Raw genomic sequence first — 57,671 nt, forward strand, 5'->3', positions numbered from 1 at the left:
TAATGACCTGGAAAAGTCCTTAATGAAGGATATCGTTATTATCTGTGGCGGCGACCCTTATAAACTTGACGCAATCCTCAAAAGTGCCCCAGAATAATCTTCCGAACACCCATGGTGTTGTCACCAACAAGTACGATGACCATTGTGACATGTAAAATGCCACCTGAAAGTAACCGGCGCGTTGCACATCACAAAGTAATGGGGTTGTTGGTGACAACACCAACAACGGCGGAAATCGTTCCATTTTCATACGCGGAACACCCGGAACGCTATGAAACACACTGATTATCAGGAATTTTATTTTTGATCGCCGGTTAAATTCGTGAAATTCGCCTTAATTCGTGAAAATTCGTGTCCATTCAATTCGTGAAATCCGTGCTCATTCTTTTCGTTAAATTTTGTTAAACTTTCTCCCCTTTATCCACCATATCAACAATAATAACAGATAAACTTTTACCTTTAGGCTAAGGTTTCTTATTTTCGCGAAATAAGTTTGGTGAAAAGGCTTGTGATTGAGGATGTAAAGCAGTTGTTTATATCTCTCGTCTCAAATCTCACATCTCAAATCTAATCTCAACTATGGAAGAATTTGAAGCAAGCGCATCGGCAAAAAAAACAAAAACGATATACATATCTACCGTTTTTGGCATTGCTATGGTACTGTCGATGATAGGGTTATTGGGTTTGATTTTGGTTGAGGCTAATAACCTGAGCCGCTATGTAAAAGAAAACATAGTCTTGAATATTTTTGTGGATGACGCTGCGCACGAAACCGATGTGCTGCAGTTGCAAAAACAAATTGAAGGCAGCGTAATGGTAAAACAAACCCAGTACGTGAGTAAAGAGCTGGCTGCACGCAACCTGCAAAAAGATTTGGGCGAAGATTTTGTGAAGTTCCTTGGGTATAACCCGCTGTCTCAATCGCTGGATGTTTACCTGAAGGCCCAATATGCCAACAATGCCGATATTGAAAAATTTAAAGCTGAACTACTAAAAAATCCATTGGTAAAAGAGGTAAAATACCAAAAGTCGCTGGTAGATCAGATGAACGAAAATATCACTACCATCAGCCTTATTATCCTGGCTTTTGCCGGCATATTCGTGATTTTATCGGTAGCGTTGATAAATAATACCATCAGGCTGGCCATCTATTCGCAAAGGTTTTTAATAAAATCCATGCAGCTGGTTGGCGCTACCAAAGGGTTTATCCGCAAGCCGTTTATGCTTTATGGCATTTGGCATGGCCTTTTAGGCGGCCTGATCGCCATTTTAATTTTGATCGGCACCTTATCCCTGGCCTATAAAGAAATCCCCGACCTGATAATCCTCAGAAGTTATAAAGAGTTTGGGTTAATATTTGTGGCGATATTAGGTCTCGGGGTGTTTATATCAGGCTTTAGCACCTTTTTGGCAGTTAATAAGTTTTTACGTTTAAAAATATATAATTTGTATCGATAAGGTTGATTTCGGATGTCGGACTTAATATGTCGGATTTTGAACTTTGCCAATCACTAATTCACTAACTCACTAATTAAAACATTGTCCCAATCATGGCACAACAAATAACAAAACCGGCTACACCGGTTAAAACCAGCGCCGCTGCAAAACCAGTTGCTAAACAGACAGATGCGCGTCCTGTAAGCTTTGTATTTGGCAAAGAAAATTACCGGTTATTTATCATCAGCATTGCTATCGTTGCGTTTGGTTTCTTCTTAATGTCAGGCTCTACTGATATTTACGGCACTACAAAGATCGTTATTGCTCCCCTGGTTGTATTAGGCGGCTTTGCAGTTGGCTTTTTTGCAATATTTAAGAAAGCGGTTGCAAAGGTTGATTGAGCAAAAGTTCATAGTTAATAGATGATGGTTCATAGCCGTTTTCATAAAAACCATTACAACTTTTATAACCCCAACAACTTCTTCAACAACAAACCATGAACATTATCCATGTCATCATCCTTGCAATAATTGAAGGGATAACAGAGTTTTTGCCCGTATCGTCAACCGGGCACATGATCATCGCCTCGTCGGTGATGGACATTGCTTCCGACCCATTCGTAAAGCTATTTACCATTGCCATACAGCTTGGCGCCATCCTTTCGGTTGTTGTGCTGTATTATAAAAGGTTTTTCAAATCGTTGAACTTTTACTACAAGCTCTTTGTGGCCTTTATACCGGCTGCAATATTCGGCGTTCTGTTCAGTAAGAAAATTGACAACTTGCTGGAAAGTGCTTTAACAGTGGGTATCACCATGTTTTTGGGCGGGATAATCTTGTTATTTGTCGATAAATGGTTTAACAAACCAACTGTAACCGAAGAAAAGGATATCAGCTATGGCACTGCCCTCAAAATTGGTTTTTTTCAATGCCTGGCCATGATTCCGGGTACCTCGCGCTCTGCTGCAACCATCGTGGGCGGTATGTCGCAAAAACTAACACGCACTGCCGCTGCCGAGTTTTCGTTCTTTTTGGCTGTGCCAACCATGTTTGCAGCAACCGCCAAAAAACTCTGGGATTTTCATAAAGAAGGCCACGTTTTTACGGGCGAAGAAATTAAATTTTTGGCGATAGGTAATATTATTGCGTTTGTAATCGCCATGCTGGCTATTAAAACCTTTATTACCTTTTTAGAGAAACGCGGCTTTAAACTTTTCGGCTGGTACCGTATTGTGCTGGGTGCTATAATTATCGGTTTGATACTAAGCGGGCACGATTTAAAAACGATCTAATAACATTTTAAAAATCCTGTCATTGCGAGCGCAGCGTGGCAACCGCACGCCGTGCATACCGCTATGCAGGTTTCATACCTTTCTATCCGCTATGTATAGTTCGCGATTGCCACGCTCGTTCCTCGCTCGCAATGACAAAAATGACATTTGTTTAATACAGAAGATGGTCATACGGATACCTCGCCGTATGTATCGCCTTTACTTCTTCGTACAACAGCGCTCTGAATTCATCTATATTTTCCTTTTTTGTGGCGGATATAAATATTGCCGGACTGTTATTTTTGGCCATCCAGCTGTTTTTAAAATCGTGCAGCGTTAAAGGGCCTTCGGTATCTTCTATTTGGTGTATTTCGGGTTGAAAAGCGTCTATCTTATTAAAAACAGTAATTACTTTTTTGTCGATAGCGCCAATATCCTTTAAAGTTTCATTCACCGTGCGAATTTGATCTTCAAAATTATGGTGCGATATATCAACCACATGCACCAGGATATCTGCCTCGCGAACTTCATCCAATGTCGATTTAAAACACTCAACCAGTTGGTGTGGCAGCTTGCGAATAAACCCAACCGTATCTGATAACAGGAAAGGCACATTTTCAATTACCACTTTGCGCACCGTGGTATCAAGCGTAGCAAACAACTTGTTCTCGGCAAAAACTTCCGACTTGGAAATCATGTTCATGATGGTTGATTTACCCACGTTGGTATAACCCACTAATGCCACGCGTATCATCTGCGTGCGGTTTTTGCGCTGGGTTTCGTTTTGCTTATCTATCAGCTTTAACCTGTCTTTTAACAGCGATATTTTGTTGAGGATTAAACGCCTGTCCGTTTCAATTTGCGACTCACCCGGACCACGCATACCAATACCACCCTTCTGGCGCTCAAGGTGTGTCCACAAGCGGGTCAGGCGGGGTAACAGGTATTGCAACTGGGCAAGCTCTACTTGTGCTTTAGCTTGTGCGGTTTGAGCGCGATTGGCGAAAATATCCAGTATCAGGTTATTACGGTCGAGTATTTTTACCTGTAGTTCGTTTTCAATATTGCGCAGTTGAGAGGGCGTTAGTTCGTCGTCGAACACCACCATGTCAATCTCTTCTTCAATTACAAAGGCCTTGATGTCTTCCAGCCGGCCCGAGCCAACATAAGTTTTCCTATCAGGCTGCGACAGCTTTTGGTTAAAACGTTTTACGGTTTCGGCCCCGGCAGTAGCAACTAAAAACTCCAGCTCATCTAAATATTCCTTACCCTGCTCATCGGTTTCGTGTGCTGTTAGTACGCCTACCAGCACCGCCCGTTCCTGCTTCACAGCAGTATCATAAAATTTTTGCTTCATTAGGTAAATGATTTAACAATCCCGATGCCAATATAGTAAAATGGCAGGTATTCAGACTTTTTTGCAGAAGAATGTGGAGATAGGGGCGTACTTCCATCGGATAATCCCTATTGCCAGGCTCTGCCGAAGCTGTTAACCGCAATAGTACCCCTTTCCCGCTGTGTTGCATACCTACGGCATGTTATTGCCGTTGTTGTGTTTTTTTCTACCAATATTGGCCCCCGATGGGGGCAGGGTTGCTGTTACTTTTTTTTCGCCCCCGCCATATAATCCAGCGTTAAATTACACAATGCCTTTACGCCTAAACTAAACCCGCTTTCATCGATAAAAAAATCAGGCGTATGATGCGCCGGGGCGGTAACAGGGTCGCCGCCTTTTGGAAGCCCCCCAAGATGGATAAATATTCCCGGGGCCTTTTGCTCGTAAAAGCTAAAGTCTTCGGCACCGGTTTCGGCATTGCGCAGGATAACATTATCCGCTCCTGCAGTGGCTTGCAATGTGGGCAACATCCGTGCAACCAATGCCGGGTCGTTATACGTTATCGGATAATGGTGCTCATATGGGATGGTGACCTCGGCGGTAGCCCCGGCGGCTTCGGCAGTTTTGGTTACAATGGTCTTTACTCTTTCAATGATCATTTTTTCATCATCATCATTCAAAGTCCGCACAGTACCCAGCATTGTTACTGTCTCTGGAATAATGTTAGACCTGTTTCCGCCATTGATAGCGCCAATTGTAACGACCGCTCCATTACGCGTTATCTGCAGGTTACGGCTAACAATTGTTTGCAGGCTGTTGATGATCTGCGCCGAAACCACTATCGGGTCAACGCTCGACCACGGGTAAGCGCCATGCGACGACCTGCCTTTTACAACTATCTTCATCGGGTTTACAGCTGCCATATCAGGGCCCGGCCGGTAGGATATCGTACCGGCAGGCTGGTACGATTGAATATGTAAGCCAAAAACGGCATCAACGTGCGGGTTTTCCATTACACCCTGCTTAACCATTTCCTCTGCTCCGCCCTTTTCTCCAGCCGGCAGTCCTTCTTCGGCGGGCTGAAAAATAAATTTCACAGTGCCATGCAACTCGCTTTTCATGGAGGATAGTATTTCGGCCACGGTCATCAATATCGCCATGTGCGAATCGTGGCCGCAGGCATGCATCACACCAACCTCAGCCCCGTTGTACATGGTTTTTACTTTTGATGCAAAAGGCACAGCGGTGCGTTCTGTTACCGGCAATGCGTCCATATCGGCACGAAGGGCAACGACCGGCCCGGGTTTACCGCCCTTTAGTATACCCACGACACCTGTAGTTGCTACACCGGTCTGCACCTCAATCCCCAGTGATTGCAAATGTTTGGCTATTATACCTGCAGTACGTACCTCGTGGTTACCCAGCTCAGGGTGCTCGTGAAAATCACGGCGCCAGGCTATGGTTTTGCTTAGCATCGCATCGGCTTTTTTTGCCACAGCATCTTTATAAGGATTTACCTGTGCAATTGCAGGGATAGAATAAGCGAAAAGAATAAGCAGGTATAATTTTTTCATACAGAGGGATTTTCCTCTAATATAAAAAAAATGTCTGAACCGGGATTAAACAGATTAATGGATTTAAGGATACGCGCAAGGCTTAGAATCCTTTAATCTCAGCTATAGTAATGAGCTCGCCTTACGAGAGAAACCTTTAATAGTTTTTTAGGAGTTCGTCTATTTCTTCTTCGTTATCCAAATTAAGAATAAGATTGGCAAGTTTAACCTGGTTTTTAGCCAATGCAATGGCAGAAAGTGCAGATATTGCCGAACCTAAATCCCAATCTTGCTTCATAGAGATCTTGGCAAGTTCTTCTAAATCCCTAATTGCAGCGTAGTATTCGGCGCTAAGCGCTTTCGGCAATTTTGGATTGTTTTTAGGCCGTTGTAGTTCGATAACAGTAACAAGCGATAGAACATTATGATCTACCAGTTGCGTTTGTTTAGCAATTCGAACGAGATGTGGAACAGCGTAGTAAGACGCGAGACCAACATCCCCCTGGTGTGCAGTTCGTTCCAGAGTTCTTGATATACCAAATTTGTAGCTTCTAATGTCTCAGCTTGTTCAAGTTGTTTTAATGCCGCTGATGCATCATAGATTTCACCTTTGTATCCCCCCTCCAATTCTTTCCACTTAGAATCACTTAATTCAAGAGATGGCTCATTTATCGGAGTTCTTGGGAAAAACTTGCCTAAGGAAAATGTCATAACGAATTTAAAAAGTCGTCAATATCTATTAACTGCCCTGTAGCACCTTCCTCGATGCATTTAGCCATTACAAAGTCTTCAATATCATCTTTGGTAAGATGTTTAACCGATAAACCTACCTTTTGCGCGATAACGCTTAAAAGTCTAACATTATTTGAATTACCAGATATGACTACTGATTCCATCTGCAATAGTATTTACAGAACCGTCCTTATCTTCAACTCATTCATCTGCGCTTCGGCAATGGTTGATGGGGTATCAATCATTACATCCCTGCCTGAATTGTTTTTAGGGAAGGCAATCACGTCGCGGATAGAATCCAATCCTGCAAAAATTGAACAAAGCCTGTCGAAGCCGAAAGCTATACCACCATGCGGCGGTGCGCCGTATTCGAAGGCATCCATCAGGAAGCCAAATTGTTTCTGTGCCTCTTCAGGAGAAAAACCAAGGTGCTTAAACATTAACGATTGCAAAGCGCGGTCGTGGATACGGATAGAGCCGCCGCCAACTTCAGTGCCGTTAATAACCATATCGTATGCATTCGCACGAACTTCGCCCGGTGCGGTGTCGAGCATCGCAATATCTTCCGGTTTTGGCGAGGTGAACGGGTGGTGCATGGCGTGGTAGCGGCCGGTTTCTTCGTCCCACTCTAACAGCGGGAAATCGAGCACCCAAAGGGCTGCAAACGTATTTTTATCGCGCAGGCCCAGGCGTGTGCCCATCTCCAGGCGTAGCTCATTTAGTTGCTTGCGTACTTTGTCGCTTTGGCCTGCTAAAACTAATATCAAGTCGCCCGGTTCAGCCTCGAATGCCGCTGCCCAATTGGTTAATTCGTCTTCGTTATAAAATTTATCTACTGATGATTTAAGCGTGCCATCGTTATTGTAGCGGCAATAAATCATGCCGGTTACGCCAATCTGGGGCCGCTTAAGCCATTCGGTAAGCTCGTCCAGTTGCTTGCGGGTGTAGTCCGCGCAACCTTTTGCGTTGATACCAACAACCAGTTCGGCGTTATCAAACACGCCAAAGCCTTTACCTTTTACCACGTCGTTCAATTCCACAAACTCCATCCCGAAACGGATATCCGGTTTGTCGGAACCATAGAGGCGCATGGCATCAGCGTATTGCATGCGTGGCACTTCGGGCAACTCATACCCTTTAACATTTTTAAATAAGTGACGGGTAAGTCCCTCAAATATATTTAAAATATCCTCCTGGGTAATGAAAGCCATCTCGCAGTCAATCTGGGTAAACTCAGGCTGGCGGTCGGCGCGCAAATCCTCATCGCGGAAACATTTTACTATTTGGAAATAACGGTCGAACCCGCTTACCATCAATAACTGCTTAAAAGTTTGCGGCGACTGTGGCAAAGCATAAAACTCGCCCGGGTTCATGCGGCTTGGAACCACGAAATCGCGGGCACCCTCCGGGGTCGATTTAATTAATACCGGGGTCTCAACCTCGATAAAGTCAAGACCGTCCAAATATTTACGGGTTTCCTGTGCCATTTTGTGGCGTAACATCAGGTTATTGCGAATGGGGTTACGGCGTAAATCGAGGTAGCGGTATTTGGCGCGCAGCTCTTCACCACCGTCGGTTTCGTCCTCGATGATAAATGGCGGGGTTTTAGCCGCGTTTAATATTTCGATGTCGGTAACACCAATTTCAATATCGCCGGTGGCCATTTTGGGGTTTTTGCTGGTGCGTTCCAGCACCTTGCCGGTAACTTTTATTACAAACTCGCGGCCAAGGCTGCGGCTCAATTCGCGCAGGGCATCATCACTATCGGTGTTAAAAACCAGCTGGGTTAAACCATAACGGTCGCGAACATCTATAAAAGTTGTTCCGCCAAGGTCGCGTGATTTTTGCACCCAACCGCATAAAGTAACCGTTTCACCTAAATTACTGATAGTTAATTCGCCGCAAGTGTGTGTTCTGAGCATAATTGTGTTTTTAAAAAGTCTGCAAAAATACGGTTTTGAGGTGAAAGGATAAAGGCGAAAGGTAAAAGGTTTTGAAGGGCGCGTTTTAAACCTCCGACGTTGAGTTTATACCAACTGTAAATTATGAGTAACGTACCTGCTCTCTTTATCTCTTAATGATTTGTCAGTTTTTAGCTGATATGCCTTTTCTTTTTCCAATAACTTAAACCAGGACACAGCCGGTATTATATTGTTTGAATGCAATTCAAGACGAACCATAACGCTGTTGTTAGGCTCCCTTCGGTCTTTAAGCATTTGGCTTAATTGAGTTTCATGAATTTGAATATCCCCGGCAAATTCCTTTTTCTTTCGATTGGCAAGCTGTAAATACTGTTCAAGAAAATAACCAAAGGTGTATTCCGGGTTGTATTGGTCTCCGGTAATATAATCTTCCAGCCGAAACTTTAATTGCAGCAACCTTAAATTTAGTTTCTCTGCTTCTGTCATTTCCGCCCTGCGTTTTGCGCGATGCTTAGCTAGCTGCTCACTAGCTTCACGCTGTTGCTTGGCAGTAAGCTTTACCGGAAATACAAAGGATTCCGCAAGTTCTTCAGGAGAATATTGCTCAAATAGTTTTTTTATGCTCATGGTAAATATTCATTAATCACCCGAAATAATGGCGCGTCTTCAAGATATAATTGCCAGCCTCCATCAATCATTCCATATTTAGAGATATAATGCTCTTTTAGTTCAGTTTTAGGGATTAAAGACAGGCATGGATACCTGCCATATATCCTTATAGCTTCTCTTCCCGCGAACGCAATAAGGCACCCTGCAATGCGTTCGTAACGCTTATTTTTCCCTTTGTTTTCAGCTGATACAGCCAATAACTTTATTTCTGTGCGCTCTTCTGGCGGATAGTACTTTAAAGCAATTACTCCTAAAATATCATCGTCTCCTATCAAGGACAACTTATAAATAACAAACCCGTCTTTTAGTTTTTTCCAGTTGAACGAATGACGCTTTACTGTGAGTCTATTGAAATCATTCTTTTCTACTCCAAGGACATTAACCAATCGATGTTCTTTGGTTGCCATGTCGATGATATACATATTCAAATATAATAATAATTTACCAAAAATGTAAATTATTGAGGCAAATCCATTTCTAATCGAGAAACTTGTGAAGTTATCTATAACGAATTTTAGGCGGAATTAAGGCATTGACATCTACAAAAACCATAAATCTTCCGGACTTTACTGACTTTTCCGACTTTCGGACTATATTTGCCCCATAATTCTCAAGGGGTGCCTTGCTTTGGTCGCGAAATATGCTGCAGCGTATTTCACCAAACTGAAAGACAGGCTGAGATCAAACCCATGCCCCCCGGCCCCCTAAAGGGGGAGTAGGCCATCGCAACGATTGCTTATTCCCACCCCTTTAGGGGCCGGGGGCGACACCTGATCCGGGTAATGCCGGCGTAGGGAGAGGTAACAAGTTAAGTGTACTGCGTAGTCGCCCTGATACGGAGATGGTTTAACTAATTTATTTATTAATCATTTTGAAAAATTTATTTGCGGCGTTTATCGCCCTGCTGCTGCCTGTCATGGCTGCGGCCCAATTCTCCGTTTCGGGGAAAATCACCAACCAGAAAACCGGCGAAGCACTGCCCGGCGCCACCATCGCTTTAGTAAACTCAAACCAAAAAATTATCGCAGATGCCGATGGTAAATACCACATTGATAACCTTAAAGGTGGAAGTTATGCTTTGACAGTGTCGTTTATCGGCTATCAATCAAGCACAAAAAAAATCGAATTAACTAAAAATGTTGTAAGCGATTTTGCATTGCAGCCTGCAACAACATTAACCGAAGAAGTTACCGTAAGCGCCACCCGCGCTTCGGCCACATCGCCAACGGCTTACACTAATTTAAAAAAGGAAGATATCGCCAAAAATAATTCCGGCCGCGGCTTTGAGTACCTGTTGGAGCAAACACCGTCAACCGTAGTTACGTCAAACGCAGGTGCCGGTGTGGGTTATACCAGCATCCGGATACGTGGCTCGGATGCGACGCGTATCAACGTAACACTAAACGGCATCCCAATGAATGACGCCGAAGACCAGGGTGTTTATTTTGTGGATTTGCCAGATTTGGCCTCATCTGTTGATAACATACAGGTGCAGCGTGGCGTAGGCACCTCAACCAACGGCGCGGGCGCTTTCGGGGCCAGCATTAATATACAAACCACTACCCGGCGCGATACAGCTTATACCGAGCTGAATAGTTCGGCTGGTTCGTATGGTACGGTAAAAAATACATTTAGCTTAGGCACAGGTTTGCTTGGCGGCAAATTCAGTTTTGATGGCCGGGCATCGCAAATGACGTCTGACGGGTATATCGATCGCTCGGCATCAACCCTAAAATCCTTCTTTTTAAGTGGTGCTTATTACGGCAAAAAAAGCGTACTGCGACTAAATGTTTTCAGTGGCTACGAGCGAACGCACCAGGCCTGGGACGGCGTACCCGAGGATAGCGTGAAATTTGGTAACCGCAGGTATAACGAGCTGGGGTATATCAATAGCAGCAATTCGTTTTATAAAAACCAAACTGATAATTATACCCAAAACTATTATCAGCTGCTTTACAATCAACAGTTAAGCGACAAACTGAGCTTTAGCGGCGCGCTGCATTATACCCGCGGCTACGGTTATTACGAGGAATATAAGAACAGTGCATCGGTAGCTGATTATGGCTTAAAACCTGTAGTTATTGGCGGTGATACATTAGCCAGTACCGATTTAGTTCGGCGCTTATGGCTGAGTAATTATTTTTACGGCGCTACTTATAACTTTAATTATAAACCGCAGCAAAACTTTAACCTAACGCTTGGCGGCGCTTACAATGAATATAAAGGCGACCATTATAACAACATCGAGTGGACGCAGCAAAGTACCACCATTCCGCCTGACTATGAATACTCGCGTAATCATGCTAAAAAAACCGACTTTAATGTTTTCGGTCGCGCTGAGTACCGCGCGGGGAGTGTAATTTTATACGGCGATGTGCAGTACCGTCATATCGGTTACTCATTTTTGGGCTACGACCAGGATTTGAATAACGTGCAGCAGCAGGTTGGGCTTAACTTTTTTAACCCGAAAGCAGGTATCACTTACGAGTTGAACCAGCACAGCAATATTTATGCATCAGTGGCCGTAGGCAACCATGAGCCTAACCGCAGCGATTTTGTAAACTCATCGCCACTAAGCAGGCCCAAAGCCGAGCATTTGACAGATTTTGAAGCAGGTTACCGCATTAGCCAGCCAAACTTTGGCGGTGGCATTAACGGTTTTTACATGCTTTACAAAAATCAGTTGGTGCTAACCGGGGCACTGGATGACGTTGGCGAGGCTATCCGTACCAATATTAAGGATAGCTATCGCGCGGGCATCGAGGCAAACGCCTGGGTGAAAATCACGCAGCAACTGGCCTGGTACGCCAATGCGTCCATCAGCCAAAATAAGGTAAAAAACTTCAGCCAGTTTTTGGCGAATTATGACACCGGCAATAACGACGAAACCCAGTATAAGAAATCAGATATAGCTTATTCTCCGGGATTTGTTGGCGCAAGCACCATCAGCTATCACCCGTTAAAAAATGCGGAAATTGCTTTTATCAGCAAATATATTGCGCGACAATATTTGGATAATACATCCACATTGAGCCGTTCGCTCCCCGCTTATTTTGTGAACGATGTGCGCATTAATTACAACTTTAAAATGAAGGGCGTTAAAAACGTGGGCATAGGTTTGCTGGTGAATAATGTGTTCAGCAAAAAATATGTGTCCGACGGGGCGACTTATCCGGATATTGAAGGTGGCAAAACTGTAAACTATAATTACTTTTTCCCGCAGGCGCCGGTTAACTTTTTGGCTTCGCTGAATTTGAAATTTTAAAAAACGGTGTCACCCTGACGTACTCGAAGGGTGAGCGCAGAGGCCTTTGCCCGCGTGCTTTCCTTCGAGAACCTCAGGACAGGCTTGTGCCTCAGCATGACATCCCTTTGATTTAATACGTCATATTATGCACCACTGGATCCAACTTTTTTTAGAACAGGTTCGCGAAACCACCGTGTGGGAATGGGCCGCTGTGCTTTTAGGTGTGGCAGAAGTGCTATTGGCGAAAGTAAATAATATATGGCTTTACCCCACCGGGATAGCCGGCACCTTTATAGGGATATACATTCTGCTGGTAGCCGGACTGTATGCTGAGTCGGCGCTGAATGTTTATTATTTGGTGATGAGTATTTACGGATGGTATTACTGGTTAAAAAAGCGTGGTGAGGCGCCTGTAAAAATCACATGGACAAACCGCAGGGAATGGATAATTACCTTGCTGATTGTATTTGCCGGCTGGGGCATACTGTATGTGATACTTAAAAACTTCACTACCTCGAATGTGCCGGTGTGGGATGCCTGGGTATCATCAACGGCCTGGGCAGGGATGTGGCTGCTGGCAAAACGTAAGCTGGAAAACTGGATATTATTAAATATCTCTAACCTGTTTGCCATTCCGCTGCTATGGTATAAACACCTTATTATGTTTTCGGCGCTTACCCTGTTTTTATTTATCGTGGCCATTTTTGGCTATTTCGACTGGCTGGCTATTTTGAAAAAAGAAAAGGCCGCAGAAAAATCTTTATCAACCCAATAAAAATGAAAAACATCATACAACATCCCTCGGCGTTTATTGATGCCGGGGATGTACATATAATTCGTGCCAACGCACCCGAAGCTGAGCAAATGGGTATGCTTCACCCCGAACAGCTGGAGATAATTTACAAGCAAAAGTGGTTCAAGCTGCTGGTACCCGAAGTATACACCGGGCGGCAAATTACGCTGCCCGAACTGGTGCACCTGCAGGAAGCCATAAGCTGGGCCGATGGCAGCACAGGCTGGGTAGTTACACTTTGCAGCGGTGCCGGCTGGTTTGGCGGGTTCATCAATCCTGAAATTTCGCAACAAGTTTTTAACAATGATACTGTCTGCCTTGCCGGCAGCGGCGCAGTTGGCGGCACTGCCGAAATCACGCCTGGAGGATATATCGTAAATGGCACATGGAAATATGCCAGCGGGGCACATCATGCCTCGCACATCACCGCCAATTGCAGCATTATAAAAAACGGCGTTCCTGTTTTAACCAATAGCGGCGACCCTTTGGTACGGCCGTTTATATTTGATAAAAAGGATGTAACCATTTTACCTGCCTGGAAATATGTAGGCATGGTAGCTACCGGCAGCGATTCGTTTGCTGTAAAGGATCTTGAAGTGCCGCATAACCGCCAATTTAAAATTGACCCGGCTGCAGTGGTGATTTCTGCCCCTTTGTACCAATATCCTTTTTTGCAACTGGCCGAGGCTACACTTGCTGTTAACTTATCCGGCATAGCCATTCATTTTATTGACCTCTGCGAAGACATCTTCCTTGAAAAAATAAAACAGCCAAGGCTTAACGATGAGCAAAAGTTGTTTTTGATGGATGAATTGAGCCAGGCAAAAAGCGAACTCGATTTAATAAGGAACGACTTTTTTGAAACGGTTGAACAATCGTGGGCGGCCATTCAAGCTGATGGCACAATCCCGCAGGATATCCTGTACCAGGTGAGTATTACCAGCAGGCAGCTTGCTCATTTTAGTCGCGAATGTGTTGACAGGCTTTATCCTTTGTGTGGTTTAACTGCCGCGAAGAGCGAAACCGGGATTAACCGTAGCTGGCGCGATTTGCACACAGCAAGCCAGCACGCATTACTCACATTCGACGCTTAATTTAAAATTGCCGTAACGCAAATATCACATGGAATTTTAATTGCATTGTTGATATTTGTCGTGCTTAACAATTTCTTAAACATGAGGATTAAATATATACCCCTGTTAATATTCGCTTTGTCGGCCCTTTCTGTATCGGCACAGATAAAACACAAAAAAACCATGGCGATAAACCCCGCAGTTGGCCGCCCGCTGGCCTATGCGGATACACCCGTTTCAGCTGATATTCCCCGCCCTAAATTGGTAGTGGGTATAGTTGTTGACCAAATGCGTTGGGATTACCTTTATCGTTATTATAGCCGTTACACCAACAACGGTTTCAAGCGCCTGCTTAACCAGGGGTTTAGTTGCGAAAATACGCAAATTGACTACGTGCCAACCAATACCGGCCCGGGGCACAGTTGCATCTACACTGGCTCTGTACCAGCTATACACGGCATAGCAGGGAATGACTTCATTATACAGGCAACCGGCTTATCCATGTATTGTGCACAAGATACGTCAGTACGTACAGTGGGCAGCACATCAACCGCAGGGCAAATGTCGCCACGCAACCTGATTACAAATACTGTTACGGATGAATTACGACTGGCAACCAATTTTCGCTCGAAAGTTATTGGCATTGCGCTTAAAGACCGTGGCGGCATTTTCCCCGCTGGGCACACCGCCAACGCGGCCTATTGGCTCGATGATGCGACCGGCAACTGGATAACCAGCACTTATTACATGAAAGACCTGCCAAAATGGGTAAAAGATTTTAATGATCAAAAACTCGCCGAAACTTATTTAAAAGCCGATTGGAACCCTGTATATCCGATTGATAGCTACATACAAAGCACCGCCGATACTACCAGTCGTTATGAGGGCGCTTTTAAAGGCACCACCTCGCCTACCCTGCCTGTAAAAACATCGGGCTTATATAAAAACAACCTGGGCTTGATACGCTCAACTCCATATGGTAATACTTTAACACTCGACATGGCTGTTGCAGCTATCAACAATGAAAATTTGGGACAAAATTCGGTCACTGATTTTTTGACGGTTAGTTTTTCGTCAACTGATTATGTAGGGCATCAATTTGGGCCAAACTCTGTTGAAATTGAGGATACTTATTTAAAGTTAGACCGGGATTTGGGTACATTCCTTAGTTATTTAGACGCCAAGGTAGGCGCAGGCAACTACACTGTTTTTTTAACCGCCGATCATGGCGCAGCACATAACCCAACTTTTTTAACCGATCATAATATTCCCGCTGGCGTATGGGATGATGGCGTAGCTTTAAAAAACCTGAACCAGTATTTAGCGGCCAAGTATAAAATAGAGAACATGGTTATCAGCTTAACCAACTACCAGGTTAATTTTAACAACTATGTAGTTAAGTACGCAAAGCTGGATGAAAACACACTAATAAATGATTGCATTACGTTTTTAAAAGACGTGCCCGGCGTTGCCTATGTAATTAACCTTAAAGAGGCACAAACTGCAAACGTACCCGAAGAATTGCGCACGCGTATTGTAAACGGTTACAGCGTTGAACATAGTGGCGTAGTCCAGGTTATTTTAAAACCGGGATGGTATGCAAGCCGCAGCGCAACAGGCACCACCCACGGCACCTGGAACCCTTATGACACGCACATCCCGCTGGTGTTTATGGGCTGGGGAATACCGCACGGGCACCTGAACCGCGAAACGCACATGACAGATATCGCGGCAACAATAGCTGCGCTGTTGCATATACAAGCGCCAAACGGATGTATTGGTAAGCCCATACCGGAGGCGTTGAAATAATTTCTGAACCATGATTCGCATGATTTAAGGATTTACTTGATATTTGACGACGAGTAGTGGGTAATCAGGCTAATCCTTAAATCCCATGAATCAAGGTTCAGACAAATGAAAAAATACATTTCTAAATTCCATTATTTAACGCAGGATCTGCGTAGCCGGAGCCACTTAAAGCAAGCTATCATTGCCTGCGAGGCCGGGGCAAACTGGATACAGTACCGCTGCTTAACCAAGCCGGATAATGAATTAATTGAAGAAATTAATGAGATTGCCGCATTTTGCGACGAGTGGGGTACCACGCTTATATTAACCAACCATTATCACCTGCTTAATAAAGTTGATGCCCAGGGTGTACATATAGAAGATTTTAATGCCGATTTGAAAGCCGTCCGTAAAGCTATTGGCAACGATAAAACACTTGGGGCATCGGCAACTAATATAAACCGCCTGCGGGCCGTACAAAATACGGGCGTGGTTGATTACTGCGGATATGGTCCCTTTGCGCTTACCAACACCAAACCAAATAATAGCCCGTTGCTTGGTTTTGAAGGTTACCGCGAACTGGCGAAGCACCCTGAAATAAAAATACCGGTTATTGCCGTTGGAGGAATAAACATTGAAGACGTGGGGCCACTTTTAAAAACAGGGGTATATGGGGTAGCTGTTTCGGCGGCTATTAATATGGCTGCTGATGCGGGCAGAGCATTTAAGGAGTTTCATAAGAAAATATATTAACACGATTTAAGGATTATATTTGATTAACATGATTTTAGGCAACTGATTCAACCCAATCAACAATTTAACTTAATCAACCAATCCATGTCTTCCCACCACATCGTTCGCGAAAAACAGGAGCCTGCCTTGCTGGTGCTGGGGCTTGATGGCTTTGACGATGAGTTGCTGGGGCAGCTGTTGGAATGGAGCCCAACCGTAATTACCACGCCGCTAACTGCCGAAAAACTAAACTCGTACGGTATAAAAATCGACTGGATAATTGCTGATGGGATTGATGAGATTGAACAATCGGATGTAAAACTGATGTCGGCGAATAACCACAACCTGGCCGAGGCAGCCTTAAAACACTTAACAGCGTATGAATATCCATCGGTAAATATCGTTACCGACGAGCTGAATTTAAGCGACTATGAGCCTTACGCCGCGCAAATAAACATCGTGGTTTTTAATAATGGTAAAAAGATATTCCCGGTAAGCCCGGGTTTTAGCAAATGGAAACCCGCCGGCGATATTGTTGAAATATTGGGTGACGTTAAAAACCTTGAAATCATCGGGCTTGAAAAATTTAGTAAAAATCGATACAAAACGGTAAAAGATGGCCTTTTCAGCCTTCGGTTTGATGCCCCGTTTTTATTTATTGCAGAGGAATTGTGATGGTGGATAGGTGTCGCCGGGTTGGGAAATCCCATTCACGCACCGGGTTGAAACCCGGCGCTACAATATGAAACGAGCCTAAAGGCTCTTTGGAAACAGGTGAAATTTGCAATGTATCGTTTCTGCTAAAAACTACGTATATTTACATAAATAGACCCATATTAACTCCCCGGTTAAAAGCTGTTTGTAATAATCCCGCTTCATTAAAAAACTGGCTTGTTTTTTGACTATTATTACAAAAAAATAATTTATTACCGATTAAACCGTTTAACAAAATTTTAGTCTATACTTTACATACCGGCCAAAACCGATATCAAAGATTTTCAAATAACAATATTTCATCATGAAAGCGATATATAAAAATGTTTTAAACACAGCTTTAGGCACACTGGTATGTGCGTTTTTAGCAATACCTGCAAGCGCCCAGCACAGGCCATCAACCAGTGGTGGTGGCGGTGGCGGGGGAGGCGGTGGTAGCAGCAGCAGCGGCTCATCATCAAGGCCTTCGGTTAGCAGCGCGCCGTCTTCGCCCCCTTCTTATAGCAGGGCGCCGCAGCAAAGCAGCAGCAATATTGGCGTTTCGAGGCCCTCGTCTGTTGCGCCAAGGCAATCATATAATAATGGCAGCAACAATGGCCAGCAGGGTTACGCCCGTCCAAATACTTCGCAGCGTGTAGGCGTTGCACCGCGCCCCGGTTATAACTATGGTCAGCGCCCTGCAGTTGGTGCACGTGGCAATTACGGTTATGCACCGCGTACTTACGATGCTACCCACAGACCGGCAACCGGTAACGGTTATACCTACCGCAGTTCTCCGCGTATTGGCTACGGCAATGGCGGTTACTGGGGTAATCATAATTACAACCACTATTACCATGGGTATTATAACTCATACTATCTGCCACGTCTTGGCTTTGCAATAGGCGAATTGCCTTACGGGTATTATCCGTTTTATTATGGCGATTTCCAATACTACTACAGCGATGGTTTGTTTTATCAATATGACAACAGCCAGTATACCGTAGTTGAGCCGCCAATTGGTGCCGAGGTAAAGGAACTACCTGAAAAAGCACAGTCGATTGTAATTAACGGTCAGCAATACTATGAGTTGAATGGCGTATACTATCAGCCCGTTACGAAAGACGATGGCACAGTAGTTTACCAGGTTGCCGGTAAAGATGGCGAGCTAAATACAGCTAGCGGCAACAACATACAGGACGACCAGCCGCAAGGCCCGCAAATGGGTGACATTGTAACCCAACTGCCTCCTGATTGCAGGAAGATAAAAGTTAACGGCGACAAGCTGTGGGTATCTCCGGATGGAGTTTACTACAAAGAGCAAGCCGATACCAATGGCAACAAAAGCTATAAAGTGGTAGGCTTACCATCAGACGAGCAACCTGACCAGCAAAACTAATTGTTGAAACAGATACAAAAAAGCCGCCTCTGATTTACAGGGACGGCTTTTGTTTTATAATTAAATGTGGTAGACGCAAAATTTTGCGTCTACCACATTTAATATTTCGCAGGCGTACCCGGTTTCGGTACTGATTCTGAGATGAACTTCCTAAGATTTTCGGTGGCTACAGGTATATCATCCTTTCGCAGGTATAACATGTGCCCGCTTTGGTAACCTTCCCATTTCAGGCGGTCTTTAAGCTTGCCGCTTGGATCGAGCTGCCACATGCTGTATTTAGCGTTAAAGTAGTCGCAGGCGCCATCATAATAGCCCGATTGTATCAACAGGTGCAGGTATGGGTTTTGTGCCATTGCCTGGCGCAGGTTTTCGCCAACATGGTTGTTCTTATCATCCCATGGCCACACGCTGCCGAACATGTTGTATTTAATATCGGTTTTATAATTCAGCTCATTGCGCATGTAGATATTGATAGCCGGTGTAAAAGAATGCAGCCATGACACCAACTCAGCGTTATAGTCAGGACTGGTGCCGCTAGTTTGCCTGTCTATTCCCCTGTAGCGCGAATCGAGACGGCCTACGGTAAAGCCCTTGTCCCGCAGCAACTCTTTCCAGAACAACTCGTATGATACATCAAGGTTGTTGTCAATAATTACTTTTTCAGATATCCCTGTGTATTTTGCCATTTTGGCGGCCATGGCGGTGCGCTGGGCATCATCAATAAATCCGCCACGCGATAGTGCAGGTATCAGCTCGTTAATGGTAAAGCTTTCAACTTCGGGCAAAAATGCGGTGATATCTTTTTGCTGCAAATCGGCTGCAAGGGCCTTGTGGTACCAGGCAGTAGCGGCAAAATAAGGGATCTTAAGGGCCGCCTGTACGGGGCCGCTCCGCTCGATACCCAGATCAGTTGGCGATACTAAAACCACGCCATTCAGGTACATCCACTGGGCTTCCTGCAATTCAAGGGCCAGGCCAGAGGCCCTTACAGTTCCGTAGCTCTCGCCAATCAAGAATTTAGGCGAGGCCCAGCGGTTTTTACGGGTAACAAAGGTGCTTATCCACTCGGCAAGGTATTTTACGTCTTCGTTAACGCCAAAAAATTTGGAGCCAGGTGTGCCTTTGTCAACTATGCGCGAGTAGCCGGTATTAACCGGGTCGAGGTACACAATATCGGCAATATCCAGTATCGAATTGGCGTTATCGCGCATGCCATATGGCTGAACAGGGTAGCCTTCATTATCAATATTAAGCAAACGTGGTCCGGTATAACCTATTTCCATCCAAACCGATGGCGTACCGGGGCCTCCGTTAAATGATATTACCAGCGGGCGGGTTGAGCGGTCGGTAACGTCATCCCTTTCATAATAAGTGTAAAATACGCCGGCAACCGGGCGGCCATCTGCATCCCAAACGGGCATGCTGCCGGCAGTTGCGGTATACGGAACAACTTTGCCTTTTATGGTTACCTGGTGTTTGGTAACCACGGCGGAGTCGACATTTAAAATGCGGCTTTTTGTAATTGGGTTAGTGTTTTTTGGTGGTGCTGCTTCCTGTGCGAAAGTTGTGGTGATTCCGCAGCAAAGGGCTGCAAAAGCAATGAATTGTTTTTTCATCTTTTGAATTGATAAGCGGTCGGGATGTCAGTTAATACTCGTTCTTTACTGTTTTTGCCGGTAAAGTTTACAATACTACCTTTTTAATTGTGCTTTTGCAATGGGTTAAATACACTAAGCAGGTGGAGTTTTGTAAAAATACAATAGCGGAATGCCGTTATTTTGAATTTTTATAACGGGAAACTAAACTTCCCCATCAAAACGGCCGGGTTATTACCAATAGCAATGGGTTCGCCACATAATGCCTCATTGCCAAGCAAGGCAAAAAGGATAGCTTCTTTGGCATCCGGATTTATGCCCAGTTCGGCGGTATCTTTAATTACACTGGTTGGCAATTTCTTTTTAAGCTGATCAATAATATAAGGGTTGCGTGCCCCACCGCCGCTGGTGAATATTTTGATATCATCAGCTTTAAAGTTTTGTTGGATAAATTGAGTTATCGATTGAGCGGTAAACGCGCTTAGCGTGCACACCAAATCTTCATTTGGGATAGCTGCTGTGCCCGACATTAATTGTGCTTCATCAACGAAAGCCATTCCAAATAACTCCGGCCCGGTTGTTTTTGGCGCAGCTTCCCTAAAAAACGGGTGGACAAACAGGGCCTCTAACAAAGGCTCATTCACGCTGCCGGATAGGGCAATTTTCGAATCTTTATCATAAGGCTGGTTATAGTATTTCCGACAGGCGGCATCTATTAATGTATTGCCGGGACCAATATCGGTACACAAAACATCGGCATAATTTCCGTCGGCGGGCAGCCAGGTAAGGTTGGCAATGCCGCCTATGTTTAGCAATATGCGGTTCTCGCCGGGTTTACTGCCCAGCAATACATCACCGTATAACGCCAACGGGGCCCCTTCGCCGCCTGCTACAATATGTTTTTGCCTAAAATCGCTAATGGCTAATATGCCGGTTTTTACCGCCAGGTGGTCCCCATCGCCAATTTGCAGGGTGGCGTTTGGGTAATCTTTTAGCTGGTGAAGCCGCTTGGGCGCATGATAAATAGTTTGCCCGTGGCTGGCTATAAAGTCAATTTCGGTTGGGTTTATTTTCCATTCGGCAAGTGCCTGCAAAATCAGGTCACCATGAAAGCTGCCGATATAGGCGTTAAGTAAACAAACCTTTTCGAGGCTGGCTTCTTTTTTTGCGAAAACCTGCTGCACTTCTCTTTTAAAGCTATCGGCATAAGGGATAGTAGTAAAATTAACCAGCGAGAATTGGGTTTGGAGGCCATTACCAGTAAAACGGCACAAAGCAATATCCAACCCATCCAACGAGGTGCCCGACATTAAGCCGATGCACAGCTTCTCGTCTTTTTGGGCGATGTTTACAAGCTTTTGCAGGTTGGTGTTGAGGGCTAACATGGGGTTAAATTAGGTAAATGTTTAAGCCTGCACAATAGTTAAATTATAATTCAACATTCCCGACATATCTGATATATTTGCTTAAACCAATATTTTAACGGATACAGTTAGTTTTTAGCGCGGGGCATCCGCGGTTAAGGCCAACTACTTATGAACCCACACAACCAACCCAAAATGGCCCGATTAAATTTATTAGAAGAGACACGTTATGAGAAGCTGCCGGTAACGGTGTACGACAACCAGCAGAAAGCGTCGGTAGCGGTAGCACAGCGGATAGCAAAGCTGATTAAAAGCAAAACAGAAAAAGGCGAAAAAACAGTGCTTGGCCTTGCCACCGGCGTAACACCGATTAATGTTTATGCCGAACTGGTAAGATTACACCAGCAGGAAGGCCTGACTTTTAAAAATGTGATCACTTTTAATTTGGACGAGTACTACCCCATGCAGCCCAATACTGCGCAGAGCTATGTAACGTTCATGAACGAAAACCTGTTCAATCATGTCGATATTGATAAAAGCAACGTGCACATCCCCGATGGTACACTGGACCTGGATGCAGTCGCGGGTTTTTGTTTAGAATACGAAAAAAAGATAACAGCCCTTGGCGGACTGGATTTACAAATACTGGGTATAGGCCGTACCGGCCACATCGGCTTTAATGAGCCGGGCTCGGCCCCAAACTCGGGCACACGCCTGGTAACGTTGGACGATTTGACCCGTAATGATGCCTCCCGTGACTTCGGTGGTAAGCAAAACGTGCCCACCAAAGCCATCACCATGGGCATAGGTACCATTTTCAAAGCCCGTGAAATTATCCTGATGGCCTGGAGCCTGAAGAAAGCGCCGATCATCAAAAAAGCAGTAGAAGGCGAAATGTCGGGCGAAGTGCCGGCTACTTATTTGCAGTTATCGGACAATGTGGAGTTTGTGTTGGATGCACCTGCGGCAAGTTCACTTACAAGATTCAATACCCCATGGCTGGTAAAAGATTGTGTTTGGGAAAACAGCATGAAAAAGAAAGCCGTTATCTGGCTGGCCGATAACCTGGGCAAACCCATACTGAAACTTACCGAAGAAGACTACAATAACCACGGCATGGCCCAACTGGCAGTTGAACAGGGCCCGGTTTATAACATCAACATCGATATATTTAATCAACTGCAGCATACCATCACCGGCTGGCCGGGTGGCAAGCCTGATGCTGACGACAGCCAACGACCGGAACGGGCAGAACCTGCAAGGAAACGTTCCATCATTTTTTCACCGCACCCGGACGATGATGTGATCTCGATGGGGGGAACATTTATCAGGCTTGTTGACCAGGGGCATGATGTACATGTAGCCTACCAGACATCGGGTAATACCGCCGTATGGGATGATGATGTATTGCGCTTTGTTGAATTTGCCATCGACTTTAATCAAAGTATAGGCGATGACAATACCAAACTAAAAAAAGTGTATGAAGACATGCGTGCCTTTATGCCGACCAAAAAACCGAACCAGATTGACACCAAAGAAATACGGGATGTAAAAGGGTTCATTAGAAAAACAGAAGCCATCTCGGGAGCAAGGTATGCAGGCCTCGAAGATGATCATATCCACTTTATGGCCCTGCCGTTTTATGAGACAGGTAAAATAAAAAAGAATACCGCAGGCGAGAAAGACATCAAGCTAACTATCGAACTGCTCAACAAGGTAAAACCCCACCAGATATTTGCCGCCGGCGACTTTGCCGACCCGAACGGCACCCACCTGGTTTGTTTCAATATCATCCTCGGCGCATTACGAGAACTGCAAAAAACAGAAGACTGGGTAAAAGACTGCTGGCTGTGGATGTACCGCGGCGCCTGGCTGGAGTTTGAAACGCACGAAATAGAAATGGCCGTACCGTTATCACCACAGGAAGTGATCCGCAAGCGCAATGCCATCTTTAAACACCAGAGCCAAAAAGACAGGCCGGTTTTCCCGGGCGATGATGCGAGAGAGTTTTGGGTAAGGGCTGAAGACAGAACCCGCGAAACCGCGCATGCTTATGACAAACTGGGCATGGCCGAATATGAGGCGATGGAGGCGTTTGTACGGTATATCTTTTAACACGATTTACAGGATGCTAGGGATTTACAGGATTGCATCGATAATCCTGTAAATCCTATTAATCTTGAAATCGTGTTTTATTTAATCACCGCCAATACCTGTGAAACCGGTGAATATGCTGCCGTGATCTTTTCTAAAAATTTGCTAAAAAAGCCCTGCGGTGTATCTATCAATATTAGCGCCGGGCGTTTGTGTTTTAAAGTTTCCATACCCCAAAGTTGGGGCTTTGCGCCTGCTGCAATTTTGCTGTGAAGCTCTATTTGTTTGCTGTCAGAACACTACTTCCTCTTCATCACGCGTATCTTTAGGCGAAACACCAAACTTTTGCTTGTACACTTTCGAGAAGTGTGATATATTTTCGAACCCGCTGGAGTAAGCTACCAGCGACACCGGGTCGCACGATTTTTTTAGCTGGTATTCAGCATATTCCAGCCTGCGGTTTATCTGCCACTTTACGGGAGTAGTATGAAAGCGTTCGGTAAATTCTTTTTTAAAGGCGCTTACACTTCTGCCGGTAAGCTTCGCCATATCGGGTATCGACAGCTGCCTGTTAAAATTAGCCTCCATAAAGTACGCCAGGTCTACCTTTTTTTCGCTGACAAGGTATTTCAGGAATGCAACAAAAGTGTTAGTCCTGTCGCCAGCCAAAATTTGCAATAGCGTTTGATGGGCCGCAAATTTTACGATACACCTTGAATATTCCTGGGGGTGTAAAATATGCTGGATTACCTGCTTAATATTAGCATTTATAAACTCCGTGGTTTTAAATGTAAACGGCGGCATATCGGCACAAAACTTTTCGTATCTAATCACCGGGACGTGGCTTTCCAGGAAATAATCGACAAACTCATTCTCCATAAAAATGAGCAGGCTGGTGTAATCGTCGGACGGAAATATCTGGTAATTGCCGCGCCTTCTGAACTGTATATCCCCGGCCTGAAGGTGAAGCACGCTGCTGCCATACCTTACCTCGATAGAACCGGTTAAAACCAACTCGAGGCAATGTGCTGTTTGCAGGGTATCATCACAGCTAAAGGGCCGCTTTTTATCAATAAGCACAGCATACATATCTGATAGCCTCAGCCTGATATGCGTATGGTGATTCAGCAGGTCTTTAGGGATTTGTATCATCGTAACAAATTAACTTCCACTAATCTACAGCTTGCACTTCTCTCTTTTTAATTTTTTGAAAATTGTAACAAATGGATGATAAATATAAATACGCGCGAATAGTCTGCCTGTTGCCCCTGTCACTCCACTTTTGGCGTACTTAAATCCATCTTGCAGAACTAAAGAAACGTCAACGGCCCAGCAAGTCATCTTTCGGTCTTTACTGACTTTCCCGACTTTCGGACTAATTGTAACAAATCCATGATAATACCCTGCTTACGATCAGGGATTTCGCTAATGTTTAATATATTTAGCTCCGTAACTGACTAAACTATTAACATGAAAAAACTTTTACTTCTTGGCTGCGCCATGCTGTTTGCCTTACTATGCCGGGCGCAGCAAACTTTCCCGGTAAACGGCGCCTGGGACATCCGACCCGGACAGTACGCATTTACCAACGCCACAATTGTTGTAAATGCCGACCAAACCATTACCAATGGCATTTTATTGATTAAGGACCGGCAGATTGAGGCTGTTGGCGCTGATGTTAAAATCCCCAAAGGCTATGTAACTATCGACCTTAAAGGCAAGTACATTTACCCCAGTCTTGTTGATGCATACACCGGCTACGGCATCCCCGACGCGCCAAGAGCGGCATTTGCCCAGGGCGGTTTTGGACGTGCAGCCGTGCCGGTATCAACCAAACCCGGCGCTTACGGCTGGAACGAGGCTATTAAGCCCGAAATGAATGTAAAGGCTGTTTTCCACGCCGATGATTCAAAAGCCGAAGAATTTAAAAAGAACGGCTTTGGTACAGTGCATTCAGTAATACGCGATGGCATTGCCCGCGGCACCTCGGCAGTGGTTACCCTGGGTAACGAGCGTGATAACTTTGTAATATTGAACGACCAGGCTGCTGCCAATTACTCGTTTAGCAAAGGCACCGCGGCAACCAACTACCCATCATCATTAATGGGTGCAATTGCATTACTGCGCCAAACTTATTATGATGCGCAGTGGTACAAAAATCAAAAAGAGGAATACAATATTTCGCTTGATGAATTTAACCGCACACAGGCGCTCCCCCAGATTTTTGAGGTTGGCGACCCGCTTAGCGTGTTGCGCGCCAATAAAATAGGCAAGGAGTTTGGCAAACAATATATTTTTAAAACCGATGGGCAGGAATACCGCCGCATTGACGCCATGAAGGTCACCGGTGGCAGCTTTATTATTCCGCTTACCTTCCCCGAAGCCTTTGATGTGGAAGATCCGCTTGATGCGCGAAACGTAAGCTACACGCAAATGAAGGATTGGGAACTTGCACCAACCAACCCTGCTGTTATGGAAAAAGCAGGCATAAAATTCGCCATTACATCGTACGGACTAACCAACGCCCGCGATTTTTGGACAAACCTGCGCACCGCTCTTGATAATGGCTTAACCGAAAAACAAGCCCTAAACTCGCTAACTGCTGTCCCTGCCGAAATGCTGGGTGTGGCCGATAAGGTAGGGACGCTTGCCAAAGGCAAAATGGCCAATTTCATTATCACGTCTGACGATTTGTTTAAAAAAGACAACGTGATTTTCGAAAACTGGGTTGAGGGCCGCCAATATGTGGTTAGCAAAATTGACGTAACCGATCTGCGTGGTAACTATAGCTTCGCCAGCGACGCTTTGCAAAATGTAGTACTGAAAATTACCGGCACACCTGGTGCGTACACCGTTAACCTGGAACGTACAGGCGCCGACAGCACCCGGGCAACAGGCACCATTACCCGCACCGGCGACATGGTGAGCATCTATTTCGACCTGAAGAACAAACCTTCAGGCAACGTTAGGCTAAACGGTTACATCACCAAAACATCACCATTAACCTTTAATGGCAGCGGTATTTTACCTGATGGCAGCGAAATAAAATGGAGCGCGGCTTATACCGGACCTGCTGCTCCCGACCGCAACCGCAATGATGTGCCAAAAGCAAATAATGTTGCCGGCCCGGTAATTTATCCGTTTATGGCCTACGGCGCCACCGAATTGCCAAAAGCCGAATCGGTGCTGTTTAAAAATGCCACTGTTTGGACCAGTGATAAAGACGGTATCCTTAAAAATACCGATGTATTGATTGAAAACGGCAAAATAAAAGCTATAGGCAAAGGCCTTGCACCAGGCGCCGCCAAAGTTATTGATGCTACCGGCAAACACCTTTCGCCGGGTATTGTTGATGAGCACTCGCACATTGCGGGCAGCGGCAGCATAAACGAAGGCACCCAGGCCGTAAGCGCCGAGGTTAGGATTGCCGACATTTTAAATTCGGAAGATATTAATATTTACCGGCAGCTGGCGGGTGGCGTTACTACTTCGCATATTTTGCATGGTTCGGCCAACCCTATTGGCGGCCAAACCCAGCTGATCAAACATCGCTGGGGGGTATTGCCTGACGATATGAAGTTTGAAGGCGCTGATGGCTTTATCAAATTCGCCCTTGGCGAAAACGTAAAAGGCAGCAACAATGGTCCAATTACGGGTGTCGCCCGCTTCCCGCAAACACGTATGGGCGTTGAGGAAGTTTATATCGATGAATTTACCCGCGCTAAAGAATATAAAGTTGCACGTGCCGCAAAAGGCAGCAATGTTCGCCGCGATATTGAGCTGGATGCTATTGTGGAGATATTGGATGGCAAACGCTTTATTACCTGCCACTCGTACGTACAGTCGGAAATAAACATGCTGATGCACGTTGCCGATTCGATGGGCTTCAAGATAAACACCTTTACCCACATTTTGGAGGGCTACAAAATGGCTGATAAAATGAAAGCACACGGTATCGCCGGTTCAACCTTTAGCGACTGGTGGGCTTACAAAAACGAGGTTGCCGAAGCTATACCATACAATGGTAAACTAATGCATGACGAAGGTGTAATTGTTGCTTTTAACTCTGACGATGAAGAAATGGCGCGCCGCCTAAACCAGGAGGCCGGTAAATCGGTAGCTTATGGTAAAATGAGCGAGGAAGAAGCATTAAAACTGGTTACCATTAACCCGGCAACTATGCTGCACGTTGACAAAAAAGTGGGCAGTATTATGGTAGGTAAAGATGCCGATTTGGTATTATGGTCGGCCGACCCGCTTTCAATTTATGCAGTTGCCGAAAAAACTTATGTTGATGGCATACCATACTGGGATATAGAAAAGGATGCCACCAACCAGAAAGCTATAAAGGCTGAAGAGGCGCGGCTCATCCAGAAAATGATTGCTGCCAAAAACAAAGGCGCCGCAACCCAAAAGCCGGCAGGAAAACGCCCCCGCAACAACGAAAGCGATGAAGATGATGAATTTGTATCGGGTGATGGTGTGGGACAAAATAACTCGACCGGTAAATAATCCATAATAGAAAAAGAAGATGAAAAAGATATTTTTAATTTTTGGAGGATTACTGCTAAGCACCATCCTCGCAAACGGGCAGGCAAACATATCGCCGGCAAAGGCGCAAATGAAGCCAATAATAATAAAAGGCGCCACCATACACGTAGGTAACGGCACCGTAATAAACAATGGCTACATAGCTTTCGATAAGGGCAAGATAACGGCTATTGGCGAAGGCTCGGCACCTAACACTGCCGGGGCTGATGTAGTTGATGCCACAGGTCAACAAATTTATCCGGGCTTTATATGCCCCATAACCACCCTGGGCCTGGTTGAAATTGAAGAGGGAGCCCGCGGTACAGTAGATGAAGAAGAAACCGGCGACCTTAATCCACATGTGCGCTCGCTAATTGCGTTTAATACGGACTCCAAGGTGATTCCAACCGTGCGGTCAAACGGAATTTTGCTGGCACAGCCAACACCTGTTGGTGGCACCATTTCAGGCACATCGTCGGTAGTGCAGCTGGATGCCTGGAACTGGCAGGATGCTGCTTATAAGGCCGATATTGCCATACACTTAACCTGGCCGGTTGCAAGGGTACAGGGCCGCCGCAGGCCTGCCGCACCAACACCGGGTGTGCCGCAGGAATCGCCGGCCGACCGGGCACAAAAAGCCATCGACGCGATTACTAACCTGTTTAACGAGGCAAAAGCTTATGCAGATATTGCAAAGCCCGAAGTAACCAACATCCGTTTGGAAGCTATGAAGGGGTTGTTTAACGGCACTAAAAAGCTGTTTGTAAACGCCGAAGGCGCGAAAGAAATAATACAGGCGGTTGACTTTGGCAAAAAAATGGGCGTACAGGTGGTTATCGTGGGCGGCAATGAGTCGTACCTGGTAACTGATGTTTTGAAAGACAATAACGTGCCGGTTATATTAAAAGAAACCCAACGCCTGCCGGATAAAGAAGAAGATGATGTTTACCTGCCATACAAATTGCCAAAAATACTGCAGGATGCAGGTGTAACTTATGGCCTTACCGGCATTGGTTTCTGGCGTCAGCGCAATCTGCCCTTCGAGGCTGGTCAGTCAGTTGGCTACGGTTTGACCAAAGAGCAGGCTATATCGATGATCACCATTAATAATGCAAAAATATTAGGTATCGACAAAACCACAGGTACTTTGGAAGTCGGCAAAGACGCCAACCTGTTTGTATCAAAAGGCGATGCGCTGGATATGATTAGCATTGATGTTGATTATGCCTTTATACAGGGTCGCAACATCAACCTTGATAATTTGCACAAACAGCTTTATAAAAAGTTTGCTGACAAATATGGGGTGAAGGCTGATTAGTAGCACTCGTTCAATAAGTTTAGGAAAGGCGATGGGTTTAGGCTCGTCGCCTTTTTGCTTTGTAATGTTTTAGTATCAACAATTGTCAAACCATAATCAGCGAAATCAACGCAATCACCTTAAATCAACGGTTCAGGGAGTTTGGTATTTATCCGGCCGATGTTCATGGCCAATAAAAGTTTTATCAACTATCAGGCGTATCACCTCGTCAATTTCGTTACCAACGGTTAGCAGGTGCTCAATAATTTCCTTATTATCCGGGTTAAAAAAGTTTACCCTGTCCATTATGGCAATAAGGCCTAGCATGCTGGCCACGGGGCGCCTTAATTCGTGCGAGGTTAGTGATGCGATGTTCCGGAGGCGCTCATTTTGGTCTACAATGGCCTGCTCTGTTTTAAGGCGCTGTGTAATATTTCGGGCAAAACAGCCGACACCAATTATTTCGCCGGTTGAGGTGTAGATCGGGTTAAAGCTTATTTCGAACGAAAGTACCTCGTTAGTGTCAGGATCGATGCTTTCATCAACCACGTTGTATATTTCGCCTGCCAACGCCCTTTTGTAATAGTTTTGCCAGCTAGCCACCGATTGTTTGTTGTAGCCCGGGTGCAGGTACGAATAATCGCCTTTTTTAGGCTCAACCCCGGTTATGTGGGTAATTTTGCTGCGATAAGCCTGGTTCATGTAAACATACCGGGTTTCGGTATCAACCGACCAAATCTGGTCGTCGGTATTGTTTATCAGTGCTTCAAGGCTGTTTTTTGTGCCAATCAGTTCCTGTTCCTTAAGTTGCGCGTCTTCCTGGTAACGCCTTTTGTCAGTAGCATCGGCGGCTACAACAATACGGCAAGCCTGGTTTTTATAGGTGACAGCATGGCTGGTAATTTCGGCATAAACTGTACCTCCGGCTTTTGTTTTGTACTTCCAAATTCCCGCATATGAAGGGCCTTTTGAATTCGGATCGGCCAGGCGATGTTTTTTAAAGTATGTGTTAAATTCTTCAACGTCACCTGGTTCGCGAAGGTTAAGGATGGTTAAGTTTAAAAACTCGCCTTCGGTATAGCCATAGTGTTTAACCGCCGCCTTATTTACTTTTAAAATTCGCAACGACTGAACTTCATAAACCCACATGGGGTTTGGGTTATCATCAAATAAAAAACCAAGTTCGTTAAAAGGCAAATCGGGCATAATTTAATTTTAGCGCCTGGGCATTTTTATAAAGTTAACTATTATTTTAAATTTTAACCATTTGCCCGGCCAAATTACCAGGATTTTGCTTCAATACACATTAATGGCTGCAACCAGCTATTATTTTGCGATACTAAACATATCTGCCGGTTTTTAAAAGAAGAAAGTGAATTTTAGTGATTAGTTAATTGGAGATTAGAGGTTGGTGAATGCGGAAGTCGGAATGCCAATTTCGGAATGTAGCTCATTTTTCAACTAATCTCTAATTAACCATCCTCCAATCACCGGCACCGCCTAATCTCTAATCAACTAACCTCCAATCACTAAATGATGAAATCATTTCCAATTAATAAATATAATACCTACCTTTGCATCCCCGCAGAAAGGACTCCGGGGACAATGTTGAATACATAAAATTTAAAAATGGCAACTAAAATCAGATTGCAAAGACACGGTAAAAAAGGTAAACCCTTTTATTACATCGTGGTAGCCGATGCGCGCGCGCCGCGTGACGGACGTTTTATTGAGCGTTTAGGCTCATACAACCCAAACACTAACCCTGCAACTATCGACATCAATTTCGATAAAACGTTGGATTGGGTTAACAATGGTGCACAGCCGACAGATACCTGCCGTGCTATACTATCTTACAAAGGTGTATTGTACAAAAAGCACTTACAGGGCGGCCTTAAAAAAGGTGCGTTAACTGAGGAGCAGGTTGAAGCAAAATTCCAGGAATGGTTAGATACCAAAGAAGGAAAAATCACAGGCAAGAAAACTGGTTTAGTATCAGCAAAAGACGAAGCGCGTAAAGCTGCGTTGGCTGCCGAAGCTAAAAAGAAAGAAGCAAAAGCTGCGGCTATTGTTGCTAAAAACACGCCTGAAGTTGAAGAAGTTGAGGCCCCTGCCGAAGAAGAAGCTGTTGAAGCTCCGGAAGCAGCAGCTGACGAAACTCCTGCAGACAGCGCTGAATAATTTCAGTCAAGAATTTATAAACAATGGCGAAGTAACTATAAGTTCTTCGCCATTGTTGTTTAATGTACATTCCACGTAACAACCCAATGTTATGACAACCGAAGATTGTTTTCGCATAGGCAGTATTTTAAAACCCAAAGGCCTTAAAGGCGAGCTGCATATTTATGTTGATTTTGATGGCGTTGAAAATATAAAGTTCAAAACTGTGTTTATCGAAACTGCCGGTAAGCTGGTGCCGTATTTTGTAGCATCGATAAAGTACCTGCAAAAAAATGCAGCTTACTTGTTTTTGGAAGATGTGGATACCATTGAAAAAGCGTCTACCCTGGCCAAAAAAGATATTTATCTGCCAAATAAGCTGAAGCCCAAAAAGAAAGAAGCTGAATTTACCCTGTTTGACCTGGTTGGTTTTACCGCTATTGACGATTACGAGGGCGAACTTGGCAAAATTACCGATGTGCAGGAATACCCACAGCAAATACTGGCCACCGTTACCTATAAAAACTGCGAAGTGCTTTTCCCGCTTAACGAGGAAATAATTAAAGGCATAGATGTGGTGAAGGAGATTGTGCGCGTTGATTTGCCGGAGGGGCTATTAGATATTTATTTGGATTGATTGCCGCAGCTATAAACAAAAATTAAAAAAACAATGGAAAATTTTGACCAGGAAAATTGAATTGTTTTTTAAGGGCATAAAGCAGAATTTACAGATTAAAGAAAATAATTTGTTAAAAAAAGCAGATAATGCAAAAAGGTCCTCTTTTGAAGGGCCTTTTCGTATTTATAATAACGTTATTTAGTTTTTGGTGGCTAAATCCCACCATAAACGGGTACCGCCGTTGTCGGGGCCATTAAGCAGTGCTAATGCTTTGTTAACTTCGGCAGCATTGTTGTTGTACTCGTTTTGCGAGAACGGCAGCCTGCGGATCATTATCTTGGTATCTATAGTGCCCTGGCTGTTTGTTTACTACAACCATAAAATTCCCAGGGATACTTAATCACTAAAAAAAACGGTTCACCCAACCAACCACTTACTCTTGGGCAGGAAGGACAATAGCTTAACAACTAGGAAGGTTAAGATGAAAGTACAGACGCCGATAAGAGGGATCTTAACGGCGGCACTGGCAAAGCGTTTATCAACCAGCGAGTGTACCGCGTTTAATACAAGTATATGCGCCAGGTAAATACCGTAGCTTTTTGCGGCGATATCTATCCACAGTTTTATGAACGGCCGGTCGGGGTTTTTTATGCTGATGTTTTTAAACATCAGGAATGCGCCGGTAGTCATCATAGCAACGTTAATGGTTTCGAAGCCCCAGGTTAGTACAAGTTTGCTTACATGGGTTTCGGTTGGCAGCCGTTGTAAAAAGCCATAGGTTGTTAGTGCATAACCTGCAATGATGAGTACAATACCTGCCGGGTAGTTCCATTGCCGGGGCTCCATATGGAAACGTTTGATATAATTGGCCAGCACCACGTAGCCCAAGAAGCCAGAAAAGTAGTATAGCATCGGGGTACGGTTCCAGAAAGTCTCGCCCCAAATTTCGGGTATAACCAGGTGTATGTAGGGAATACAAAGTGTTACGCCCCAAAGCAGCAGGTAAAACTCCATGTTTTTGCGGGTCGCTGTTTGTATCCATGGTGACAGGATAGGGGCAAACAGGTAAATACCCAGCAGCATATAAACAAACCAAAGGTGGCCAATTTGGGCCCCATAGTTTAGCGGGATGTTGGCGATGTGGGCAAGCGTGGTATCCATATCAGCATAACCTTTTAAATAATAATAAAGCGCATAAAAAATGCACCATAAAACAAAAGGGATAGCTATGCGGCTAAACCTCTTTTTGAAAAAAGCAGGCACATCCTTCACAGGGAAAAGAAAAAGCCCCGATATCATTACAAACAACGGCACCGACACAATGCACAACGGCGTGTACCAGCCAACCCAGTAGGCATCAACTTTGTTTGCCACCAGGTCGCCGTTGCCGATGTAGTAAAACTCGCCGGCGTGGGCCTGTATTACCATGTAACAGGCAATCACCCTTAAAATATCGAGGCCGTAATTACGTGAAGGGGGATTTATTGTCATGCAGGTTTGGTAATGTTATTACAAGTTACGTTTTTTTAGGTGCTTTTACGCAGCAGCAGTCAATGTAGTTACAGCGGAGCCTGTTGCAGTTGACCATAAAGAAGAACCAGTAGCCGGAGCCAGGAGTCAGCAATGAAGAACCAGGTTGGGAGAAGATGAGTGGTTTTAATCAAGCGCAGACAAAGCCAGCCTGATGATATCGTCAAACACACTTTTATCGACTGTTGATTTGGCGGTTACGCGTAAGCCTTTTATGGTGTTGAATGTAAAGCGCGCCAGGGCACGCGCATCCTGCCGGTTGGTAATCTCGCCACGTTCCTGTCCTTTTTTTATTACCTGGTAAAAAACATCTTCAACCTGCTGGTCGTTCTGGCACACCAGTTTACTAACTTCCGGGTCGTGCGGGGCTATTTCTACTTCGGCATTCACCATAAAACAGCCTTTCTGCATCCGGTCGCCAAGCAGTTCACCAATAATATATTCCAGCAGTGCCTTTACAGTTTCTTTGGCAGATCCTCCGCTGTTAACAATATCGCAAAGTTTAGCCGAGCCGGCGCATTGATAAGCCTCCAGTGCTTTAATAAACAGGGTGTGCTTATCAACATAGGTGTCGTAAAGGCTCGAACGGCTGATGCCAAGGCCATCCACCAGGTCCTGCATGGAAGTGCCGTTGTAGCCTTTATGCCAAAAAATAGCAATGGCTTTGTTCAGCACCTCGGTTTCATCAAAATCTTTTGTTCTTGCCATAACAGGAATAGCCTCGCTTATAATTAAGCAAAGCTATTCAATTTAAAGAGGTTATTAAAATGATAGTCTGAAATCAGAAGCCGGAGGTCAGAAAAATTAAACTGCCGCACTTATCAGGTTGTGTTTCGTCCCGGATTTTTACTTCCGACTTCTGACCTCCGACTTCGGACTTCTTCTTACCTCACACCGCCACCTGCAAGCAAAGTTTCGCCTGTTAACCATCGCGACTCTTCTGATGCAAGGAATACGGCTACCAACGCAATATCTTCCGGCTGACCAATTCGGCCAAGTGGCGCAGTGCGCTCGGTTTCTGCCTGGAAGTCGCTGCCGATAAAGCCTGCACTGTGGGTGCCTTCAGTTTCAACCATGCCGGGGTTGATGGAGTTTACCCTGATTTTTTTCGGGCCAAGCTCTTTTGACAGTACATGGGTAATGGCATCAACCGCGCCTTTTGTTGCTGTGTAAATTGAACTGCCAACCGGGGCTATGCTGCTCGCCACCGAACCAATATTGATAATGCTGCCGCCGTTTTCGTTAAAGCTTTTAAGTGCACCCTGGGTGGTAAGCAACAGGCCAAGCACGTTGGTATCAAACTGACTGTGAAATTCTTCTTCGGTAAGTTGTTCTATCGGGGCGAATTTGTAAACGCCTGCATTATTTACTAATATATCTATCGCGCCAAATTCTTTACTGGTTTCAGCGAATAAACGGGCCACGTCGGCCGATTTTGATACGTTGCCTTGTACGGCGATAGCTTTGCCACCATTGCTGATGATATCGGCTACTACTTTATCGGCGCCTTCTTTTGCCGAGGAGTAGTTTACTACTACCGATGCGCCTTCGGCTGCCAGACTTTTGGCTATGCCTGCGCCTATACCTTTTGACGCCCCTGTTATTACTGCTACTTTGTTTGCTAACTTTTTCATGGTTTTGAATAATTAATTTTTCTATATTTGGAATAATCGTTCCGCAAATATAAATCAATTACGGAATGAACGTTCCGTTATTTAAAAGATTAGCCGGGGATGACAAACTGATTGAAAAAATCAGGTATCAGAAGGTTCCAAACAGACAGAAAGCACTTACACTCACTCCTGCCCACTCATTTAACCTAAAATAGAATGCAAAACCCCATTAATTAATACGTACTATTGTGTTATCTCCTTTTTAAACTCATCTTCTACTAACCGACAGTTGCCCCGGCAACCCTATGGACAATCAAAATTTGACTGAGCAATTGTTAATTGCGAACCAGGAAAAGGCGCGTTTTGAAGCCGAATTGATCCTTGCGAATATTGAACTGGATTTCCAGAACGAAGAAAAGCTGAAGCGCGCGGCAGAGCTTATAATAGTAAACCGCGAGCTGGATTTCCAAAACCAGGAAAGGGTAAAACGCGCCGCAGAGCTTATTATCGCCAATAAAGAACTCGTATTTCAGAATTCGGAAAAGGAAAAGCGGGCTACTGAGCTGGTCATAGCCTATAACCAACTGGATGTGCAAAGCCGCGAGCGCGAACAACGGGCGGCCGAGCTCATTACCGCCGGTGCCGAGCTTGTTTTTCAAAACCAGGAAAAGGAAAAACGGGCCGCTGAACTAATTGTCGCTAACAAAGAATTGCACTTTCAAAACCAGGAAAAGGAAAAACGGGCTGCTGAATTAATTGTCGCTAACAAAGAACTGCACATACAAAATAAGCTAAAAGAAAAACTGGCCGGCGAGCTGATCATCGCCAACAAGGAATTGATTTTTCAAAACCTGGAGAAAGAAAAGCGGGCGGATGAGCTTATCGTAGCTAATAAAAAGCTGGTATTTGAGAACCAGGAAAAAGGCAAACGCGCAGCCGAACTGATAATTGCCAATATTGAACTCGACTTCCAGGACGAAGAGAAAGAAAAACGTGCCGCCGAATTATTGATAGCGCTTAAAGAGCTCGGTTACCAGGACGAGGAAAAAAGCAAACGTGCTGCTGAACTGATCATCGCCAACCGCGAGCTGCTGGTGCAGAAACTGGAGAAAGAACGCCGGGCCGTGGCCGAAGCAAAGAAAGACGAATTTTTTAATATGGTGAGCCATGAGTTTAAAACGCCGCTCACCAATATCAAAGCTATCCATCAGCTGCTGGAGAAAAAAACGGACAGAACCGATAAGATATTTCCCTTCCTGGCCAATGCCAGCAACAGCATCCAACGCCTTGAAAAACTAATTGCCGACCTGCTCGACGTTACCAAAATCAATTCGGGCCAGATAGATTTGAATATTGCCGCGTTTTATTTTTCCGATGCTTTAACAAATAGCATCGCCAACGTGCAGCTGGCTGCCCATCAGCACGATATTTTGCTCTAAAATTCGGTAGACCTGCTGTACACCGGCGACCAGTTCAGGATTGAACAGGTGTTGATTAACCTACTCACCAATGCCATTAAATATTCGCCAAACGCGGGCCAGGTAATTGTTAAGGCAGGAACCAGTGCCGGCAAAATTGTGGTTTGCGTGCAGGATTTCGGCATAGGTATCGACAAGGACGACATCGACCAATTGTTCCAGCGTTTTTATCGCGTCAGCAAAACCGCGCTGCAGTACCAGGGCGTGGGGCTTGGTTTGTACATTGCTTCCGAGATCATTAAAAAACACAAAGGCACGTTTGTCATTGAAAGCGAACCCGGCAACGGTAGTACCTTTTGCTTTAGTCTGCCGCTGGGCAAATAGGGAATTGCTCAAGACTTAAACGAGGCGTTCGGGTAGCCGGGCGACCACGGGCTTTATTCGGGTAGTCTACCGGATTTTATTTTTTTGTTTATTAATTTATATTATTTTTAGAATTAATATCGACATTAAAATAGCCTGAATTTTGGATACAACCCTACCACACCAGCAACCGGTAAAAACGAAGCGCAAAAAGAAACCATTATACGGCAATGCACCCTGGTATTTCGGGTTTGGTCTGCTGGTTATTTTGGCGGGCTTTTATAATTCCTTCCTGATGCAATTTGGTACTACCGATAATAAGCACCAGTTTCATGGTGTTGCTGCCTTATCGTGGATGCTGCTGCTGATTGTGCAGCCGTTGCTCACTGCCAAAGGCACGCTGAAATGGCACCGCGTTTTGGGTAAAATATCGTTTGTGCTGGTGCCCTTTGTGATATTTAGCGTGTGTATAATGGAGCAAACCATGATTGCGTCGAAAGCGCATTATCCGCCCAATTCGGTTTACCAGCTGGCCTTTGTCGATTTTTTATCCCTCGTTCAGTTCCTGTATTTTTACGTTATGGCTATTGTAACCCGGCGCAAGATCCAGGAACATGCCCGCTATATGGCTGCCACAGTGTTTATATTTATTATCCCCGGACTGGGCCGCCTGCTGTTTTTGATACCGGCCATCAACTCATTCAACCGTACCCTCAACGTAAGTTATTTCCTAACCGAGTTGGCACTATTAGCCCTCATTTGGGACGACCACCGCGGCGGCAAAATCCGTAAACCTTACGTTATTGCCCTGGCGATGTTTGCCATTCAGCATGTGCTGTTGAATTTTATAGTAGGCTATCAGCCATGGGAGCGGTTGATGGATGCTTATGCGGGGCTGAGCATTTTTCATTAATACAGAATATTTGAAAACACAAAATTGGTTTTGCTAAATGATTGGAAGCTGCTTATACGGTTAGCTAAAATGCCGCAAGACTCACGTCTTCCCGCAAGCACTTCCTCCCCTACCCCCCCTATTATAATATAACCAAAGGGAAAAGCTTGCGGGAGCAGGGAATTTCTTAGGGGCTTTCAGACCGGACGAAATTACACCGGGCAATGATAAAACAATCTTTGCAATCGATTGCACAAATTTATTATATTTGTTTTTAGATGCAATACCTACATTAGGTAGGTGCCTTAGCCAACTAACCAATTATAATCAAAAATCAATGCATTACTTTAACCAATCTCCTAAACTCTTTGGCAAAAAAAGGTTTTGGATAGCGTGTGTTTGCCTGTTGGGTTGCCAGCAACTCCGGGCGCAAAGCGTGGTACCCCTTAATGATCTTTCTTTTTTCGACAACCCATCGCCAAACTGGAAGATAGCAGCCAGTGCCCAGGCTGATATTGTGCAGGATGAGATTTTAACTGTTAAAGATGGTAACGGGATTTTAGTAAACCTTACCGGTAAAAAGGGGGCTAAAGACCTTTTTACCAAAACTGTTTATGGTGATGCCGACATAGAACTTGATTATATGATGGCTAAGGGTTCAAATTCAGGTATCTATTTGCAGGGGCGTTATGAAATCCAGCTACTTGATAGCTGGGGGACCGTGAACCCGAAACCGGGCGATAACGGTGGCATTTATGAGCGCTGGGACGATAGCAAACCCGAAGGACAACAGGGGTATGACGGCCATGCGCCAAGGCAAAATGCCAGTCGTGCGCCGGGTTTGTGGCAGCATATTAAAATTTCGTTCCAGGCGCCGCACTTTGATAGCAATGGCCAAAAGGTTTCAAACGCGAAAGTGCTGTATGTTTGGTTGAATGGTGTTTTGATCCAGGATAATGTGGAGCTTTCCGGGCCAACCCGCGGTGCGATGGCTAATAAAGAAGCAGCAACGGGTCCGCTGCGTTTGCAGGGCGACCATGGCCCGTTAGCGTTTAGAAATATTAAAATAACCAGTTTTGACAAACCCCGCCTGACACTTTCAAACCTAAAATATTGGGTTTATAAAGGTGGTGCTATTTTAGGTGATGAATATAAGAAGCTAAAGCCGGAATCTGAGGGTGCTTCGCCTGTGCTGTCATCAAACTTAAGTAAGCTAAACAATGATTTTTTGATCCGTTACACAGGTAATATCCAGGTTAAAGAAGCCGGCGAATATGCTTTTAAGCTGAGTGTACCGGGCGGGAAAGGAACTTTAAGGATAAATGGCGCCGATGCTGTGACAGTAAGCCAGAACCGGGGCGAAGGTACGATACAATTACAACCCGGCGATCATCCATTTGAATTGTTCTATTCAAAAACTGCTGAGTGGGCGAAGCCGGCGTTAGGGCTTACTGCATCCGGCCCGAGTATTCGTGAGTATTTGTTGAGCGATGCTAATGTTAGCAACAATGATCCTGTTGATCCCATTTTGATCAATGCCACTTCAAACACCATTCTACGTAGTTTCTCTGATCTGCCGGGAGGCATAAGGGTTACACATGGTGTAAATGTGGGCAGCCCTGAGCTGTTGCATTACACCTACGACCTGGATAAAGGGACGATTGTGGCGATGTGGCGCGGAGGGTTTTTGGATGCTACGCCGATGTGGCATGACAGGGGCGACGGTTCTTCACGCCCGGCCGGTTCTGTTCAATACCTTGGCAAGCCGGTACCGGCTATTGAAAAACTTAGCGATGCAAATACCGCCTGGGCTTTGGATACTGCGGGCACGGGATACAAGCCCAAAGGCTACGTTTTAAATGCCGAAGATGTGCCGGCTTTTAAATACATTATTTACGGTTCGCCGGTAAGTGATGCCAGTAGCGTAATGGATAAAGGGCAGGGCATTCACAGGGAAATAACACTTACAAATCCTGTAGCGGGCCTGTTCTATCACCTTGCATCGGGCAATATCGAAACGCTTGGAAACGGTTTGTATGCTATTGATGATAAATCCTATTACATCCGCGTTGATGACGCTGTGGGGGGAGCCAAAGCTATTGTACGTGATGCGGGAGGAAAGCAGGAGCTTATCATTCCGATACAAAACAAATTAACTTATTCAATTATTTTTTAAGCTGCCTTGATCATGAACAATACTTTAAAACAAATGATAAACAGGGGCACGTTTTTATTTACGCTGGTAACTATTGTGCTGTTGGGCGATATCAAAAATACTTTTGCCCAGGCCGAATCGCCAAAAGAAGACGATTTTTTCAAGATCATGAAAGTGCCCGCGCCCGAAGGCACCATACTTGAAGTTGGCGGTTTATGCACGCTGCCCAACGGCACTTTGGCTGTGACTACCCGTCGCGGTGACATTTTTATGGTTGAGAATCCTGCGGGGCAGCACCCTTTCTTCCGTAAATTCGCTTCGGGCCTGCATGAGGTGCTGGGAGCAGCCTGGAAAGATGGCGCTTTATATGTTGTTCAGCGGGGCGAGCTTACCAAACTGGTTGATACCAATATGGATGGCAAGGCCGATGTTTTCGAAACTATTTATGCATGGCCGTTATCGGGTAATTACCATGAATATAGCTTCGGCCCAAAAATTGCACCTGATGGCTCATTCTTTGTTACCCTGAACCTGGGCTTCCCGCCGGACTGGTGGCACCCTAAAAGTTTTGTACCTTACAGGGGCTGGGCCTTAAATATTAAGGAAGATGGCACTGTTACCCCATGGGCAGCCGGTTTTAGATCGCCTTGCGGTATCAGTATGATTGATGGCGAACTTTGGTATGCCGATAACCAGGGCGACTGGGTAGGGTCGGGCAGTATAATGCCGATAAAAAAAGGCGCTTTTATGGGGCACCCTGCAAGCCTGGTTTGGACAAGTTTGCCTAATTCGCCATTGAAACTAACTTCTGAACAATTCTATAGCAAAAACAACCCAAGGATAGAATTTGATAAAAACGGACAGCCTGTAAAACCACAGGACGTGGTTAATGAAAAATTTAAGACTGAGTTTGAAGCCAAAAAAGAAATTCCTGAATTACAACTACCCGCTGTTTGGTTGCCTCATGGCATATTAGGGATCTCAAACTCCGAAATTGTTAAGATTCCGGAGGGTGCGTTTGGCCCTTTTGCAGGGCAACTACTGATATGCGACCAGGGCCAAAGCATGGTCGACAGGATATTTTTAGAAAAAGTTAACGGCGAATACCAGGGCGCTGCCTGGGCTTTCAGAAGCGGCTTTCAGTCCGGAATTGTAAGGCTGGCCTGGCTGGCAGATGGTTCATTGGCAACGGGCGAAACTAACCGTGGCTGGGGATCGGCGGGAGAGGCCACGATGGGGCTGCAACGTTTGGTATGGAACAACAAACTTCCGTTTGAAATGCGTGCCATCCGTGCCATGCCCGATGGTTTCGAAATAGAATTTACCAAACCGGTTGATAAAAAAGTGGCGGAAGATATTGCATCGTACTCGGTAGAAAGCTTCATTTATAAATATCACGGCGTATATGGAAGCCCGCCTGTAAATACTGAAAAATGCCCTATAGCCGGCGTTAAAGTATCGGAGGATGGTTTAAAGGCACGGCTTATTGTTAACAATTTACGCAGGTATTATATCCATACTATTACGCTTAATGCAATCCGCGATAAGGAGAACTATTTCAATTTAGTTCATCCAACGGCATATTATACGCTAAACAACATCCCCGAAGGGCAAAAACTTTCCATGACGGGAGTAAGTACGGTAAACTCGGCTAAAGCCGCGGTTTCGGACAATCTGAAAAAAGGTGTGGCAGGTAAAAAGGGCGCGGCAATGAAATCTGCTGCCGGGTTAAAAGCTGTTCCCGCTTATGCTGAAGTACAGGCTATCCTGCTGAAAAACACCTGTCTTTCGTGCCACAATGCTACAAAAAGGCAGGTTGGTCCGGCGTATGTTGATGTAGCTAAACGAAAATACAGCGTGGCCGAATTGATTCAACTGATCCATAATCCTAAGCCGGAGCATTGGCCCGATTACTCGACACCGATGCCGCCGATGCCACAGGTTCCTAGAGAGGATGCCCGAAAGATTGCGCTATGGATTAAATCGCTGGCCAAATAAATTAAATGTTAATCCTGATTAAATTGCTTTAATAATTAAACGCTCACAAGCTCCTGCCAGCGGCGCTCTGCCGCCCCGATTGCTCGGGGTGGCCCGCGTTTAGGTAGACCATCCGGTATGTAGCTACTCCCCGGGTTAGGGGAAAAAACTTAGTGGAGACAGAGTCTCCAGGCATAGTTGTCGTAGTTTGAAATCGGACAGTGGGGGATCGACCACGAAATCATATACATTTTTATCAAAAGTTACTTTCATTAGGCTAAACGTTTTCAGGGTTCCAGTAATGTTTAGCGAACTTCACAATGAGTTCCTGGCGGTTTTTGATTTCCTCTTTTCCCCAGGAACCCTTTTTATCTTCAAGCTGCTGCCTTGAAATTAACGTTGAATAAGTCGATTTATCAGAAGGTAAATTATTGCTATCACTTGCATTTCGGCCGCGGGTGGATAATACGAGGTTTCCAATATTATTCAAATACTTCTCTTTAAATTCTTTTTCATATTCAAGATCATAGGGATTTTGAGGCGTCCAGTGATCTATAGTGTTTTCTAATTTATGGGCACCGTAAATGTTTTTGAATTCTGGAAACAGCATATAAGGTTCTCTGATGCCGTCTCGCAATGAGTTTTCATACTTCCAAAGTAGGTAGCGGGTGCTTCCCCAATAATGATAGTCACCGGTTAAGCACTTATGGAAATCTGTTTCAAAATTCCAGTAAGGTTGAAATCCGCTTTTGGCGTGCCCGCGTAGGATGGATTTTAATTCCCCAAGATCTTTTCCACTATAATTGTAAGCAATGGATGGCAGCGAATTCGTATAATAATTGCCTGTTGTATATGAAAGGCGGAAAAGAATGATCTCGATTAACCTGAAAATATTTTCGAGCGAGCTGTCATTTTCATGATAATGAAAAAGCTTTAGCAATAACGGAAAACTATTAGCTTGATCTAAAAAAAGAACATCCCCAATATAACTGTAAGTTTTTCGTTTTCCCTGAATATGAATTACAAATTCAAAGGAACGCTTTAACTCGACCACAAAGTTTTTTATCCACTTCTGATGGTTCTCTGCTTTTTGCTTAATAAGATTATTTTTAACCCTTTCGATAGAATTATCTGCGTAAGGAAGGAAAGCAGTAGTATGATAACCAAGTACTTGATCTTCGTTGGCAATGTTAATTTTCTCTAACGCACGGTAAATAGTTTCAAACTCTTTTTCGATAAATCCGATGGCTTCATTAGGGTTTTTATCAGTTCCTTTACAACTCAGAAAAATTTGAAGCATGAGGTAGGCTTTCAGTTTTTCTAAATTTGTCAAGTCCTTTCCCCTGTCATTTTGAAATGTAAATATTTGTGCAGCTTCTGCTTTATCATTTACAATATCCGTAGTGATCTTGGCATTTTCAAGTAAATCTTTCCAATGCAATACATCATTAATGTCCGACTTTTCGATTTGCTCCAAAAGATAGGCCCGTGCTTCTTTTATTCGCTTCCTTGATCGGGTGTCGACCTTATCCTCCCGACCTTCTATAATCAGATTTACAAAAAAGTTATTGTCATAGTCAACAGTATGGAATTTTTGTTGTTCGTCGGAACTGATTAAGTATTCATCATGCAGATTTTTTGCCATTTTAACATAATTTGCATCGCCTGTCAATCGACTATAAATACAACTTAAAAAAATGATAGCTGTGGTCATCCTCTGCTGACCGTCAATAATCCAATAGCGATTTATGTCGATATCATCCCGTTCAAATAAAAAATGCCCGTAATGATATTGTGCAACACTATCAGGATGCTCTTTAAGATCCTTCAGAAACTGTGCAACGTGTTTATCTTTTTCCCAGGAATAAGCACGCTGATAATTCGGTACCGCGAAAGTGTTTTTTCTGGGACTAAAAATATTGTAGATGGTAGTTTTATAATCCATATAATCCGATAAGGTACTGTCTGCCAAAGTATGTTATTTTTACTTCCATTTAAAATTAATAGTATCAACATAGAGCAATTGGGAGGTACAAATTAATAGTGTCGATCACTTTTAGTACTTTTAACATCACCTGAATTAAAACGATGATTGACTGGAATAAGCTACAACCATATAAAACAACCAAACAGAAAAGCTTTGAACAGTTATGTTTTGAAATAGCGGTAAAGCTATATCCTGAAATGTATTTTACTCCCATTGACGACAGCGGTGGTGGTGACGGTGTTGAATTTTATGTCACCCTCAATAATGGGTCTGAATGGGGGTGGCAGGCTAAATATTACGAAGGTTCGGTAAGATTAAGCATCGGAAACAGGAAGCAAGGTATTATTAAATCTTTAAAAAGGGCTTGTGAAGTTCATCCTAATCTCACCAAGTGGTATTTATGTCTGCCAATGGATTTTACGCCCGATGAAAAAACATGGGCAAAAACAGAGCTCATTACTCACATACCTGCAGGTCGCCATATAGATATCATTCCGTGGAACGAAACGTTCTTACACGAGAAAATAAATCTGCCAAAATTTAACGGCTTGAAACAGGCTTTTTTTAACGATTTAGAGCTTTCACAGGATTGGTTTAGAAAAACTTTTCTTAATTCATTCTCAATTGTTAAAAATAAGTTTGATGATTTGCTTTATACCACCAACGAGGACTTTGAGTACTGGTATGTGCATCCAATATTATGTGACAGTAAATTTATAACCAATCGCATCGCATATTATCCCAGAAAACTTGAAGAATTGCAAAAAAATGGTTTAGTGGAGTTGAAAAAGCTTAGCTATTCCAACGATAAATGGCGTCCTTTTTTTAATGAATATGTTAAGCAGTATTCAGCATTCAATGCCGGCATAGAGAAGATAATGCCCACTATTAAATCCCGGCTTGAATTGATTACACCCAATCATGTTCTTTCTTTGCGAGAGGATGATTTTGACAAAAACCTGGAATATTTTAACTCCGTAAAACCCACTTTGGATGATTTCAGAAAAACGTGGCAAAGCGAGGTTTCAGGTGAAGAAACAGAAGAAGAAAAAAAGCAAACGCTCGAGGAGTTCAGGAGGATTTGGCCAGTGGAGCGAGTTTATCAGGAATTTATTGATGAGTTGAAATATTATGCTGACCACAGTTGCATACCGGTGCGGTGGCGAGTAGCACATTATTTAGGCAATGGAGGTGCCGGCAAAACGAATTTTTGCGTAGCTCTCACAAAACAATATTTAGATGCCGATCTCCCTGTCATTTATCTTCCCGCAATAAAATTCACTTCGTCGGCTCCGTTAACTGAACAAATCTTATCCTTGCTGGATATTAAATCCGGTTACAGTTTCACAGATTTACTTGATGTTCTAGATACACTGGGCAAAATACATAACAAACGCGTACCTGTTATAATTGATGGACTTAATGAGGCTATTTCAACCCAAGGCTTTTTAAATGAGCGCTTTGAATTGGATTTGCCTACAATTGAAAATGAAATTTTCCTGCGGACAAATGTCGTTTTATTAACCACTTGCAGATCCTCATATCAGAAAGCAATTTGGAAAAACATCAAAGCAGATGATCGGCGATTCCATGATATGTACGGTTTTACTAATCCGGAAGATAAAAAACGATTGGTTAAAAATTATTTCGACCATTATAAAATTCAATCCGATTTATCCTTCATGTCGCTGGAGCGTTTTACCAAACCACTTTATTTAAAAATATATTGCGAAACGGTAAACCCTACAAAAGAACAGCTGGTTCAGGTAACGCTTGGTTACGATTCAATTTATTCCATATTCGATAATTTCCTTAAGCATTGTGACCAGAATGTCTATCAACGTTTGTCAAAAAGGGGTTTAGTTGCACCTACTACTGAGAATAAACGTCTTGCGTCAACGGTGCTTAAAAAGATAGCAAAGCATTTATGGGAAAATCCACAGCGCGCATTTTTGATATCGGAACTGATCGTGATCGCTGACGGTCCAGCACCACCTACTTACAAAGATTCCATAACAAAAGCGCTGCTGGACGAGGAATTGTTGCTCATTAGAAATTGGCAGGACGGCGAGGAATATGTTTACCTGACCTACGATATTATGGCAGGATACTTTATAAGTGATCATCTGTTAGAAATAGTACCTGATTTTTCTAATTTCTTTATCGGAGATAATGTGGACTTGTTGTTAGGAGACGATTATGAAAAACTTCACCCTAACCATGAAGATATCCTTAATGGGTTATGCAGTCTTTTGCCAATAAGAAAAGGGATTTTTGTCCACGATCTCGTTGGACGGCCTAGTGAAGATCACACAGAAAATCAACAGCAATTATTTGAAAAATCTATAGCGACAACGATTATGCTTTCGCCGGAATACATTCCGGAAAAGGAAATTGCCTATTTTGGCGAGCTTGCTGAAATACCGAGAAACATGATTTATATGTTCGGTTTAAGTGTAGATGTGTTATTTATTACCATCCATCCTTTCAATTTCTCATTTTGGGCAACTAAACTGTCAGACTTGCCAATGAACACGCGTGACACTACGTGGACGGAGTACGTACGAATGTTCGATGAAGGCTATTTGGAAGATATAATTTCAGAATTTGAGTTATTGCAAACTAAGCCACATTTGACCCAAGAACAGGTCGATAAGATAAATTTAGTTGCAGACTTTCTAATCTGGACATTCACATCTACTAATAACAACCTTAAAAAAAAATCAGCAAATGCCCTTTATTTGTTTGCAATAAAGTTTCCGGTTATTTATCTAACTAAGTATTATCTATCGGCAGAGGTCAATGACCCTTCAGTTTTTGAATGGACGAGCAATGTTTTGTACAATGTAACGATTTATTTATTGAAAGCAACGAGTGGAGAATATCAAACGGAGCTTATTAAGCTTAGCAACTTTATAAGTGAGCAAGTGTTATCCGCAAATGGAAAGCATGCAACAAATCATTTAATTATCAGAAACTATAATTACACCACGTTAAGTTTATTGGTCAAAAAGGTTCCGGCCGTTAATCTCAATTTGCCGACCATAAGGAAAGCTTTTAATACTTTCGGGATTATAAATTGGAAAGAGGCGAAGGATCGAAACGATAAGCAATATCGTGATGGGAACTCGCTAATTGATTACCATTTCAACAAAGAAAAAATGCCCTATATTATGGTAGGGCGTGGAAATGAGTACAATCGGACGCCCGAATACAAAAAGACTCAGGCTAAATTGAGATGGAGAGCATATCAACTTGGTTATCAGTTGGAACTTTTTGGAGAGATTGATAAAAAGATAGCGAATCATCGTCATTGGGGCGAAGATTATAAGGCCACAGAAAGATACGCTGACAAATATATCGAAATCGCCTATTTAGAATATTGTGGCTATTTGGAAGACCGACAAAAACTAAAAAATTATGAAGACTATGGTTATCTAAGAACCTTTAGATTAAAGCACGATCCAACTGAAACTGGCGACTCAGAAAATCCGTCATTGCCGGAGGAAAGATTTATCGTCGAAGATTATATCGATAGCAATGTTTCGCTGAAAGCATGGTGTAGAGATAAAAGCATACCCAATTTATCCGGAATTTTATTTACCGATAATTTTTTAGGTAAAAAAGGCAATTGGGTACTACTTCGGGGATTGGTTCATCAACACAAATCAGATGTTGAACGTCAGTTTTTCTATATTGCAGATATTGTCTTCGTAAAAAACAAGAATCTAAAAGCTGCGCGCAAAGCATTTACCGGAAAAACTGAATTAGGACGAGGGAATGACAGCATTCCCAATACAAATCACATTCATGAATCCGAAATCCCGGATGCTGAAGCAATTCCATATAATGAATTTATCAAATGGCATTATAGTCTTGAATCGGAAATCATTAGGCGCGAGTACGATCAAGTGACTTTGAGTAAAAACGGGAAATTATTAAAACTGAAAGAGGCCGACGCTCTTTGGAGAGATGTGTTAACAGGATTAAACTATATGCCTTCACCGAGAACATCAATTTCAGGCTTTTCACTACCTATGATAAGGTTTGTTTCTTCTGAAAAAGATCAAGATGAGGCATACGAAGAAGCTTTCAAGAATCTGGCTATTGAATTGGGACAGCGAAAAATTATAAAACGAGAACGACAATCAATAGATAAAACTATTGAAGTTTTTATACCTGTTCGTTATCTGAAACAACAGGCCTATTTATGCAAGAACATGATAGATGATTTAAGCTTGTCAAGTCCGGCTAACAGCACCGACCTATATGATGACAACGACGAATTATCCAGTTTTAGTTACCGATATGAAGTAGCATTTAATGATGAAGAGTCGTTTGTATATATTCGACAAGATTTATTAGATAAATATCTTAAGGATAATGGCCTTACCATGTTTTCTATTATTTGGGGTGAGAGGGATTATTATCCAATCGACGACGAATGGCTAAATAATCCAAAAACCCATTCTGGTGAACGAGGAACCTTTTATGAGGCCATTGAATATAAACCGAAAGGTTAATAGTGTGTACATTTTGACTTTTTAACTGTTCACTCTTGATAGTGGACGATTAGCGGATTTGCTAATATTTTATTTATAGTCCGGCAGTCAGTGTCGAATTAATGACCCTAAATATTTTTGAATATTTTGCAATCTAAAATAGACGTTTTTAGTGTTTCTGTAATGTTAGAAAGGTGATACATCAAAACAGCTACCAAGCTGTGCTGTGTTAATTGTAAGGCGCTGAAAATCAATCGAAAATAGAGTCAGACATATAGCCTAGGTGGCCCCACTTGCTAAGTGACCAATGTGCGTGCGGCGGTATCCTCCACGAAACATTGAGGTTTCTTGATTGTCCTATGCAGAGGTTGCTTTCCCGAAACAAGTTCGGGACAGGCTGTTCCTCGCAATGACGCGCGGTGAGGGTTTTGCCCGGTGCCCGGCCATCAATCATCCTCCTCACTCTTTTTACCATTCCAACAATTGATAACTATAATATTGGGGTTAACCGCTTCTTGTGGCAGGTCCCTGGCTTTGATGATATAAACCTCATCCTTTTCATTGGCCCATAGTTCGTACTCCAGTTCGCCGGGTATTTGGCCGGTGAGGATGGCGCGGGGTGGTATGTCAAAATACTGCATCATCTTCAGGATAGAATGCGCGGTTTCTTGCCATGTTTTAAAAGTTTTGTCCACCCTGGCTTTTGCGGCGTGTACCTTGCGGTTGTGGCCGATGATGGGGTCTAATTCGCTTAAATTGCGTTGGCCGGTATAAGCGGGCGCATTGTCTAACAGGTTTTTGAAGCGTTCGTCCTGCGCTGAAAGCAGTTTGGTGAGGTGGTAGTATTGGGTGCAATGGTCGGTAAATTCGCTGGTCATGGTATTGGGGGTTTTATTGTTTATGAAAATGTTTTTGGGGTTGGGAGCAAGATGAGTAGATGGATGGTGGTTGAACCATGCCCTGGGCCTGCCGGGAGCTACCGTGTACCAACATCTATGGCCGCCCCCGCAAGGTCAATGCACCGTAGGTGCAATAGGTCGGTAGAAAAACAGCCATGCCAATCATTTTTGCGCCGTAGGTGCAACACTTAATGAACTATTTTGGCTCACTATGCAAGTCGGAGAGGTTTCGTACCTACGGCACGAACTAACTATGGGTGCTTTTTCTACCGACCTTGAACCCCGATGGGGTTCTGAAAAAATGTGAGTGGGCGGTAGCTCGTGAGAGGGGTGGGGGTGTGTGTCCTCTACGCGATGCTTTTACGCTATTGCATGGCGACGAACACACCCCTGCCACCACACAGTCCGGCGCGCCCCCTCTGCGCCACCGCTGAAGCTAAGGCGGCACGCGGTCAAGAGGGGAATAAAATAATCATCCGCACATCACTTCTCCATCCGTTTCAGTGCGCGGAAAACGGTGGTGGAGGCGATGCCTAATTTTTCGGCCACCTGGCGCACGGAGAGGCCCTGCTGATGCAGCCCGGCGATGCAGGTGTCGCTAATTTTGCGGTATTGCTCGTGCTGGCGGGCCAGGTGTTCGGCCTCGTAGGCGGTGCCGTTAAACTGAAATTGTAAAAAGCCGTCGAGCTTTACGATGCTGCACATGCATACATTGGCGGCGCCGAACTCTTCGTGGGTGCTGCGCTGTTTTATTTGCTTAAGGTAGCGCAATGGTCCGCAGCCTTCGGCCGGCGGCGGCAACTGGCTTTCGCCGATGGCGAAGGCGCTGTCGCAAAAGTTGATGAGCATTTTACTGCCGAGCAGGTCGTTGCGGGTGATTGGCCTTGCGAGGTTGCGTTTGGGTGTATGCGCCAACACCAGTATGGATAGCTGGTAGGTTTCTTTTATACTTTGCAGGTATTGTACCAGGTTTAAGGCGCCGGATGCGAAATGGGTGCCAAAGCGCAGGCAGGTAAGGTTATCAATAATAAGCACCTTTGCCTTTGTGCTGATGAGGGCGTTTTCGATCTCGTTAGTGATATACTCCCCGTAACTATTGAACTTGCGGGCCTTATTTGACGATAAATTTAGTACGGCGCGCAAAAACTTGGGGTTAAATGCGCCTGCGTTGCCGGTACCGTCGCCCACGTAGCGTTTGCGGAACTGGGTGGTGCTGAGCTCAAAATCAAAATAAAGCACCGTTTCGGCCGGGCCATTCATTTGGAACGGCCCTACCGCCTGCCCGCGACTGATGGCATTGCCGATCTGTACGGCGAGAATAGATTTGCCGGCATTGGTATCGGCAAACAGGATGCAAAGCTCGTCCTGGAACCAGAAGCTGCCAAACAGCATTTCGGCCTGGGGGGTGTCGGCCCCGGTTTGCAGCCATGTTTCGCCGGGCTTTATGATGAAGCCGGCGTTGGTGTCGGTATAGTCTTCGTCATCGAGGTCGTCGTCAGTTGGGTCATCGGGCAGGTCGTCAAATTCTTCGGGCGCTGCAAATTCTTCAAATTCTTCGGGGAGTGCCAGCCGGGCTTCCCGGCGGATGCGTTCAATTTCGGGCGGCCGGGTTACGAGCATGGGCGAAATTGAATTGATGTGTTGTGATTTGTTCATGGGGGTGTGATTTTTAACCCGGCGGTAACGGCGCGTTCTCTGCTGTGGCTGAGGTTTAATTCGCGAAAAAGCAGGTAAGATGGCCAATATACCGGGCGGATATTTGTGACACTGCTAATTTCGGCATTAAAGATGAGGAAAGTGCTGACACTGTTTTGTCAGTACTTTTTGCATTTTTGGTGATGGTTTGTAAGCATAAAACTGCCATTGTGACCCGGAGAGGCACTTTTTACCAAAATTTATCGACTTGCTGCTGTTCCACCCTGTTCCTTGTGTTTCACTGTGCACAGGAACGGATTTGGCAGTAAAACCCAAAAAAATCACGGCCCGGTTACGGGTTATTACTCACGGGTACAGTGGTACTAATCGCCTCGGCCGCATTACCCCCGGGAACAATAATACTAACAGCTTCAACCGGAGGGCTAACCGGGGCAGGGGCTGCTGCTACAACATTGCCGGTGGCTGGATCTTCAGGCGCGCTTTCAACAGTCGGCTTGTTTTCGGAAGCCCGCATGGTTAAAAAGGTAACGCCGCTTATGCCGGTTAGGGCCAGCAAAGTATCGCTGAGTTCGGGCATTACGCAGCCGCTTTGCACGTGGGCCACTTTCATTATGTATACGATCATGGCGATGGAGGTCCACACAAAGTTCTGGAACCGGTGTATGCTCACACCGTTATGGTCCGATAAAATATCGGAGAAAAAACCTTTCGAGGGGCGATTTTGATGCCGGGGCCTGTTATCAAGCTCCTCACGTTTATCAATAATGGCCGCCGCCGTTAGGATGCCGGTGCCGATGCCCATTAATACCAGGGCAGTTTTATTAATGGCGCCATCCGCGCAGTCGCCCTTGGTTAACGATAAATAGATATAGGACGAAGCAATGATCACCGTCCACGCGGCAAACTGCGTTTTTGCCAGGCTGAAGGGACTTTTTTTATTTTGTATTTTAGTTTTTGTACGGCGCTGCACTTTTGAAACTTCTTCATCAAACTGGTCGCAGTCGGTGATTTCGTCGCGAAGCATATTGGTGTACCGGCTCAGTAAGAAAGATAGCACAATGATAACGCCTATAACGCAATAGGCTTGTATATCGTGGCCCTCAGACACCTTTCCGTGCTCGCAGCCAGATAATGCTGCAGCCAAAGCCACCGCGGCGAAAACAATTAAAAATCGTTTCATATTTTAAGAAATTAAGTATTGGTTTGCCGGCTTGCCCGGAATTGTGGTTAAGGTGTATTTATTAAGGTGTTATAGCAATTGGGTATTATTCATCAAAATGCGTTAAAATACTAGTGAAACAAGGTTAAATGAACATGCAATCAATTTAAAATGATGCTGAATTACGGTTCAGGTAATTGTGACTAAATTATAAAAAGGTTTTTGAAAATCAAATAGTTAAGCGGTGCTTTCGATGGCTGTTTGAATTGGGGGAGTAATTTAAATTTCGTATGGCCGCAGTTTCCCACCCGCTGCCAATGTGTATTTGACAAAGCAGTATAGAAGCGGGTGGGAGCCTGGGAAGATTTGAGAAGGGGTACTATTTTACTATTACCCCTTCATTTAATACTACGTCAGTTAAAAAACCGGCGCAAATACCTTTCACTACAATAGTGGAATGCGTGCCGCTTATTTTGCTACCATTTTTTAATGTACACAAAACCCCCGAAAATGGATCATTACTCTTAAGGGTAACGGTATAATTACCAGCCTGGTCTTTGCCCTCTTTTATTACATCTCCTTTTATTTGAATTACTTTGTTCAAATAATGTGCATTTGCACTGGATTCGTTAGCCTGGTAATCCTTAACAAGTTGCCCGGCCGTTACAGCGATGGCATTTTCCAACTCCACATCCCTGTGGTGGGTTTTTGAATACTGAAACACGTAATACCAAACCGCCGCAATCGAAGTAAAGCAAAGCGCGAGTAATATCAATACGATTTTAATTTTCATTATTAGATATGTTAGTAGGTGGTTTTTGCCGGATTTTTCGGTTTTACTACCGAAAACACCCTCGAAATATTAAATCCAAAACGTATGCCGCCGTTACCCCATAGCCCCTGGGTTTGGGTAATAAAACTGCTCTCGTTTATCCCGGTCGAGTTGGTGAAAAACAACTGGAACACATGCCCCCCGGTTTCAATGTCGAACCCTACTGACGCGGAGTTGGTATAGCCCCCCAACTGGGTAACCTGGTAATAGTATTCGCCGGTAAGGTTCACCCTTTTAGACAGGCGCTGACGAAAACCGATCCCCATCGAATACAGATCGTTTTTAACAGCTTTAGTCGGAACTATATTATAATGCACCATAGTTGGAACCAGTTGCAATGAAAAATAATCATTGAATTTTCGCGCCAGGATTAGTTGGCCGGAAAAGCTAAAATGGTCCGAGTAGTTTATCGGAAAAGTCGTAACCGTATCTTTCAATGAGCGCCACACGCCCGTTGCAGCCAGGCTTATTGATATTGGCATATTAACTTTACCGGTCGACTGGCGCAAAATTCGGTATTTAAAAAATCCGTCAAATTCCTTATTGAATGTGCTTCGGCCTATACCAACCTCAAGCCTGTCGGTAATACCATAATCAAGCCCAAGGCGCATGGTAGCCTGGTCCAATCCAAAAAAATTATACGACCCGGTGTTTACGAAACCAAAACGGTGCGATATTCTAAGATCCAAAATTCCCCTGCCGGTATTTTCAATTGTTTGCCCGTTTATCAGTCGGGTCGATTTAAATATCGATGTTGTGATGTCCGTTTTTTCTTTTGCGTCTTTTTTATCCTGCTCGTCCTGCATTTTAAACAGGTCGGGGGTTTGGCCAAAAGCGTTGTGCGGAAATAAATAAACTATGCTAATTAAGGCGATACACCAAAATAGCTTTGCGCTTGTTTTGTGCTGATAGGTTTCCATTATTGATACTTACAATTAACTGTTACCTCGGCTTCGTTTGCTATTTTTCCACCGATATATGAACCTGTTATGCCATAGTCGGCAAGCTTTACTTTAAAGGCGCCGTTTACAGTCGGGGTGCCTTTGGCAATCGTAATCTCCCCAGTAGTTGATACTTTTTGCGATACACTATGTATGGTTAATGTGCCCGAAAAATTTGCCGTGTATTTACCATCCTTTGCAAAGTTCACGGTGCCGATATTGGTGATAAAGCCCCTAAACTCGGCTTTGGGGAATTTTGAGCTTTCCAGGTAGTTTTCATTGAAGTGGTCTTCCATTAACTGGTTCTCAAATTTGAAACTTTTGATAAGGGCACTGAATATCACCTGGCCGGTTTTATCAACCATTTTGCTGTCGACCTGGTTATTTATACCAATTACCTTTTCAAGGGGGCTGCTCGCGTTGAACCTGATTTGCCCTGTTGTAGTTGAAAATATTTTTTGCGCATGCAGGCCGAAACTTAAGCCTGCAAAAAATAAAAGAAGGGTTGCTTTTTTCATGGTAGTTAAGTTTAATTGTTAAGGGCGCCATTGTCAATCCAGGTTTGGATAGTTTTGATGTCGCAGCTGGAAAGCTGCTGCCCGTTTTGGGGCATAGCAGGTATGCCTCCCGTATGTTTTATAGAGTTCATTAGCTGCCCGTTGCTTACATAAATTTTTAAAGCACTATAGCTGTCTAATTTTATTCCGGCACCTGCAGAAGCGCTGGCGCTGTGGCAAGCCGAGCAATTTGTAGTTATGATTGCTGACACATTTTGACTATAGGTTGCCGTAGTAATTGTGCACGGTGCCTGGGGGTAAACCAAATTAGAATGGTCGTAAAAGCAACTGCTTAGCATGACTAGCATGGTAAACAGGATGATATATGATTTCATGTTTTTTTTAAGATTTATTGTGGGCACCCACTGTTTATCCACTTGGTTATTTGAGTTACCTGGCAATCGCTTAATTTGCCCGATTGCGGCATATTCATTGCTGCATTTGCCGAGGTGAAATTAATGGCGTTTAAAAAGTTAGCCTTCATTGTAGTGCCGGCTGATTTGGCACTGGCATAATCGCTCAATACAACATTGCCCGATCCGGGAGCTATCCCATGGCATCCGTTACAATAGGTAGCAAACAGCAGTGAAATACCATTGTTATATGTTGTTTTAGTGGTATCGCATGTGGTTACAGCGCAGCTATTATTCAATGCGCCCTGGTTTATCCATTTACCAATAGTTGCTACTTGCGCCGTGCTTAGTTGCGGCTTATTCCGTGGCGGCATTGAGCCTTCCTGTATAACCGTATAATATTTACTCTCATTCGGGTTTTTCGCCCTTATGCCCTGCATAATATTAGCATAACTGGTTAATACAAGTTCCTCGCGCTGGGTGGCCGCATCATGGCAGCCGGCGCTTGCACAATAGGTCTGAAATAACGGCAACACATCGGTTTGAAAGCAGACAATGTCGCTGGGCGGTGTGCCTGTGCCGCCGCCGGTGTTGCCACCTGTGCCGCCGGTATTTCCGCCCATGCCCCCGCCAGGGGTGCCACTGCTTTTGGGGGCAATACCGTCATGCGTGCATGCAAATAGCATAAAAATTAAAGTTCCGATGATCAATAGGGGTCTTTTCATGGGGGGGGGTGTTTAATGGTTGATTTAAATTTTACATCAGCAGTATCGTTTACGTGCCATTTTTTTACCGGGCTGCGATTAATTACATGGTTGTTTAAAAAGCCAGGAAAATAGCTCTGCGTACTTTGGTAACAAAAATGTTACAATTGCAAGAACGGCAGACAAGCCTATGATATTATCACCTTTGAAAAAAAAAGATGCTAATTGTTAATTGGCTGTTAGGCAGCCTCTTTTTTGAAACCAAAATCTGTACAAAACAGCGCAAGCCGATGCTTTAAAGATGTCTTTAATTGGAGCCGGGAACTTGCATTAGGATCAGTCGAAAAGAACCGGGAAACCGCGTAAGCAGTTCGGGTTAGCTGCAAGAGTAATTCACCAGCCTATTTTTGAGCATGATTAAGCGCATAGGGATATCGGCAATATGCTTTACTGTATTTGGTTACGGTAAGCGGTTTCGCTGTAAATGTGCATTATTGCTTTATTCATCTTTTTGTCGTAAGCAATAAATGCGCCCGTAAAAGGTTGGAGCGCACCGGGCGTTAAAATGGATTGTTGCAAGGACACGCACCTTGTGGCAAATGTTAAGGATGCCCACAAGGGTGGCATAAACACTGTTTGTGCCATAGTATTTAGCGTTAGCCCGCCTGCCGTGGTTTTTGCTGGCAATTATTACCAGCAAAAGCCGGCTTACCTGGCCGTAATTTTATACAAAGATTTGCTTGATCCACCGCCTGGCAGTATTCCTGTTTTTTTGAAGAACCCGATGCGTCGCGTCTGATTGACTAGTGCCTTTGCGCCGTCTTTTAACGCAGGCCGTTGACCTGCGCTGATAGGTTGAACCCTTACAAGGTTAGTGATTTGCACCGTAATCTACTACAAAAAACGATAAAAATTCCCCAAAGGGGTAAATCAGTCGGCGCAGGGTATATCCCTGCGCTAGAATTGAGGTTTCGAAAATTTAAGGTTAACAACCCAGCTAACCACGCAGTTTCCGCTTTAAAAATCAGAATATTCCGTAGGATGAAGAAATATAATATCGGCGTGCGAAACGTTGTTTTTATATTCCTCTTTAGCGATAAGCGTTTTCCATTGCGAATCATTCCCAAATGCTTCCCAATGTTTGTCCCTGTCGGCTTTGCTGTTAAAGGTGGTCATATACATCAGGTTCGGCATGCGGCTGCCCGATATCACTTCCGAATAAAAAACGGCATTAAAGCCCAATCTTTTAAAAAGTCCTATTTCGTCGCCCGTATTAAACATGCGCACTTTGTTGACATTATATTTTTCTGTTGCACTTTCATAGCTGCGCAATTCATAAACCCTGTCGGCCTTTGCAGCCGTAAGGTTGGGTACTGCGGTTGATGGCATTCCCGGGAAAGCCTGCAGTATAATTGATTCGATACGGGAATAAGGGGCATTTTTGTAATCCGCATCAATATAGTCTTTGCCATCAGCCAGATACTTTGCATCAGCCTGCAGCCGTTTTTCAATTCCTGCTAATTTATCCAGCGAGGAAAAGGGAGTGAAAACATAAATCCGCTTGTCCGTATCCTGTTGTGTAACCGGCTTAAATATTCCCGCATGCTTAATACCTGCGCGATGAACAGCCGGTACGTATGCTTGTTGTAAATATTGCTCCAGCCTGGTTTCCTGCTCCTGGGTTTTATAATGGTAAATTTTAAGCTGGTAATAATCCGCCGGTGGCGCAGCCGCAACAGCATTTAAAGCGGATATTAAAAAGATGAAAAGACAAAGGCAAATAAACCTGGATAAACGGGATAACTTCATGAATTGTTTTGTTTAATGTTC

Annotated in this window: 50 protein-coding genes; 23 read left to right on the plus strand and 27 right to left on the minus strand. The window is 44.3% G+C overall.

The genetic code is table 11. The features are described 5' to 3' along the window. Positions 1-579: 579 nt before the first annotated feature. The 3 genes from NAF19_RS27845 to NAF19_RS27855 all read left to right on the plus strand — a co-directional run bounded on the left by NAF19_RS27845 (position 580) and on the right by NAF19_RS27855 (position 2,728). Positions 580-1,458, plus strand: coding sequence for a cell division protein FtsX (locus tag NAF19_RS27845; protein ID WP_252793652.1), 879 nt, complete (start codon positions 580-582; stop codon positions 1,456-1,458). A gap of 92 nt (positions 1,459-1,550) precedes the next feature. After that, positions 1,551-1,838: a DUF3098 domain-containing protein gene (locus NAF19_RS27850; protein WP_252793653.1), complete on the plus strand. Its 288-nt coding sequence runs from the start codon at positions 1,551-1,553 to the stop codon at positions 1,836-1,838. Positions 1,839-1,933: 95 nt separating this feature from the next. Next, positions 1,934-2,728, plus strand: coding sequence for an undecaprenyl-diphosphate phosphatase (locus tag NAF19_RS27855; RefSeq protein ID WP_252793654.1), 795 nt, complete (start codon positions 1,934-1,936; stop codon positions 2,726-2,728). Positions 2,729-2,879: 151 nt separating this feature from the next. Here the strand turns inward: NAF19_RS27855 and hflX are convergent, their stop codons facing one another. The 8 genes from hflX to NAF19_RS27895 form a co-directional block, all read right to left on the minus strand. Continuing rightward, positions 2,880-4,064 carry a GTPase HflX gene (gene hflX, locus NAF19_RS27860; protein ID WP_252793655.1) on the minus strand — a complete coding sequence of 395 codons (1,185 nt, stop codon included), beginning with the start codon at positions 4,062-4,064 and terminating at the stop codon, positions 2,880-2,882. A 242-nt stretch (positions 4,065-4,306) separates the two neighbouring features. After that, positions 4,307-5,617, minus strand: coding sequence for an amidohydrolase (locus NAF19_RS27865; protein WP_252793656.1), 1,311 nt, complete (start codon positions 5,615-5,617; stop codon positions 4,307-4,309). A gap of 136 nt (positions 5,618-5,753) precedes the next feature. Next, a complete protein-coding gene (locus NAF19_RS27870; protein ID WP_252793657.1) occupies positions 5,754-5,963 on the minus strand; it encodes a hypothetical protein in 210 nt (69 codons plus the stop codon). A gap of 62 nt (positions 5,964-6,025) precedes the next feature. Then, positions 6,026-6,307, minus strand: coding sequence for a hypothetical protein (locus tag NAF19_RS27875; protein ID WP_252793658.1), 282 nt, complete (start codon positions 6,305-6,307; stop codon positions 6,026-6,028). Next, positions 6,304-6,492, minus strand: coding sequence for a hypothetical protein (locus NAF19_RS27880; protein ID WP_252793659.1), 189 nt, complete (start codon positions 6,490-6,492; stop codon positions 6,304-6,306). Before NAF19_RS27880 ends, NAF19_RS27875 begins: the two co-directional genes overlap by 4 nt. A 12-nt stretch (positions 6,493-6,504) precedes the next feature. Next, the gene (aspS, locus tag NAF19_RS27885; RefSeq protein ID WP_252793660.1) at positions 6,505-8,250 is read right to left on the minus strand and encodes an aspartate--tRNA ligase; all 1,746 of its coding nucleotides are present in this window, start codon (positions 8,248-8,250) and stop codon (positions 6,505-6,507) included. 105 nt (positions 8,251-8,355) lie between these two features. Further along, on the minus strand, positions 8,356-8,877 hold the full coding sequence (locus NAF19_RS27890) for a hypothetical protein (protein ID WP_252793661.1): 522 nt from the start codon (positions 8,875-8,877) through the stop codon (positions 8,356-8,358). Next, entirely contained in the window at positions 8,874-9,326 is a 453-nt protein-coding gene (locus NAF19_RS27895; RefSeq protein WP_252793662.1) for a hypothetical protein, read from the minus strand. Before NAF19_RS27895 ends, NAF19_RS27890 begins: the two co-directional genes overlap by 4 nt. A gap of 464 nt (positions 9,327-9,790) precedes the next feature. Here NAF19_RS27895 and NAF19_RS27900 point away from each other — a divergent pair, with 464 nt between their 5' ends. The 7 genes from NAF19_RS27900 to NAF19_RS27930 all read left to right on the plus strand — a co-directional run bounded on the left by NAF19_RS27900 (position 9,791) and on the right by NAF19_RS27930 (position 18,644). Next, on the plus strand, positions 9,791-12,184 hold the full coding sequence (locus tag NAF19_RS27900) for a TonB-dependent receptor (protein WP_370362924.1): 2,394 nt from the start codon (positions 9,791-9,793) through the stop codon (positions 12,182-12,184). Between the two features lie 127 nt (positions 12,185-12,311). Further along, positions 12,312-12,941: a nicotinamide riboside transporter PnuC gene (pnuC, locus tag NAF19_RS27905; RefSeq protein ID WP_252793663.1), complete on the plus strand. Its 630-nt coding sequence runs from the start codon at positions 12,312-12,314 to the stop codon at positions 12,939-12,941. Positions 12,942-12,943: 2 nt separating this feature from the next. After that, positions 12,944-14,053, plus strand: a complete 1,110-nt coding sequence (locus NAF19_RS27910; protein WP_252793664.1) for an acyl-CoA dehydrogenase family protein — start codon at positions 12,944-12,946, stop codon at positions 14,051-14,053. 81 nt (positions 14,054-14,134) lie between these two features. After that, on the plus strand, positions 14,135-15,841 hold the full coding sequence (pafA, locus tag NAF19_RS27915; RefSeq protein WP_252793665.1) for an alkaline phosphatase PafA: 1,707 nt from the start codon (positions 14,135-14,137) through the stop codon (positions 15,839-15,841). Positions 15,842-15,946: 105 nt separating this feature from the next. Then, positions 15,947-16,573, plus strand: coding sequence for a thiamine phosphate synthase (locus NAF19_RS27920; RefSeq protein ID WP_252793666.1), 627 nt, complete (start codon positions 15,947-15,949; stop codon positions 16,571-16,573). Between the two features lie 84 nt (positions 16,574-16,657). Beyond that, entirely contained in the window at positions 16,658-17,227 is a 570-nt protein-coding gene (locus NAF19_RS27925; protein ID WP_252793667.1) for a thiamine pyrophosphokinase, read from the plus strand. A gap of 343 nt (positions 17,228-17,570) precedes the next feature. After that, the gene (locus NAF19_RS27930; protein ID WP_252793668.1) at positions 17,571-18,644 is read left to right on the plus strand and encodes a DUF6515 family protein; all 1,074 of its coding nucleotides are present in this window, start codon (positions 17,571-17,573) and stop codon (positions 18,642-18,644) included. Between the two features lie 98 nt (positions 18,645-18,742). Here the strand turns inward: NAF19_RS27930 and NAF19_RS27935 are convergent, their stop codons facing one another. Then, the gene (locus tag NAF19_RS27935; protein ID WP_252793669.1) at positions 18,743-20,260 is read right to left on the minus strand and encodes a S10 family peptidase; all 1,518 of its coding nucleotides are present in this window, start codon (positions 20,258-20,260) and stop codon (positions 18,743-18,745) included. Positions 20,261-20,430: 170 nt separating this feature from the next. Next, on the minus strand, positions 20,431-21,624 hold the full coding sequence (locus tag NAF19_RS27940; protein ID WP_252793670.1) for an anhydro-N-acetylmuramic acid kinase: 1,194 nt from the start codon (positions 21,622-21,624) through the stop codon (positions 20,431-20,433). 174 nt (positions 21,625-21,798) lie between these two features. Here NAF19_RS27940 and nagB point away from each other — a divergent pair, with 174 nt between their 5' ends. Continuing rightward, complete coding sequence (gene nagB / locus NAF19_RS27945) at positions 21,799-23,718, plus strand: glucosamine-6-phosphate deaminase (protein ID WP_252793671.1); 1,920 nt, start codon at positions 21,799-21,801, stop codon at positions 23,716-23,718. A 77-nt stretch (positions 23,719-23,795) separates the two neighbouring features. On the opposite strand, the gene NAF19_RS30630 is transcribed toward nagB, so the two are convergent. Continuing rightward, positions 23,796-23,927 carry a hypothetical protein gene (locus NAF19_RS30630; protein ID WP_256484551.1) on the minus strand — a complete coding sequence of 44 codons (132 nt, stop codon included), beginning with the start codon at positions 23,925-23,927 and terminating at the stop codon, positions 23,796-23,798. A 61-nt stretch (positions 23,928-23,988) separates the two neighbouring features. Further along, the gene (locus NAF19_RS27950) at positions 23,989-24,849 is read right to left on the minus strand and encodes a helix-turn-helix transcriptional regulator (RefSeq protein ID WP_252793672.1); all 861 of its coding nucleotides are present in this window, start codon (positions 24,847-24,849) and stop codon (positions 23,989-23,991) included. Between the two features lie 318 nt (positions 24,850-25,167). Between NAF19_RS27950 and NAF19_RS27955 the strand changes: the two genes are divergently transcribed. After that, positions 25,168-28,209 carry an amidohydrolase family protein gene (locus NAF19_RS27955; RefSeq protein WP_252793673.1) on the plus strand — a complete coding sequence of 1,014 codons (3,042 nt, stop codon included), beginning with the start codon at positions 25,168-25,170 and terminating at the stop codon, positions 28,207-28,209. Between the two features lie 19 nt (positions 28,210-28,228). Further along, the gene (locus NAF19_RS27960) at positions 28,229-29,545 is read left to right on the plus strand and encodes an amidohydrolase family protein (protein WP_252793674.1); all 1,317 of its coding nucleotides are present in this window, start codon (positions 28,229-28,231) and stop codon (positions 29,543-29,545) included. 132 nt (positions 29,546-29,677) lie between these two features. Here NAF19_RS27960 and NAF19_RS27965 read toward each other — a convergent pair whose 3' ends face one another. Further along, the gene (locus NAF19_RS27965) at positions 29,678-30,730 is read right to left on the minus strand and encodes a PAS domain S-box protein (RefSeq protein ID WP_252793675.1); all 1,053 of its coding nucleotides are present in this window, start codon (positions 30,728-30,730) and stop codon (positions 29,678-29,680) included. 423 nt (positions 30,731-31,153) lie between these two features. Here NAF19_RS27965 and NAF19_RS27970 point away from each other — a divergent pair, with 423 nt between their 5' ends. Together NAF19_RS27970 and rimM are read left to right on the plus strand one after the other, a co-directional pair. Further along, positions 31,154-31,705: a 30S ribosomal protein S16 gene (locus tag NAF19_RS27970; RefSeq protein ID WP_252793676.1), complete on the plus strand. Its 552-nt coding sequence runs from the start codon at positions 31,154-31,156 to the stop codon at positions 31,703-31,705. Positions 31,706-31,796: 91 nt separating this feature from the next. Further along, a complete protein-coding gene (gene rimM, locus NAF19_RS27975) occupies positions 31,797-32,321 on the plus strand; it encodes a ribosome maturation factor RimM (RefSeq protein ID WP_252793677.1) in 525 nt (174 codons plus the stop codon). Positions 32,322-32,501: 180 nt separating this feature from the next. Here the strand turns inward: rimM and NAF19_RS27980 are convergent, their stop codons facing one another. The 4 genes from NAF19_RS27980 to NAF19_RS27995 form a co-directional block, all read right to left on the minus strand. Then, the gene (locus NAF19_RS27980; protein WP_252793678.1) at positions 32,502-32,636 is read right to left on the minus strand and encodes a SusD/RagB family nutrient-binding outer membrane lipoprotein; all 135 of its coding nucleotides are present in this window, start codon (positions 32,634-32,636) and stop codon (positions 32,502-32,504) included. An 84-nt stretch (positions 32,637-32,720) separates the two neighbouring features. After that, a complete protein-coding gene (locus NAF19_RS27985) occupies positions 32,721-33,794 on the minus strand; it encodes an acyltransferase (protein ID WP_252793679.1) in 1,074 nt (357 codons plus the stop codon). A 165-nt stretch (positions 33,795-33,959) separates the two neighbouring features. Further along, on the minus strand, positions 33,960-34,541 hold the full coding sequence (locus NAF19_RS27990; protein ID WP_252793680.1) for a TetR/AcrR family transcriptional regulator: 582 nt from the start codon (positions 34,539-34,541) through the stop codon (positions 33,960-33,962). 176 nt (positions 34,542-34,717) lie between these two features. After that, a complete protein-coding gene (locus NAF19_RS27995) occupies positions 34,718-35,467 on the minus strand; it encodes an SDR family NAD(P)-dependent oxidoreductase (RefSeq protein WP_252793681.1) in 750 nt (249 codons plus the stop codon). Between the two features lie 284 nt (positions 35,468-35,751). Here NAF19_RS27995 and NAF19_RS28000 point away from each other — a divergent pair, with 284 nt between their 5' ends. The 5 genes from NAF19_RS28000 to NAF19_RS28020 all read left to right on the plus strand — a co-directional run bounded on the left by NAF19_RS28000 (position 35,752) and on the right by NAF19_RS28020 (position 42,272). After that, a complete protein-coding gene (locus NAF19_RS28000) occupies positions 35,752-36,885 on the plus strand; it encodes a histidine kinase dimerization/phospho-acceptor domain-containing protein (RefSeq protein ID WP_252793682.1) in 1,134 nt (377 codons plus the stop codon). Positions 36,886-36,900: 15 nt separating this feature from the next. Continuing rightward, positions 36,901-37,248 carry a sensor histidine kinase gene (locus NAF19_RS28005; protein ID WP_256484556.1) on the plus strand — a complete coding sequence of 116 codons (348 nt, stop codon included), beginning with the start codon at positions 36,901-36,903 and terminating at the stop codon, positions 37,246-37,248. A 142-nt stretch (positions 37,249-37,390) separates the two neighbouring features. Then, complete coding sequence (locus NAF19_RS28010; protein WP_252793684.1) at positions 37,391-38,140, plus strand: hypothetical protein; 750 nt, start codon at positions 37,391-37,393, stop codon at positions 38,138-38,140. A gap of 316 nt (positions 38,141-38,456) precedes the next feature. Further along, positions 38,457-40,295, plus strand: coding sequence for a 3-keto-alpha-glucoside-1,2-lyase-like domain-containing protein (locus NAF19_RS28015; protein WP_252793685.1), 1,839 nt, complete (start codon positions 38,457-38,459; stop codon positions 40,293-40,295). Between the two features lie 12 nt (positions 40,296-40,307). Next, positions 40,308-42,272 carry a c-type cytochrome gene (locus tag NAF19_RS28020; protein WP_252793686.1) on the plus strand — a complete coding sequence of 655 codons (1,965 nt, stop codon included), beginning with the start codon at positions 40,308-40,310 and terminating at the stop codon, positions 42,270-42,272. A gap of 256 nt (positions 42,273-42,528) precedes the next feature. Here the strand turns inward: NAF19_RS28020 and NAF19_RS28025 are convergent, their stop codons facing one another. Beyond that, positions 42,529-44,223, minus strand: a complete 1,695-nt coding sequence (locus NAF19_RS28025; RefSeq protein ID WP_252793687.1) for a DUF262 domain-containing protein — start codon at positions 44,221-44,223, stop codon at positions 42,529-42,531. Positions 44,224-44,339: 116 nt separating this feature from the next. Between NAF19_RS28025 and NAF19_RS28030 the strand changes: the two genes are divergently transcribed. Next, positions 44,340-48,761, plus strand: a complete 4,422-nt coding sequence (locus NAF19_RS28030) for an NACHT domain-containing protein (RefSeq protein ID WP_252793688.1) — start codon at positions 44,340-44,342, stop codon at positions 48,759-48,761. Between the two features lie 425 nt (positions 48,762-49,186). Here the strand turns inward: NAF19_RS28030 and NAF19_RS28035 are convergent, their stop codons facing one another. The 8 genes from NAF19_RS28035 to NAF19_RS28070 all read right to left on the minus strand — a co-directional run bounded on the left by NAF19_RS28035 (position 49,187) and on the right by NAF19_RS28070 (position 55,862). Further along, positions 49,187-49,618, minus strand: coding sequence for a hypothetical protein (locus tag NAF19_RS28035; RefSeq protein WP_252793689.1), 432 nt, complete (start codon positions 49,616-49,618; stop codon positions 49,187-49,189). 504 nt (positions 49,619-50,122) lie between these two features. Beyond that, positions 50,123-51,295: an AAA family ATPase gene (locus NAF19_RS28040; RefSeq protein WP_252793690.1), complete on the minus strand. Its 1,173-nt coding sequence runs from the start codon at positions 51,293-51,295 to the stop codon at positions 50,123-50,125. 331 nt (positions 51,296-51,626) lie between these two features. Then, on the minus strand, positions 51,627-52,475 hold the full coding sequence (locus NAF19_RS28045; protein WP_252793691.1) for a hypothetical protein: 849 nt from the start codon (positions 52,473-52,475) through the stop codon (positions 51,627-51,629). Between the two features lie 358 nt (positions 52,476-52,833). Beyond that, on the minus strand, positions 52,834-53,247 hold the full coding sequence (locus NAF19_RS28050; RefSeq protein ID WP_252793692.1) for an OB-fold protein: 414 nt from the start codon (positions 53,245-53,247) through the stop codon (positions 52,834-52,836). Positions 53,248-53,258: 11 nt separating this feature from the next. Further along, positions 53,259-54,206 (minus strand): DUF5777 family beta-barrel protein, encoded by a 948-nt coding sequence (locus NAF19_RS28055; protein ID WP_252793693.1) that lies wholly within the window; start codon positions 54,204-54,206, stop codon positions 53,259-53,261. Next, on the minus strand, positions 54,206-54,745 hold the full coding sequence (locus NAF19_RS28060; RefSeq protein WP_252793694.1) for a YceI family protein: 540 nt from the start codon (positions 54,743-54,745) through the stop codon (positions 54,206-54,208). Before NAF19_RS28060 ends, NAF19_RS28055 begins: the two co-directional genes overlap by 1 nt. Positions 54,746-54,756: 11 nt before the next feature. Next, a complete protein-coding gene (locus tag NAF19_RS28065) occupies positions 54,757-55,119 on the minus strand; it encodes a c-type cytochrome (RefSeq protein ID WP_252793695.1) in 363 nt (120 codons plus the stop codon). Between the two features lie 14 nt (positions 55,120-55,133). Next, positions 55,134-55,862, minus strand: coding sequence for a c-type cytochrome (locus NAF19_RS28070; RefSeq protein WP_252793696.1), 729 nt, complete (start codon positions 55,860-55,862; stop codon positions 55,134-55,136). Between the two features lie 435 nt (positions 55,863-56,297). Here NAF19_RS28070 and NAF19_RS30950 point away from each other — a divergent pair, with 435 nt between their 5' ends. Both NAF19_RS30950 and NAF19_RS28075 read left to right on the plus strand, forming a co-directional pair. Further along, positions 56,298-56,405, plus strand: a complete 108-nt coding sequence (locus NAF19_RS30950; RefSeq protein ID WP_502213793.1) for a hypothetical protein — start codon at positions 56,298-56,300, stop codon at positions 56,403-56,405. 1 nt (position 56,406) lies between these two features. After that, complete coding sequence (locus NAF19_RS28075) at positions 56,407-56,640, plus strand: hypothetical protein (RefSeq protein WP_252793697.1); 234 nt, start codon at positions 56,407-56,409, stop codon at positions 56,638-56,640. Positions 56,641-56,858: 218 nt separating this feature from the next. Here the strand turns inward: NAF19_RS28075 and NAF19_RS28080 are convergent, their stop codons facing one another. Continuing rightward, positions 56,859-57,650: an NIPSNAP family protein gene (locus NAF19_RS28080; RefSeq protein WP_252793698.1), complete on the minus strand. Its 792-nt coding sequence runs from the start codon at positions 57,648-57,650 to the stop codon at positions 56,859-56,861. Positions 57,651-57,671: the final 21 nt, after the last annotated feature.

The sequence above is a fragment of the Mucilaginibacter flavidus genome (assembly GCF_024055575.1).
GTDB lineage: Bacteria > Bacteroidota > Bacteroidia > Sphingobacteriales > Sphingobacteriaceae > Mucilaginibacter > Mucilaginibacter flavidus.

Bases quoted from the DNA above. Each gene is read 5' to 3' on its own strand.
- NAF19_RS27845 (WP_252793652.1), top strand. From the start codon at position 580: ATGGAAGAATTTGAAGCAAGCGCATCGGCAAAAAAAACAAAAACGATA.
- NAF19_RS27850 (WP_252793653.1), top strand. From the start codon at position 1,551: ATGGCACAACAAATAACAAAACCGGCTACACCGGTTAAAACCAGCGCC.
- NAF19_RS27855 (WP_252793654.1), top strand. From the start codon at position 1,934: ATGAACATTATCCATGTCATCATCCTTGCAATAATTGAAGGGATAACA.
- hflX (WP_252793655.1), bottom strand. From the start codon at position 4,064: ATGAAGCAAAAATTTTATGATACTGCTGTGAAGCAGGAACGGGCGGTG.
- NAF19_RS27865 (WP_252793656.1), bottom strand. From the start codon at position 5,617: ATGAAAAAATTATACCTGCTTATTCTTTTCGCTTATTCTATCCCTGCA.
- NAF19_RS27875 (WP_252793658.1), bottom strand. From the start codon at position 6,307: ATGACATTTTCCTTAGGCAAGTTTTTCCCAAGAACTCCGATAAATGAG.
- NAF19_RS27880 (WP_252793659.1), bottom strand. From the start codon at position 6,492: ATGGAATCAGTAGTCATATCTGGTAATTCAAATAATGTTAGACTTTTA.
- aspS (WP_252793660.1), bottom strand. From the start codon at position 8,250: ATGCTCAGAACACACACTTGCGGCGAATTAACTATCAGTAATTTAGGT.
- NAF19_RS27890 (WP_252793661.1), bottom strand. From the start codon at position 8,877: ATGAGCATAAAAAAACTATTTGAGCAATATTCTCCTGAAGAACTTGCG.
- NAF19_RS27895 (WP_252793662.1), bottom strand. From the start codon at position 9,326: ATGGCAACCAAAGAACATCGATTGGTTAATGTCCTTGGAGTAGAAAAG.
- pnuC (WP_252793663.1), top strand. From the start codon at position 12,312: ATGCACCACTGGATCCAACTTTTTTTAGAACAGGTTCGCGAAACCACC.
- NAF19_RS27910 (WP_252793664.1), top strand. From the start codon at position 12,944: ATGAAAAACATCATACAACATCCCTCGGCGTTTATTGATGCCGGGGAT.
- pafA (WP_252793665.1), top strand. From the start codon at position 14,135: ATGAGGATTAAATATATACCCCTGTTAATATTCGCTTTGTCGGCCCTT.
- NAF19_RS27920 (WP_252793666.1), top strand. From the start codon at position 15,947: ATGAAAAAATACATTTCTAAATTCCATTATTTAACGCAGGATCTGCGT.
- NAF19_RS27925 (WP_252793667.1), top strand. From the start codon at position 16,658: ATGTCTTCCCACCACATCGTTCGCGAAAAACAGGAGCCTGCCTTGCTG.
- NAF19_RS27930 (WP_252793668.1), top strand. From the start codon at position 17,571: ATGAAAGCGATATATAAAAATGTTTTAAACACAGCTTTAGGCACACTG.
- NAF19_RS27935 (WP_252793669.1), bottom strand. From the start codon at position 20,260: ATGAAAAAACAATTCATTGCTTTTGCAGCCCTTTGCTGCGGAATCACC.
- NAF19_RS27940 (WP_252793670.1), bottom strand. From the start codon at position 21,624: ATGTTAGCCCTCAACACCAACCTGCAAAAGCTTGTAAACATCGCCCAA.
- nagB (WP_252793671.1), top strand. From the start codon at position 21,799: ATGGCCCGATTAAATTTATTAGAAGAGACACGTTATGAGAAGCTGCCG.
- NAF19_RS30630 (WP_256484551.1), bottom strand. From the start codon at position 23,927: ATGGAAACTTTAAAACACAAACGCCCGGCGCTAATATTGATAGATACA.
- NAF19_RS27950 (WP_252793672.1), bottom strand. From the start codon at position 24,849: ATGATACAAATCCCTAAAGACCTGCTGAATCACCATACGCATATCAGG.
- NAF19_RS27955 (WP_252793673.1), top strand. From the start codon at position 25,168: ATGAAAAAACTTTTACTTCTTGGCTGCGCCATGCTGTTTGCCTTACTA.
- NAF19_RS27960 (WP_252793674.1), top strand. From the start codon at position 28,229: ATGAAAAAGATATTTTTAATTTTTGGAGGATTACTGCTAAGCACCATC.
- NAF19_RS27965 (WP_252793675.1), bottom strand. From the start codon at position 30,730: ATGCCCGATTTGCCTTTTAACGAACTTGGTTTTTTATTTGATGATAAC.
- NAF19_RS27970 (WP_252793676.1), top strand. From the start codon at position 31,154: ATGGCAACTAAAATCAGATTGCAAAGACACGGTAAAAAAGGTAAACCC.
- rimM (WP_252793677.1), top strand. From the start codon at position 31,797: ATGACAACCGAAGATTGTTTTCGCATAGGCAGTATTTTAAAACCCAAA.
- NAF19_RS27980 (WP_252793678.1), bottom strand. From the start codon at position 32,636: ATGATCCGCAGGCTGCCGTTCTCGCAAAACGAGTACAACAACAATGCT.
- NAF19_RS27985 (WP_252793679.1), bottom strand. From the start codon at position 33,794: ATGACAATAAATCCCCCTTCACGTAATTACGGCCTCGATATTTTAAGG.
- NAF19_RS27990 (WP_252793680.1), bottom strand. From the start codon at position 34,541: ATGGCAAGAACAAAAGATTTTGATGAAACCGAGGTGCTGAACAAAGCC.
- NAF19_RS27995 (WP_252793681.1), bottom strand. From the start codon at position 35,467: ATGAAAAAGTTAGCAAACAAAGTAGCAGTAATAACAGGGGCGTCAAAA.
- NAF19_RS28000 (WP_252793682.1), top strand. From the start codon at position 35,752: ATGGACAATCAAAATTTGACTGAGCAATTGTTAATTGCGAACCAGGAA.
- NAF19_RS28015 (WP_252793685.1), top strand. From the start codon at position 38,457: ATGCATTACTTTAACCAATCTCCTAAACTCTTTGGCAAAAAAAGGTTT.
- NAF19_RS28020 (WP_252793686.1), top strand. From the start codon at position 40,308: ATGAACAATACTTTAAAACAAATGATAAACAGGGGCACGTTTTTATTT.
- NAF19_RS28030 (WP_252793688.1), top strand. From the start codon at position 44,340: ATGATTGACTGGAATAAGCTACAACCATATAAAACAACCAAACAGAAA.
- NAF19_RS28035 (WP_252793689.1), bottom strand. From the start codon at position 49,618: ATGACCAGCGAATTTACCGACCATTGCACCCAATACTACCACCTCACC.
- NAF19_RS28040 (WP_252793690.1), bottom strand. From the start codon at position 51,295: ATGAACAAATCACAACACATCAATTCAATTTCGCCCATGCTCGTAACC.
- NAF19_RS28045 (WP_252793691.1), bottom strand. From the start codon at position 52,475: ATGAAACGATTTTTAATTGTTTTCGCCGCGGTGGCTTTGGCTGCAGCA.
- NAF19_RS28050 (WP_252793692.1), bottom strand. From the start codon at position 53,247: ATGAAAATTAAAATCGTATTGATATTACTCGCGCTTTGCTTTACTTCG.
- NAF19_RS28055 (WP_252793693.1), bottom strand. From the start codon at position 54,206: ATGGAAACCTATCAGCACAAAACAAGCGCAAAGCTATTTTGGTGTATC.
- NAF19_RS28060 (WP_252793694.1), bottom strand. From the start codon at position 54,745: ATGAAAAAAGCAACCCTTCTTTTATTTTTTGCAGGCTTAAGTTTCGGC.
- NAF19_RS28065 (WP_252793695.1), bottom strand. From the start codon at position 55,119: ATGAAATCATATATCATCCTGTTTACCATGCTAGTCATGCTAAGCAGT.
- NAF19_RS28070 (WP_252793696.1), bottom strand. From the start codon at position 55,862: ATGAAAAGACCCCTATTGATCATCGGAACTTTAATTTTTATGCTATTT.
- NAF19_RS28075 (WP_252793697.1), top strand. From the start codon at position 56,407: ATGGATTGTTGCAAGGACACGCACCTTGTGGCAAATGTTAAGGATGCC.
- NAF19_RS28080 (WP_252793698.1), bottom strand. From the start codon at position 57,650: ATGAAGTTATCCCGTTTATCCAGGTTTATTTGCCTTTGTCTTTTCATC.